Source organism: Aurantimonas sp. Leaf443 (genome assembly GCF_001425575.1).
In the GTDB taxonomy this organism is placed as follows: domain Bacteria; phylum Pseudomonadota; class Alphaproteobacteria; order Rhizobiales; family Rhizobiaceae; genus Leaf443.
Genome location: NZ_LMRD01000007.1, coordinates 509,668 through 565,523, shown reverse-complemented (window position 1 = coordinate 565,523; position 55,856 = coordinate 509,668). Strand labels below are relative to the sequence as shown.

Below are 55,856 nucleotides of genomic sequence, written 5' to 3'. Positions count from 1 at the left end.
GACGGTCCGCCCGTCAGGTTCCAGAAGAGGCCCCGGCGCGCGATCGCCGGGGCCTTTTTGCGTGGCCCCCTTGCCAGGGCCGCCCGGCCGATGTTCATTGTCTATACAATTGACGGGAGGCTGCCCGGGGCCCGCGCGGCCGAGCACCGGCACCCGTCTCGTCCGGCACAGACCCAAGGAGACGCAAGGCGATGGCCGTCCTCTATACCCATGCCCGCCTCGCCACGCTCGATCCCGCGCTCGCGGGCCTCGGTCTCGTGGAGTCCGGCGCCGTCCTCGTGGAGGACGGGCGCATCGCCTATGCGGGTCCGGCGGCGCAGGCCCCGGACGGCGAGGAGACCGTCGATCTCGGCGGCCGCCTCGTCACGCCGGGCCTCGTCGACTGCCACACCCATCTCGTCCATGGCGGCCACCGGGCCCGCGAGTTCGAGATGCGGCTCGTCGGCGAGAGCTACGAGGCGATCGCGCGGGCGGGCGGGGGGATCGTCGCCTCGCTCCAGGCGACGAACGCGCTCGACGTGGCGGGCCTCGTGGCCGCCACGCTGCCCCGCCTCGACGCGCTCCTGTGCGAGGGCGTGACGACGATCGAGGTGAAGTCGGGCTACGGCCTGACCATCGAGGGCGAGATCGCGATGCTGCGCGCCGCCCGCGCGCTGGCGGGTTCGCGGCCCGTGCGGGTGAAGACCTCCTATCTCGCCGCCCATGCCGTGCCGCCCGCATACAAGGGCCGCAGCACCGCCTATCTCGACGAGGTCGTTCTGCCGGGGCTCGAACGGGCCGCGCGCGAGGGGCTCGTCGACGCGGTGGACGGGTTCTGCGAGGGCATCGCCTTCTCGCCGGCCGAGATCGCGCGCGTCTTCGACAAGGCGGTTTCGCTGGGCCTGCCGGTGAAGCTGCATGCCGAGCAGCTGTCCCATCTCGGCGGCGCCGCGCTCGTCGCCTCCTATGGCGGGCTTTCGGCCGATCACCTCGAATATCTCGACGAGGCCGGCGCCCACGCCATGGCCGATGCCGGCACCGTGGCCGTGCTCCTGCCCGGCGCCTTCTACGCGATCCACGAAACGCGCAGGCCGCCCGTGGACCTGCTGCGCGCGGCCGGTGTCACCATCGCCCTCGCCACCGACTGCAATCCCGGCACCTCGCCCCTGACCTCGCTGCTCCTGACGATGAACATGGGCGCGACGCTCTTCGGCCTGACCGTCGAGGAGTGCCTTGCCGGCGTCACGCGCGAGGGCGCCCGCGCGCTCGGCCTCCTCGGCGAGACCGGCACGCTGGAACGGGGCAAGGCGGCCGACATGGCGGTCTGGGATGTCGAGACGCCCGCCGAACTCGTCTACCGCATGGGATTCAACCCGCTCCATGCCCGTATCCATGCCGGCCGGATGGAGCGGCGCCGGCCGAGCTTCGCGGCGATGGAAGAGGGCGCCCGATGAGCGACGTGGCCCCCTTGCGCGACGAACCGCTTCTCGATCGGCCGGTCTCGGTGGAGCAAGGCTCCTCGCCCGTCATCCTCGCCTTTCCGCACAGCGGAACGGCCTTTCCTGCCGCGATCGAAGCCCGGCTGAACGAGACCGGCCGCGTCCTTTCCGACACGGACTGGCATCTCGACCGGCTCTACGAGGGCCTTCTGCCCGGCGCGACGGCGGTGCGCGCGCAGTTCCACCGCTATGTGATCGACGCCAATCGCGACCCCTCGGGCGCGAGCCTCTATCCCGGCCGGAACACGACCGGCCTCGTTCCGCTGACCGATTTCGACGGAAGGCCGATCTGGCGCGAGGGCGAGGCGCCGGAGGCGGCCGAGGTCGAGCTGCGGCGCGCCGCCTTCCACGCGCCCTATCACGCCGCGCTCGCCGCCGAGATCGAGCGGGTGAAGGCGCTGCACGGCGTCGCCATCCTCTACGACTGCCACTCGATCCGCTCCGTCATTCCCTATCTCTTCGAGGGGCGCCTGCCGGACATGAATCTCGGCACCGATCACGGCCGGACCTGCGCGCCGCTCCTCCAGGAGGTCGCCGTCGCGGCGATGGCGGGAGCGGATTTCGTCGTCAACGGCCGCTTCGTCGGCGGCTGGACGACGCGGCACTACGGACGGCCGGGGGAGGGCGTCCACGCCCTGCAGATGGAACTCGCGCAGGCGACGCATCTGGCGGGCGAGGTGCCGCCCTATGCCTATGACGAGGCGAAGGCCGCCCCGCTGCGCGCCCGGCTCGCCGACCTCCTCGCCAGACTCCAAACCCTCGCGCCACAGCTTTCGGAGACGTCCCGATGATCGACCGCCGCCACAATGCGCGCACCGTGCGCGCCGCCCGGGGCACCGAACTCACCGCCCGGCAGTGGACGACCGAGGCGCCCCTGCGCATGCTGATGAACAATCTCGACCCGGACGTCGCCGAGAATCCGAATGAACTCGTCGTCTATGGCGGCATCGGCCGGGCGGCGCGCACCTGGGACGATTTCGACCGGATCGTCGCCGCGCTGCGCGCGCTTTCGGAAGAGGAGACGCTGCTCGTCCAGTCCGGCAGGCCGGTCGGGGTCTTCCGCACCCACAAGGACGCGCCGCGCGTCCTCATCGCCAATTCCAATCTCGTGCCGCACTGGGCGACCTGGGACCATTTCAACGAGCTGGATAGGAAGGGTCTGGCCATGTACGGCCAGATGACCGCCGGCTCCTGGATCTATATCGGCACGCAGGGGATCGTGCAGGGCACCTACGAGACCTTCGTGGAAGCCGGCCGCCAGCATTACGGCGGCGACCTCACCGGCCGCTGGGTGCTGACCGGGGGGCTCGGCGGCATGGGCGGCGCGCAGCCGCTCGCCGCCGTCATGGCCGGCGCCTCGTGCCTCGCCATCGAATGCAATCCGGATTCCATCGAGTTCCGCCTGCGCACCCGCTATGTCGACGAGAAGGCCGAGACGCTGGACGAGGCCATGGCGATGATCGAGGCCTGGACGAAGGCGGGCGTCGCCAAGTCCGTCGGCCTCCTCGGCAACGCCGCCGAGATCCTGCCGGAAATGGTGAAGCGCGGCATCCGGCCGGATATCGTCACCGACCAGACCTCGGCCCACGATCCCGTCAACGGCTACCTGCCGGCCGGCTGGACCATGGGCGAATGGAAGGCCAGGCGCGAGAGCGATCCCAAGGCGGTCGAGAAGGCCGCGCGCGCCTCGATGCGCACCCATGTCGAGGCCATGCTCGCCTTCCACGCGGCGGGGGTTCCCACGCTCGACTACGGCAACAACATAAGGCAGGTCGCCAAGGACGAGGGGCTGCAGAACGCCTTCGACTTCCCCGGCTTCGTGCCCGCCTATATCCGCCCGCTCTTCTGCCGCGGCATCGGGCCCTTCCGCTGGGCGGCGCTCTCGGGCGATCCGGAGGACATCTACAGGACCGACGCCAAGGTGAAGGAACTGACGCCCGGCAACGCCCATCTCCACCGCTGGCTCGACATGGCCCGCGAGCGCATCGCCTTCCAGGGCCTGCCGGCGCGCATCTGCTGGGTCGGGCTCGGCGACCGCCACCGGCTGGGCCTCGCCTTCAACGAGATGGTGCGCTCGGGCGAGTTGAAGGCGCCCGTCGTCATCGGCCGCGATCACCTGGATTCGGGTTCCGTCGCCTCGCCGAACCGCGAGACCGAGGCGATGAAGGACGGTTCGGACGCCGTTTCCGACTGGCCGCTCCTCAACGCGCTCCTCAACACCGCCTCGGGCGCCACCTGGGTGTCGCTCCACCATGGCGGGGGCGTCGGCATGGGCTTCTCACAGCATTCGGGCATGGTCATCTGCGCCGACGGCACCGACGACGCGGCGCGGCGGCTGGAGCGCGTGCTCTGGAACGATCCGGCCACCGGCGTCATGCGCCATGCCGATGCCGGCTACGACATCGCCCTCGACTGCGCGCGCGAGCAGGGGCTGAACCTGCCGGCGATCCTGCCGCGCTGAGATGGAGATCCTGCGCGCCGGCGCCCGCCGGGCGAGCCCCTGGAAGAACGGCGGCGGCATCACGGCGGAGATCGCCGTCCATCCGCTCGGCGCCTCCATGGACGATTTCGGCTGGCGCCTCTCGATGGCGGAGGTCGCCGCGCCCGGCCCGTTCTCGCGCTTTCCCGGCATCGACCGCATCCTCACGGTCCTTGCCGGACGCCTGGCGCTCGATTTCGAGGATGCCACGTCGATCCTCGATGCGGCCTCCGGCCCGCTGGCCTTTCCCGGCGACGTCCCCGTGCACGGCCGCCCGCTCGGCGGCCCGGTGCGCGACCTCAACGTCATGGTGCGGCGCGGGCACTTCACGGCCGGCGTCGAGGCTCTGGACGGGGCGCGCGAGATCTTGGCGGGGGAGGGGACGGTCTTCGTCGTCGCCCTCGTGCCTCTGGATGTCGGGACGCCGGGCGGCGGCGAGCGTCTCGACATGTCCGACGCCCTGCGGCTCGAGCCGGGCGAGAGCGTGACGCTCTCGGGCGGCGCCGGACTCGCGTTGCGTCTTCGGCCGGCCTGACCGCCGCCGCGGGGCGTCAGCCCAGCCGTTCGGCGAAGGCCGCCGCGATGGCGTCGCCCATCTCGGCCGTGCCGACCTTGCTTGCGCCCTCCACCATGATGTCACCGGTGCGCGTGCCGCTTTCGAGGACATGCGCGATCGAGGCCTCCAGCGCGTCGGCCTCGGCGACCATGGCGAAGGAATAGCGCAGGCACATGGCGAAGGAGGCGATCATCGCGATCGGGTTGGCGATGCCCTGTCCGGCGATGTCGGGGGCCGAGCCATGGACGGGCTCGTACATGGCGCGGCGCTTGCCGGTCGTCTCGTCCGGGCTGCCGAGCGAAGCGGAGGGCAGCATGCCGAGCGAGCCGGTGAGCATGGCCGCGATGTCGGAGAGCATGTCGCCGAAGAGGTTGTCGGTGACGATCACGTCGAACTGCTTCGGCGCCTGCACCAGTTTCATGCCGCCGGCATCGGCCAGCATGTGGTCGAGCGCGACGTCCGGATATTCGTCGCGATGCACGCGGGACACGACCTCGTTCCAGAGCACGCCCGTCTTCATGACGTTGCGCTTCTCCATGGAGGTCACGCGGTTCCGGCGGGTGCGCGCGGCCTCGAAGGCGGCGCGGGCGATGCGCTCGATCTCGTAGGTCTCGTAGACCTGCGTGTCGACGCCGCGCTTCTGTCCGCCGCCGAGATCGACGATCTCCTTCGGCTCGCCGAAATAGACCCCTCCCGTCAGTTCGCGCAGGATGAGGATGTCGAGCCCCTCGACCAGATGGCGCTTCAGCGAGGAGGCGTCGGCGAGCGCGGGATAGCAGATGGCCGGCCGAAGGTTGGCGAAGAGGGCGAGATCCTTGCGCAGGCGCAGGAGGCCGGCCTCGGGCCGCAGCTCGTAGGGCACGCCGTCCCATTTCGGGCCGCCGACGGCGCCGAAGAGCACGGCGTCGCAGCTCATGGCGAGCGCCATGGTCTCGTCGGAGACCGGCGCGCCCTCCGCGTCGATCGCCGCGCCGCCGACGAGGCGCGTCCGCGTCTCGAAGCCCGCGCCGCGCCTCTCGTTGAGGAGGGCGATCAGCTTGTCCACCTCGGCCATGGCCTCGGGGCCGATGCCGTCGCCGGGAAGGAGGAGGAGGGAGCGCGTCGCCATGGCCGATCCTTTTTCGGAGGTCGCGCCCGCGAAGGGCGCCGGCACGGGGCGCATGCCCGCATGCCCGAAGGGTTCGGCTCCGCTGTTTACGCGTTTGCGCAGAGGCCGCAACCGTTTCCCGGACGGGCCCCGGGCCCGCGCCCCGGCGGCCACGAAAGGCGCGCCGAATTGCCCCGAAATCGTCTCAATGTGTCAACGGCGGGTTAACGCTTCATCAGCCATAAGGGAGGCCTACGATTGTTCCGCCGACGAGGCGTCCGAACCCGCCGCTCCTCCTCCGGACCGGCGCGGCGAAGGCGTTGCAAACCGATCCGATCTCCATGACCTTCTTCATTCCCTCGCGCATCGCCGACCATCTCACGCTGTCGCTGACGATCGCGGCCGGCGTCATCGTCCTGCGCTTCGCGCTCGATCTCCTCCTGTCGCGCGGCACGGATGCGGTGACGGCGCGGCGGCGGCGCTTCACCTCGCGAGCGGTGCTGAACTCGATCCTTGCCTTCTCGCTTCTCGGCATCTGGATGAGCGAGATCCAGAACCTCGTCTTCTCGCTCGCCGCGGTGATGGTGGCGCTGGTCGTGGCGACGAAGGAACTCCTGATGTGCATGGCGGGCGCGGCGCTGCGCTTCGGCGGCCAGCTCTTCAAGGTTGGCGACCGCATCGAGATGAACGGCATCCATGGCGAGGTCATCGACCACGGCCTGTTCTCCACCAAGATCATGGAGCTTCCGCCGCTGCATCTCGGCCATGGCGGCACCGGGCGCATCGTCACGCTGCCGAACGCCGTGCTCCTGACCTCGCAGGTTCGCGTCGAGGCGCAGCCGCGCCAGTTCGCGCCGCACCGCTTCTGCATCACCTTCGAGCATCCCGTGAACCCGCGCCAGGCGGTGGAGGCGATCGAACGCGCCGCAGGGGAGGCCGTCCGGCCCGATCTCGATCGCGCCAGCCGCTTCCACCGCCTCGCCTCGGCCAAGGTCGGCGCCGAGATCGCGGGGCCCGGCGCGGAAGTGACCTTCGGCACCAGCGAGATCGGCAAGATGCAGGTGCATGTGATGGTCTACTGTCTCGCCAAGGACGCCCGCACGCTCGAGCAGCAGGTGACCCTTCGCGCCTTCGATCTTCTGGCCGCCCGCAAGCCCGAGGCCAGGCCCGCCGAGGCGCGCGCCTGGGGCGAGATCGCCCGCCAGCTGCGCGATCTGCCCAAAGCGCGCGAGAACGCCGCCTGAGGTAAGGCCGGCCCTGCGTCTTGGCGACCCGCCGGGCCACCGCGCCGGGCCACCGCGCCGGCCGCCCGTCCTCGCCCGCGGACGACACCCGCCCCTGCGGCAGCGCACAAGGGAAGGCGCCGCCCGGTCATGCCCTCACCTTCGCGGGACGCCCATTTAAGCGATCCTTCATGCAGCCTTCCTAATATCGCGCCACGTTCCAATTCGCGAAATGTCAGGGCGGGTCTCCGAAACCGATGACGATCAAACTCAAACTCTTCGCCAGCTTCGCCTTCCTCATCGTGCTGACCGCGCTCACCGCCGGGGCGGGACTCTATGCGCTCGACGCCAGCAGCCGCTCGATGCTGGCCTTCGAGGCGGGACCCGTGCGCGACAGCCACGACATGCGGATGGTGCGCGCCTACATTTCCGACGTCGGGCGCCTCGTGAACACGCTCGACATCATCGAGGACCAGGCCGTGTTCGACGATCTGGCCGAAACGGCCGCCGCGCGCGCCAAGAAGGCGAGCGATCTCCTGTCGGAGGTCGAGGCGCGGCTCGCTCCGGCCGAGCGCACGGCGATCGCCGGGCTGTCGAAGGAGCTGGCCGACTATTCGGCCGCCGCCGGCCGCGCCATCGCGTTCCTGCGGGAGGCCCGCAGCGGCGCCTCGCCCGACGCCGCCGCCAAGGCCGCCGCGGTGTCGCGCTCCGAAATGGCGCCCGGCATGTCCCGCATGGTCGATCTCCTTTCGGCCGGCGTCGAGGCGAGCGACGCGACCGAGACGGCCTTCGTCGATCAGACCAAGGCGCTCTCGGAAACCTATTTCTGGGTGATGGCGGGCGTGTGCCTCGTGGCCCTCGTCTTCGGCACGATCGTCTCGCGCCGCGTCGCCGTCCGTCTCGTCCAGGCGCTGGACTTCGTCCAGTTCAACATGAAGAAGATCGGCGAGGGCGACATCGCCGAGCCGATCACGGTCTATGCCAAGGACGAGATCGGAACGCTGCTGCACACGATGAACGCCATGACCGACAAGCTGCGCTCGGTCGTCGGGGCCGTGCGCGTCTCGTCCCATCAGGTGGCGAGCGGCTCCAGCCGGTCCTTCGCCACGGCCGCCCAGCTCAGCCACGGCTCGTCCGAGCAGGCGGCCGCGTCCGAGCAGGCCTCCTCCGCCATGGAGGAGATGGCCGCCAACATCCGCCAGAACGCCGACAACGCCACGCAGACCGAGAAGATCGCAAGCCAGGCGAGCCACAATGCCGAGAAGTCGTCGGCGGCCGTCATGCAGTCGCTGGAGGCGATGCGCACCATCGCCGACAAGATCCGCGTCGTGCAGGAAATCGCCCGCCAGACCGACCTTCTGGCGCTGAACGCGGCCATCGAGGCGGCGCGCGCGGGCACGCATGGCAAGGGCTTCGCGGTGGTGGCGTCCGAAGTGCGCAAGCTCGCGGAGCGCAGTCAGGCGGCGCTCGGCCCTCGTGCCGGACATCCAGCGCACGGCCGAGCTCATCTCCGAGATCTCGGCCGCCTGCCGCGAGCAGAATATCGGCGCCGACCAGATCAACCAGGCGATCCAGCGTCTCGATCAGGTGACGCAGGCCAATGCGGGGGCGGCGACGCAGATGTCCTCCACCGCCGAGCAGCTCTCCGGCGAAGCCTCGCAGATGTCCGAGCGCACGAGCTTCTTCAAGCTCGGCACGGCGGAGGAAGCCGCATCGAGCGCGGCGCTCGCAGCGCCTCGCCCCGCCGCCTCGGCCGCGGCGCCTGCCGTCGCCTCCGCCCCGTCGCGCCCCTCGCGCGCCACGCCCGCGCAGCCCGCCGCCGGCGTGAAGGGCCTGCAGGCCCGCGTCGAGAGCAGCTTCGCCTCCGGCCGCCCGTCCGCATCGTCCGGCGGCTTCGACCTCGATCTCGACGCCGGCTTCGAGAAGATGAGCGGATAGGCCGTCGCGCGGCGACCGACCCTGGAATGGCGAAAGGCCCGGATCGCAGGATCCGGGCCTTTCGCGTTTCGTGACCTCCAGAGGCCGGGCGGCGGGCCGCCGGGCCCGCCCTTCAAGCCACCCTGTTCAGATGTCGCCCTTGGCCATGCGGCCGGCGATGTGGTCGGCCTGGCGCAGCGCGAGCGCCACGATGGTCAGCGTCGGATTCTCGGCCGCGCCCGTGGTGAACTGCGAGCCGTCCGACACGAAGAGGTTCTTGACGTCGTGCGCCTGGCCGAAGCGGTTGACGACGCCGTCCTCGGGGCGCTCGCTTCAGCTCCAGCACCTCGTCGTGCAGCACGGTCAGGAACTTGGCCAGCGACAGGCCCTGGTCCAGCGCCAGTTCCTCCAGCGTGCGCCAGAACGCGGCCTCCAGCCGGATCGAGGTCGAATGGCCGGACAGGCGGACCGAACGCGTCTCCCCCTCGTAGGCCGCGCTCGGAATCCCGGAAAAGACGTGACACATCGCGGTCGCTCTCCCGTGCGAACTGGAATGATTCCAGCATAATCGAACGGGTGCCGCCCGCAAGGCGGCGGCTCCTGCGACCAAAGGCCGGACGGCGCGACATGGCGCCGCCGGGCCGTAGCCTCAGCCGCGATAGGCGGTGATCTCGATCTCGACCTTCATCTCCGGCCGCACGAGGCCCGCCACCAGCATTGTCGCGGCCGGGCGGATGTCGGCGAACCAGCGGCCGGTGACCGCGAAGACCTCGGGCATGAAGGCGGGATCGGTGATGATATAGGTGGCGCGAACGACGTCCGCGATCGTGAACCCGCCCTCGTGCAGCGCCTTCTCGATGGTGCGCAGCGCATTCTCGGTCTGCTCGCTCACGCTCTCGGGCATGGCCATCGCGGCGTAGTCGTAGCCCGTCGTGCCGGCGACGAAGCACCAGTCGCCCTGCACGACGGCGCGCGAATAGCCGGCTTCCTTCTCGAAGGGCGAGCCGGTGGACACGAGGCTGCGTGGGGTCATGGACTGTTCTCCGTCGATGGATCGCTCGCCGGAGGACATCCCCCGGCCCGCCGCGATATGGAACGCGGCGGCGCAACGGAAAGCCGGCGGGCTGCCTCGTTCCGCCGGCCCGTCGACGCTCTCAGGCCCAGGGACGGCTTTCGGCGCTGCGGGCCTCGAAGGCGTCGATGGCGGCGCCCTTCTCCAGGGTCAGGCCGATGTCGTCGAGACCGTTGATGAGGCAGTGCTTGCGGAACGGGTCGATGTCGAAGGAGATCGAGCCGCCGTCGGGGCCGGAGATGGTCTGGCTCTCCAGGTCGACGGTCAGGCGCGCGTTCGAGCCGCGGCTGGCGTCGTCCATCAGGAGCTCCAGCTGCTCGGGCGTGACGCGCACCGGCAGGATGCCGTTCTTGAAGCAGTTGTTGTAGAAGATGTCGGCGAAGCTCGTGGAGATCACACAGCGGATGCCGAAGTCGAGAAGCGCCCAGGGCGCGTGCTCGCGGCTCGAGCCGCAGCCGAAATTGTCGCCGGCGACGAGGATCTCGGCGCCCTTGTAGGAGGGGCGGTTGAGGACGAAGTCGGGGTTCGGCGTGCCGTCCTCGCGATAGCGCAGCTCGGCGAAGAGGCCCTTGCCGAGGCCGGTGCGCTCGATCGTCTTCAGGTAGTCCTTCGGGATGATCATGTCCGTGTCGATGTTGACGATGGGCATGGGGGCGGCGATGCCGGTCAGCCGGTCGAACTTTCGCATGGGAAACCTCCGTCGCTCTTCTTCGGGCGTGCGCTCCGCTGCGTGCGATAGCATTCCGCGACCCGCGCGCAAACCGCCGGCCGCCGCGCGGCGCCGATTGCGTGCCGGGCCGCGATGGGCGACAAGGCGGGCATGACGCCTCCTTCCCGGCTCCTGCGCTCCGCCCTCTTCGTTCCGGCCGCCAATGCGCGCGCGCTGGAGAAGTCCCGCACGCTGCGGCCCGACGCCCTGATCTTCGATCTCGAGGATTCGGCCGCGCCCGGCGAGAAGGCGAAGGCCCGCGAGGCGCTGCGCACGCATCTGTCGGGCCTTGGCGCCGCGCCCGGCGGGCCCTTGCGCATCGTGCGCATCAACGCCCTGTCGAGCGCCGAGGGCACCGAGGACCTCCTGGCCGCCCGCGCCTGCGGCGTCGACGCCATCCTCCTGCCGAAGGTCGAGAGCGCGGAGACGCTGCGCGAGGCGGCCGAGGCTCTGGACCAGACGGACGCGCCGAGGACGCTTGCGATCTGGGCGATGATCGAGACGCCGTTCGGCCTTCTCGAGGTCTCCTCCATCGCGCGGCAGGGCCGGTCGCTGCGGCTGGAGGCGCTCGTCGTCGGGCCGAACGACATCGCGCTCGCCACCGGCATCAGGCCGGGGCCGGAGCGGACCGAGATGCTGCCCTGGCTGATGCAGGTGAAGCTCGCCGCGAGCGCGCACGGGCTTCTCGCGATCGACGGCGTCTACGCCGATTTCCGCGACGCCGAGGGCTTCGCGCGCGAATGCGCCGCCGGGCGCCGCATGGGCTACGACGGCAAGACGCTGATCCATCCCGCCCAGGTCGAGGCCGCGAACGCCGCCTTCTCGCCGAGCGCGGCGGAGATCGCTGAGGCCCGCGCGATCGTCGCGGCCTTCGCGCAGCCGGACGCGCAGGGCCGCGGCGTCGTCTCGCTCGACGGGCGGATGGTCGAGCGGCTGCATCTCGAGGGCGCGACCCGCCTTCTCGCGGCGCTGGAGCAAGGCGGGACGCAGGCCGGCTGAGGGCCGGGGCGGCCACCGCGCATCGAAACGATCAGGGGACGATCGCCATGAAACTCTACCGCTTCCTCACCGGCGCCGACGACAGCGCCTTCTGCCACAAGGTCTCGCTCGCCCTCTCCAAGGGCTGGGACCTCCACGGCTCGCCGACCTACGCCTTCGACGCCGCGAGCGGCACGATGCGCTGCGGGCAGGCGGTGACGAAGACCGTGGAGGGCGCGACCTACGATCCGGCCCTGCGGCTCGGCGACCAGTAGGCGATGGGCCGCCTCGCCCGGCGGCTCGGCCTCGGCCTCCTCGCCGTCCTGCTCCTGGCGGCCGTCACCGTCGTCCTCGGCATGCTCGTGCCGCGCGCCGGCGCCGCCCTCGGGTCGCAGGAGCCGCGCCACCGCGTCCTCGTCCTGTCGAGCCTCATCCATACCGACCTCGCGGTGCCGGTCGACGAGGCCGTGCGGGCGCGCTTCGCCTTCCTGGCGGAGGCGGGTCTTGCGATCGACCGGCCCGAGGTCGGCGCGCTCGTCCTGGGCTGGGGCGGGCGCGGCTTCTATCTGGAGACGCCGACCTGGGCCGACCTGAAGCCCGGCCCCGTCCTGAAGGCGCTGACGCTCGACGACGCCGTCCTGCATGTCGGGCTCGGCGGAGCGATCGAGAGCGCCGGGGAGGGCGCCCGCGCGCTCGATCTCGACGAGGCGGGTTTCGAGCGCCTCCTGCGCTTCGTGGAGGCGACGCTCAAGCGCGACGGCGAAGGGCGGCCCATCGCGATCGCGGGCGCCGGCTATGGACCCTTCGACGCGTTCTTCGAGGCGAAGGGCCCGTTCAACGCGTTGCTCGGCTGCAACGACTGGACGGGGCGTGCGCTGGCGAAGGCCGGCGTCGGCGTCGGGCTCTTCACGCCCCTGCCGGCATTCCTACTCTGGTCGCTGGACCTGCACGGCTGACGGCCGGGCCGGGACGGGCCAAGGGGGACGGGCCAAGCGGGGCGGCACGGCCACCACGGCCCGGCCCCGGCGGAAGAAGGGGACACAGGCCATGACGAGACGGGACATGCGCGGCGCAGGACGGCGCCAGGGCGGCGGACACGGACCGGAGACGCGCGCTTGACGCTGCCGCAATTTCTCTCCTTCGCGGTGATCGCGGCAACGATGGCGGCCTTCGTCTGGGGGCGCTGGCGCTACGATCTCGTGGCCTGCGGCGCGCTCACCGTCTCGCTGGCGCTCGGCGTGCTGCGGCCCGAGGACGCCTTTTCCGGCTTCTCCGACGACATCGTCATCATCGTGGCGAGCGCGTTGGTGCTCTCGGCGGCGATCTCGGGCTCGGGCATCATGGAAGTGGCGCTGAAGCGCGTGGCGCCCAATGTCTCGGCCCCGCGCACCCAGCTTCTCCTCCTCGTCGGCACGGTCACCGTCCTGTCGGCCTTCGTGAAGAATATCGGCGCGCTCGCGATCATGATCCCGATCGCCTTCCAGATGGCCAAGCGCTCCGGCGTCACGCCCTCGATGTTCCTGATGCCGATGGCCTTCGGCTCGCTGCTCGGCGGGCTGATGACGCAGATCGGCACTTCGCCCAACATCATCGTCTCGCGCGTGCGCGGCGAACTCACCGGCACGCCCTTCACAATGTTCGACTTCATGCCCGTGGGCGCCGCGCTGGCGCTTGTCGGCATCGTCTTCCTGGCGCTGTTCTACCGCCTCCTGCCGGAGCGCCATCCGGAGGGGGCGGGGCTCGACCAGGCGATCGAGATCCGCAACTACACGACGGAGGCCCGCGTCACGCCCGCCTCCACCGTCGCCGGCAAGACGGTCGCGGACCTTCAGAAGCTCGGCGACGGCGGCGCGATGGTCACGAGCATCCGCTCCGAGCGCGGCCATCCCCGCACGCCCTTTCCCGACGCGCGGCTCAATCCCGGCGACATGCTGATGATCGAGGGCGACCCCGAGGCGCTCGACCGCCTCGTCGCGCAAGGGGCGCTGGCGCTCTCCAGCCGCCACGGCAAGGTTCGCGGCGCCTCCGACAGGATCGGCGCCGTGGAGGCGGTGATCGGGCGCAATTCCGTCCTCATCGGCACCAACGCCCAGCGCACCGCGCTCTACCGGCGCACGGGGCTGGAGCTTCTGGCCGTCAGCCGGCGCGACAAGCGCTTCACCGAGCGGCTGGGCGAGATCGTGTTCGAGCTCGGCGACGTGCTCGTCCTGCAGGGGGATCTCGAACGCCTGCCGGAGGTCCTGCGCGAACTCGACTGCCTGCCGCTCGCCGAGCGCGGGCTGAAGCTCGGCAGCGCGCGCCACGGGCTGGTGCCGCTCGCCATCCTGGCGGCCGCGATGGCGGCGACCGCCGGCGGGCTCGTGCCCGTCGCCACCGCCTTCTTCTGCGCCGCCGTCCTTCTCGTCGCCGTCAAGGCGGTCTCGATCCGCTCCGTCTACACCCATCTCGACGCGCCGATCCTGGTGATGCTGGCCGCGCTCATCCCCGTCTCGGATTCGCTGCGCCGCACGGGCGGGTCGGATCTCGTCGCCGGCTGGCTGTCGCAGCTCGCCGGCACGCTGCCTTCCTACGGCGCGCTGGCGCTCATCATGGTGGCGGCGATGGCCGTGACGCCCTTTCTGAACAACGCCGCGACCGTGCTCGTGATGGCCCCGATCGCCGCGACCTTCGCGGGCGCGCTCGGCTACCGGCCGGACGCCTTCCTCATGGCCGTGGCGATCGGGGCGGGCTGCGATTTCCTGACGCCCATCGGCCACCAGTGCAACACGCTGGTGATGGGGCCGGGCGGCTATCGCTTCGGCGACTACTGGCGGCTCGGCCTGCCGCTCTCGGGGCTCGTCGTCCTCGTGGCGGTGCCGCTCCTGATCCTGGTCTGGCCGCTGACCTGAGGGCGTGCCGGTCCGGGCTTCAGACCGGCCGGCCTGCGAACCGGCCCTTCGGCGCCGTCCCCGCGATGCCGGAGGACGCTCGTTTGCCGCGCGCGCCGGGCCCCGTGCGGCGAAGGCCGGGAAAGGTCGATGCGGACGCGCGGCGGGATCAGTCCCGGACCTGCGCTTCCAGCTCTTCCATATCCTCGTCGGACAGGCCGAAATGGTGGCCGATCTCGTGGACCAGAACATGGGTGACGAGGTCGTCGAGCGTCTCCTCGTTCTCGGCCCAGTAGTCGAGGATCGGCCGGCGATAGAGGAGGATGCGGTTCGGAAACTCGCCGGTGACGGGGGTGGCCATCGCCGCGACGGGCCGGCCCTCGAACAGGCCGAGAATGTCGAAGGCCGATTCCAGCTCCATCTCCGCGATCACGTCGTCCTCGGGAAAGTCCGCGACATGGAAGCGGATGTCGCCGGCCAGCGCGCGGAATGTCTCGGGGAGCGCGGCATAGGCCTCCATCGCGATGGATTCGATCGCGGCGAGATCGGGCGAGTAGCGGCCCTTCCACTCTTCGCCGTCCGAGGTCACCTCGCTCATGGTCTCTTTCCCTTCCGTTGACGGGGTTCCGATCCTGCGGCGACGGGGCGTATAGCGAAATTCCGCAGCGCGAAAGACCCCCGGGTGACGTCGGGCGCTCAAGGAGACGTGAGGGGAACGCGGGGGTGCCGGCCGGTATCGGTGGCCGGCTACGCTTCGGGGCTCGTGCCGCCGGGCGCTCAGCGCCCGAGCGGCTGCTCCGCGTACCAGGCCGAGACCGCCTCGATCTGCTCCTCGGTCATGTTGGGCATGAACTCGGTCATCAGGTGGGCGGCGCCGGTGCCCCCGCGCAGCTCTTCCTTGAAGAGCTCGAGATGGGTGCGCAGGTACCATTCGGGCTGGCCGCCGAGATAGGGCGTCATGGCGTTGCGCGCGCGCCCGCTCTCGCCGTGGCAGCTGATGCAGGCGGGGATCTTGCGGGCGGCGAGGCCGCGCGTGGCGATCAGCTCGCCGAGCGCCAGCCTCTCCTCGCCCTGCGTCCTGCCCCCGTCCTCGCCGAGCGCCTCCGGCAGGGCGTTCTCGCTGAGCGAGGCGGCGGGCATGATCTGGGCGGGGATGCCGTCGGCGGCGGGAAGCGGCGTGGTCGAAGCGAGGCCGTCGTCGAGCGTGACGGCGCCGGCCGAGGCCTCCACCGGCTGGGCGCCATACCAGTCGGCGAGGGCGGCGAGCACGGTCTCGTCGTAGCGGGCGGCGGCCGGTTCCATGTAGCCGGAATGGCGCGTGTCCTGCGCATAGGCCTTGAGGCTCGCCAGGAGATAGGCGGGGGTCTGGCCGGCGATCACCGGAAAGGCCCCGTCGCCGCCGCGCCCGCGCCCGTCGAACCCGTGGCAGCGGGCGCAGTCGGCGAGCGCGATGCGCGTGGTCGGATCGGAGGGCATGGCGGGAGCGCCGGAGGCGACGGGCGCCGCCGGCACCGCGCCGTCCGCGCCGGGCGCGACGCCGGCGGCGGGCGCTCCGGCATTGGGCACCAGCGCCTCGTTCGGGCCGCCGCCGAGCGCGAGATCGGCATAGGTCTCGGGCGTCATCTGCGGCAGGGCGCGCAGGAAGGCGACCATGGCCCAGACCTCGTCCTCGCGGTTCTGCGTCGTCCAGGAGGGCATGCCGGAATATTTGATGCCGTGCTGGCCGATCCAGAACAGCTCGCGGTCCTTCCACTCGCCGACCTTCGTCTCCAGACGCGGCGGCCAGGGCATCATGGAGAGGACCACCGGCGACTGCGCGTCGCCGGGGCCGCCGTGGCAGGGGGCGCAGCCCGTGGCGAAATGGCCCGCGCCGCGCCGCACGAGCGCGTTGTCCGCAAGGTCGATCTCCTCGGGCACGGCGATGCCGAGCGACTGGCGCGCCACCGAGTTCTGCATCGTCCAGTGCAGGAACCACTCGACCGGCGCGTAGTGGCCGGTGTTCGCCGCGATCGAGACGAGGCCGGAATAGGAGACCGCGAAGGGCGCGGCGACGGCCAGCGCCGCCGCGATCGCGAGCCGCTTGCCGGTGATCTTCAGGTCATAGCGCATCAGGAGACCTCTCCTTGTCGAGGCCGATCGGACAGGATGGAGGCCAGAAGCACGAGGCCGCCGGCGAGATAGGCGATGCCGCCGACGGTGAGCATCAGGGCGCCGCCCGCCTGCTGGTCGCCGAGCGGGGTGAGCGCCGCCGCGGGCGCGCACAGGTCCGCGCAGGCATAGAGCGGGCGCGGCGCGAAGAGGAGGAGACCGCCGAGCAGCGTCATGTGCATGGAGGTGAGGAGGAGCGCCAGGACGCCCGCCGCCCGCGCCGCCGTGCGACCGGATCCCGCCGCGCCGAAGGCGCTCGTCCACACGAGAAGGCCGGCGAGGAGGAAGCTGCCCTGCTCGAGGAGGAGGAGATCGAGGCGCGCGCGCGCTCCGTCGTGGAGGGCCGGCGCGTGCCAGCCCCAGACGACGACGAATTCGAGGAGCGAGGCGAAGATCGCGACGCCCGGCGTCAGCCGCGAGAAGAGCGCGGGCATGGCGCGCAGGAGGCCGACCGCGAGAAGCGGCGCCGCGACCGCGACGAGGCCCATATGCATGACCATGTGCGCCGCGAAACTGCCGCGCGCCCGCTCGGGCAGCGGCCCGAGCCACAGGAGCGCCAGGAGCAGTCCGCCGGCGGCGAGCGGCCAGAGCGCCGGGAGTCCGGCGCCGCCGGGTCCGGCGAGCCGCGTCCTGACGCCGGCGAGCGCCGTGCCCGCGCTCATCGGCAGTCCGTGATGAGAAGCGCGGGCAGGGCCACGAAGACGACGGAGATGAAGGACAGGCCCGACAGGAGGATGGTGGAGAATTCCAGGAAGCGTTCCCGATCGGCCGGGCTGTCCTCGTCGTGCGGCGGCTTGCCGCCCTCGGCGCGCCACTCGCGATAGGAGCGCAGGAAGACGAGGGCGATGACGGCGAGCGCGACGGCGGTGATGACCGCGATCATCACGCGCGCGCCGGCGATCGACTCGAAGACGGCGACGTTGGGCGCGCAGCGATAGGCCGCCACCACGTAGGAGAGGAGGAAATGGATCGCCCAGACGCTCGGCGAGACGATGAGCGTCCAGAGATCGTCGCGAACCTTCTTCGACAGGCCGAACATCGCCGCCTCACGCCGCCAGGGGGAAGAGGGCGATGGTGGCGACGGTGAACACCGCCGTCGCGCCCATGAAGTGCCAGTAGAGCGCGACATTCTCCATGTCGATGTCGTGCTTGGGCGTCATGCGCCCCGCCAGCGACCGGGCGAGACAGTAGGCGAGCATCAGCGCGCCGACCGCCCCGTGCACCGCCATCCAGATCACCAGCGTCCAGACGATGGCGGGATAGACGTGCGAGACCGGATCGAGCTCGGTGACATAGGGCGCGTAGACGATCGCCGCGCAGCCGGCGAGGGCCGCGATCACGCCGATCAGGATGGCGCCGCGCGCCAGCGTCACCTCGCCCGCCTTGTTCACCCGCCGCGCCAGACGCGCCGCGCCCCAGGCGATGGCGAAGAGCGCAAGGCTCGTCAGCGGCCAGAGAAGGCCCGGCCCCGTCGCTTCCGCTGGCGGGAAGTCGGCATGGATCGTGTGGAAGAAATAGTAGCCGAAGAGAAGCGACAGGAAGGCCGTGCCGTCGCCGATCATGGTGATGAGCATGGCCCACCAGCCGACCGAGGCCGGCCCCGAGCGGTAGAGCGGCAGCGTGAGGCCGAGCCCGACGTCCTTGGTGTCGACCTCGGGCTGCAGCGCGGTGCCGCGCCAGAGCCAGACCATGATGGCGCCGGTGGCGATCACCATGGTGACGAGCGTGGCGATCCACAGGTGGAACGTGGCGAGGATGAACACCGCGCCGAGCGCGAGCGCGGCCCAGAAGGTCATCCAGGTCGGGCCGGGCACGCGCAGGCACTGTTCGGGCGTGCCGTCGAGCACGGAGGTGACGAGCGTCTCGCGCTTCATCTCCTGCGCGTCCGGCAGGTAGTAGAGGCCCTTGTCGACGTCGGCCGAGAGATTCGGCTGGTCCCAGAGCGGGTAGCGCGAGGTGATGATGGGCACCGAGCGGATGCCCCAGTCCTCGTCCGGGATCGGTCCGATCCATTCGAGCGTGCCGGCGTTCCACGGATTGCGGTCGGCGTTCGGCAGGCCCTTGTTGCCGCGCAGCACGTCGTAGACGACGACGAGGATGCCGGCGGCGAAGACGAAGGCGCCGACGGTGGAGAGGAGGTTCGGCAGGTCGAGCCCGAGATCGGCCGGATAGGTCCAGATGCGGCGCGGCATGCCCGCCAGTCCCGACCAGTGCATGGGCAGGAAGGCGAGGTTGAAGCCCACGAACATCAGCCAGAAGGCGATCTTGCCGAGCTTGTCGGACAGGTGCCGGTCGCCGATCAGCGGCCAGAAATAGTAGATGCCGGCAACGACCGGAAAGAGCACGCCGCCGAGAATGACGTAATGGAGATGGGCGACGACGAAATAGGTGTCGTGCGCCTGCCAGTCGAAGGGCGCCAGCGCCACCATGACGCCGGTGAGGCCGCCCAGCACGAAGATTCCGAGCGCGCCGGAGACGAAGAGCATGGGCGTGGAATAGACCACGCGGCCGGTCAGAAGCGTCGCCAGGAAGACGAAGATCTGCACGCCCGTCGGGATCGCCACCGCCTCGGAGGCGGCGGAGAAGAAGCCGAGCGAGATCGAGGGCAGGCCCGTCGTGTACATGTGGTGCACCCACAGGCCGAAGGACAGGAAGCCCGTGCCGACCGCCGCGAGCACGATCCAGGAATAGCCGAGGATCGGACGCCGGGCGAAGGTCGGGATCATCATCGCCAGCAGCGCGATGGCCGGCAGGAAGATGATGTAGACCTCCGGATGGCCGAAGATCCAGAACAGGTGCTGCCAGAGCATCGGGTCGCCGCCGCGCTCGGGGTCGAAGAAGGGCCAGTTGAACAGGCGCTCCAGCTCGAACAGGATGTCGCCGGCGATGAGCGGCGGGAAGGCGAAGAGGATCATGCCCGCCACGACCAGCACGTACCAGGCGTAGAGCGGCATGAGGTTGAGGCGCATGCCGGGCGGGCGGCATTTCAGCGTGCCGACGATGAGCTCCACGGCCGCCGCGATCGAGGCGACCTCGATGAAGGAGAGGCCGAGCAGCCAGATGTCGGCGCCGTAGCCGGGCGTGAAGCGCTCCTGCGTGGTGTTCGGCGGGTACATGAACCAGCCGCCGTCGGGCGCCGAGGAGAAGAACAGCGAGCCGCAGACGAAGACGCCGCCGATGAGGAAGCACCAGTAGCCGAAGGCCGAGAGGCGCGGGAACGGCAGGTCGCGCGCGCCCAGCATCTGCGGCAGGAGGATGATCGCCACCGCCTCGAAGATCGGCACGGCGAACAGGAACATCATCGCCGTGCCGTGCAGCGTGTAGACCTGGTTGTAGAAGCTGGCGGTGAGGAAGTCGTTCTCGGGAACGGCGAGCTGCACGCGGATGAGCAGGCCGAGGACGCCCGCGAAGAGCATGAAGGCGAAGGAGGTGGCCGTGTACCAGATGCCGACGGTCGTGTTGTTGACGTCGGACCAGTAGCGCCAGCCCTTGGGCGTCTCCCAGACCTTGCGCAGCCGGTCTTCCTGGGCCTTGCGGACCGCCGGGTCGGCCTGGCGGCGGCGGGTCTTCTCGACTTCGGCAGCGCTCGGGCGCCATTGGGCGGCATCGGGCGCGCCGGTGACGGCGGCATCGAGATCGAGGGGGATGTCGCTCATTTCAGGCCTTCCAGCCACTGCGCCATGGCGTCGATCTCGCTTGCGGGAAGCATGGAATAGGAGGGCATCTCGACGCCCTGCTTCACGTGCTCGGTGACGGCGATGAACTGCGAGAGGTTCTGCGCCGACAGGGGCAGCGTGCCCGCCCCGATGGTCTTGCGCGAGCCGACATGGGTGAGATCGGGCCCGATCTGCCCGGCGGCCGGCGTGCCGCGCACGCTGTGGCAGGCGTTGCAGCCGTTCTTCATGAAGGCGTCGAAGCCCGGGCCCTGCGGCACGGCGGCGCCTTGCGCCTGGCGGGCGACATAGGCCTCGTACTCGGCCGGCGGCACCACGATGACGCGGAAGGCCATCTGCGCATGGGCCTCGCCGCAGAACTCGGCGCAGACGCCGTTGTAGACGCCCTCGCGCGTCGGCTCGAGCACGATGCGGTTGACGCGGCCGGGGATCGTGTCGGTCTTGCCGGCGATGGACGGGACCCAGAAGGAGTGGATCACGTCCGGGCTGCCGAGCAGGATCTCGGTGCGGCGGCCGACGGGCAGCCAGAGCTCGTTGGCGCTCTCGACGCCGCCGGCGGGCAGGCTCTTGACGACGCCGGGCTCGCCCTCGACCCCGTAGGCGACGCGCCACCAGAAGCGCTCGCCGGAGACGGCGATCTTCGGCCCCTCTCCTTCGCCGCGGAACTCGGGCATCTTCTCGAGGCCCCAGACGATGAGGACGGCGAGGACGACGGTCGGGAAGACGACGCCGCCCCAGGCGATGAGGCGAAGGCCGGTCTTCTCGGAATGGGCGGCGGGGTTGATCTTGGTGGCATAGACCGACAGGCCCATGACGAGGAGCCAGATCACCACCGCGCCGGCCAGCATGATCCAGAAGAGCCAGGCGACGGCCGCCGATTCCGTGCCGGCGTCGGTCAGGGTCGACTGGGGTCCGGCGCAGGCCGAGAGGGCGAGAAGCGAAAGGCCGGGAAGGCAAGCCGAGGCACGCCGGCCGGAAAGCCGGGCGGCGCGGCCGCGGCCTGGCGGGCGGGAACGGGGGTCGCGACGCTCTGGCTGCATCGGATCCTTTCGGAGGGAAGAGTGCGCCGGGCGCCGGACGGGCCCGCCATGCCCGCCGGGGCGGATTGGAATCGATCTAGACGCGCCGGGCCTTTCGGCCAGAGCCGCGCTCCAGCGGTTTTCGGACTGCGGCAAAAATACCGCGGTCCCGGCCGGAGCCTACTGGAAGTTGCGCCCCTTCGGCAGGACGGCGCGGGCCTCGCGCCCGGCCTGCGCGGGGGCGGGCGTGCCGTCCTCGCGGCTTGAGAGGATGGCCATGCGGCGCATATGGTCGAGCCGGCGGCGGTGGAGGCGCATCTCGTCCACGGGCCGGCGCACCTCGTCGGCGCGCGCCAGCATCGTGCCGAGCGCCTCGCCGGGGGGCAGGGCGGCGGGCACCTGCCCGCGCGGATGGCCGGGACGTAAGGGGTGGCGCACGTGGTCTGCGGGGGCGAGCGCGTTGGAGACGGCGGCGCTGCCGGAGGCGACCTGCATCAGGAGCCCGGTCAGGTCGTCCAGCCGCTCGGCGACGACGTGGATGACGCCATGGTCGCTCTGCATGCGGCCGGTGACCTTGACGAAGCGCGCGCCGAGAACGATCGGCCGGAAGGCCTCGAAGACCTTGGGCCAGACGATGACGTTGGCGATGCCCGTCTCGTCCTCCAGCGTCATGAAGATGACGCCCTTGGCCGAGCCCGGCCGCTGGCGCACCAGGACGAGGCCCGAGACGATCACCCGGCTGCCCGAGCGCAGCTCCTCCAGGCGCGCGTCCGGCAGGATGCGCTGGGCGGCGAGCGCGGCGCGCACGAAGGAGACCGGGTGCGCCTTCAGCGACAGGGAGACGAAGCGATAGTCGGCGATCACCTCCTCGCCGAGGCGCATGGGGGGCAGGGCGGCGTCCGGCTCGGGCTGCAGGTCGGCGGCGGCCTCGGCGGCGAGGAAGAGCGGCAGATGCTCGGCGGCGCCCGCCGCATCGAGCGCCCGGCAGGCCCAGAGCGCGTCGCGCCGCGACAGGCCGAGGCCGGCGAAGGCGTCGGCGTCGGCGAGGCGCTCGATGGCGGCGCGCTTCAGCCCCGAGCGCAGCCAGAGGTCGCGCACCGAATCGTAGCCCGCTCCCCGCCGCTCCACCAGCCGTCGCATCTCCGCCTCCGACAGGCCCTTCACCTGCCGTAAGCCGAGGCGCACGGCATGGCGCGTCCCGATCGCGCCCGTCATCTCGCGATGGCGCGGCGCGATGCGCGCGGGGTCGAAGGCCTCCTCCTCCAGCGTCGAATCCCAGTGCGAGCGGTTGACGCAGACGGGCCTGAGCGTGACGCCGTGGTCGGCCGCGTCGCGCACGATCTGGGCGGGGGCGTAGAAGCCCATGGGCTGGGCGTTGAGGAGGGCGGCGCAGAACACGTCGGGATAATGGCATTTCAGCCAGGCCGAGGCGTAGACGAGGAGGGCGAAGGAGGCGGCGTGGCTCTCGGGAAAGCCGTATTCGCCGAACCCCTCGATCTGCTTGAAGCAGCGCTCGGCGAAGTCGCGCTCGTAGCCGTTCTTCGCCATGCCCTCGATCATCTTGGCGCGGAAGGTGTGGATCGTGCCCATCCGGCGGAAGGTCGCCATGGAGCGGCGCAGCTTGTCGGCGTCGTCGGGCGTGAAGCCGGCGGCGACGATGGCGATCTTCATCGCCTGTTCCTGGAAGAGCGGCACGCCGAGCGTCTTCTCCAGGATCTGCCGCAGCTCGGGCTTGGGATAGGTCGGCTCCTCCAGCCCCATCTTGCGGCGCAGATAGGGGTGGACCATGTCGCCCTGGATGGGGCCGGGACGCACGATGGCGACCTCGATGACGAGGTCGTAGAACTTGTCGGGCCGAAGCTTGGGCAGCATCGTCATCTGCGCGCGCGACTCGATCTGGAAGACGCCGAGCGTGTCGGCGCGCCGGATCATCGCGTAGGTGGCCTCGTCGTCGTCCTTCATGGAGAGATCGGCGAGCGTGAGGGTCCTGCCGTAGTGATCCTCCAGAAGGGCGAAGCCGCGTTTGAGCGCCGTCAGCATGCCGAGCGCCAGGATGTCGATCTTCAGGATGCCGAGCTCGTCGAGATCGTCCTTGTTCCATTCCACGATCGTGCGCCCGTCCATGGCGCTGTTGAGGATGGGCACGACCTCGTCGATGCGCCCGCGCGTGATGACGAAGCCGCCGACATGCTGGGAGAGGTGGCGGGGAAAGCCGGAGAGCTCGCTCGAATAGGCCAGGACCTGCGCGGTCGTGGCGTCCTCCACGCTGAGGCCGGCGGCCTTCGCCTCGCGCTCGCCCAGGCCCTCCTCGGACCAGCCCCAGACCGCGCCCGTCAGCGCCGAGACGGCGTCGCCCGAGAGGCCGAAGGCCTTGCCGACCTCGCGCGCGGCCGAGCGGGTGCGGTAGGTGATGACGGTCGCCGCGATGGCGGCGTTGTCGCGGCCGTAGCGCTCGTAGATCCAGGCGATCACCTCCTCGCGCCGCTCGTGCTCGAAGTCGATGTCGATGTCCGGCGGCTCGGCGCGGCCGGCGGAGATGAAGCGCTCGAAGAGGAGGCCGGCGCGCTCGGGCGAGACCTCGGTGACGCCGATGCAGAAGCAGACGACGGAATTGGCCGCCGAGCCGCGGCCCTGGCACAGGATGCCGAGCTCCTCGCGCGCGGCCTTCACGATGGCGTGGACGGTGAGGAAGTAGGGCTCGTATTCGAGTTTCTCGATCGTCGCCAGCTCGTGCTTGATGGCCGCGACGACGCTCGCGGGAAGGCCGGCGGGATAGCGCCGGGCGGCGCCCTCGTAGGCGAGGCGCCGCAATTCCTGCGTCGGCGTGGCGGCGATGCGGCCGGCCTCGTCGGGATATTCGTAGCGCAGCGACTTCAGGTCGAAGGCGAGTTCCTCGAAGAAGGCGAGCGTCTCCCCGATCGCGCGCGGATGCTCGCGGAAGAGCCGCGTCATCTCGGCCGCGCCCTTCAGGTGGCGCTCGGCATTGGCGGCGAGGCAAAAGCCGGCCTCGGCGAGCGGCCTATGGGCGCCGATGGCGGTGAGGACGTCCTGCAGCGGGCGGCGGGCGCGGTCGTGATAGAGGACGTCGTTGGTCGCCATCATCGGCGTGCCGCAGGCCTCGGCGAGCCGGCTCGCGCGGGCCAGGCGGCGGGCGTCGAGCCCGTCGTAGCGCGGGGCGGCGGCAAGCCGCGCGGCGCCCGGATAGGCCTCGGCGAGGGCGCGCAGCGCGGCGCGGGCCCGGGCCTCGGCGGCCCTTGCCTGCGGTCCCTCGGCGCCCGCTGCCGCCGGCAGGAGGAGGGCGAGGGACAGGTCCTCGCCCCATTCCAGGAGATCGCGCAGGTGCAGCGTGCAGGTGCCCTTCGCCCCGCGCAGGTTGCCGAGGCTCAGAAGCCGGCAAAGCTTTCCCCAGCCGAGGCGCGTGCGCGGATAGGCGAGGATGTCGGGCGTCTCGTCCGCGAAGACGAGCCGGGCGCCCGGCGCGAAGGCAAGACCCGCCTCGCGCGCCGCCAGATGCAGGCGCACCGTGCCCGAGACCGTGTTGCGGTCGGCAAGGCCGAGGCCCGCAAGGCCGAGCCGCATGCCGGCCACCGCGATCTCCTCCGGGTGCGAGGCGCCCTGCAGGAAGGAGAAGTTGGAGGCGAGGCCGAGCTCGACATAGGCCGGGGCCGCCCCGCCGGCCCGGGATCCTGCCGGGCGCGAGATCGCTATCGTGCGGCGCATCAGGCGAAGATGCCGTGCAGGAACCAGGCGGGCTTCTCCTGCCCGTAGAGCCCTTCGCGGAACAGCCAGTAGCGCCGGCCCGCCTCGTCCTCGACGCGGTAGTAGTCGCGCGTCGAGCCCGCATCGGCCCGCCACCATTCCGCGCCGATCCTCTCGGGGCCCTCGACGCGGGCGACGCCGTGCGAGGCGCGGCGCCAGCGAAAGCGCATGGGCGGCCCCTCCGGCACCTCGGCGATGGCCTCGACGGGCTCGGGCGGATCGAGAAGGCGCACCGGGCGCGGGGCGGCGTAGAGCCAGAAGGTGCTCGCCAGATCGGCCGCGCGCCCGCCCCCCGGTCCGGCGGCGCGGCGCGCTTCGCGCGGTTCCGGCCGGGCCTGCAGGCCCGCGGCGACCTGAAGCGCCTGCGCGCGCTCCGGACGGTGGCTCTCGATCGGCGAGAGGCGCAGGACGCTCGTCTGCCCGAGCCGGGCGCCGAGCCGGTCGATGAGAGTGGAAAGATCGGCCTCCCCGCTCGCCTCGCCGGACAGATCGCCCTGATGCTCCTCCATCGGCTCGGCCGTCAGCACGCAGAGGCGCACGAGATCGTAGCCGAAGGCCGCGTCGAACGCCTCGCCCAGACCCTTGATGCGCTCGCGCAGGAGCGCCACGACGCGCCTCTCGTCGCGCAGCGGGCGCGCGGCGCTGACGGCGACGCGCTCCACCCCGCCATCGGCCCGGAAGAGCGACAGCTCGAAGCATCGTCCGCCTTCGCCGCGCCGCTCCAGCCCGTCCCGCAGGCGCGCCGCCAGATGCTCGGCGATCCGCTCGACGTCGTCGGTCAGCGAGATGGGCTCGGCGAAGCGCCGCTCGGCGATGAGCTGCGCGGCGGGGCGGCGCGGCCCGATGGGGCGGCGGCCAAGGCCCGTCGCCTCGTCGAGCCGCGCCAGGAGCGCGCTGCCGAACCGGCGCGCCAGCCCCGCGCGCGGCAGCGCCAGGAGCGCGCCGATGTCGAGAAGGCCGAGCCGGGCGAGGAGCGCCTCCTCGGCCTCGGAAAGCCGCAGGGCCGAGACGGGAAGGGGCGAGACGGCCGCCACCTCCTCGCCCTCGGGCACGCGCGGGCATGGGGCGCCGTCGCGCGGGTGCCGGCCCGCCCGGCCCGCATCCCGGCCCGCGGCGGAGCGGGCGCCCGTCAGCGCCAGGGCGGTGCCGGGATGGGAGGCGATGGCGGCCTCGGCGCGCAACCCTTGCGCGAAGAGGCGGGCGAGGAGGTCGTCCATCAACGCCTTCTCGCCGCCGAAGAGATGGGCGCAGCCGGAAATGTCGAGCACCAGCCCGTGCGGCGCGTCGAGGGCGACGAGCGGCGTGTAGCGGTCGCACCAGTCGGCGACGGCCTCCAGGAGCCGCGCGTCGGCGGCCGCGTCCGCCTCGCGCAGGTCGAGGCGGGGAAAGCGCGCGCGCGCCTCGGCCGCGCCGAGCCCCTTGGTCAGGCCGAGCGCCTCGGCGCCCTCGCACAGCGCCACGAGGCGCTGCGTGCCGGCGCAGCTCTCGATCAGGACGAGGGGCTCGGGCAGGACGGGGCCCGCTCCGCCCGCCCCGCGCCGGGCGTCAGCCGGCGCGGGCCAGCGGCCCCGGCTCCCGCCGGGCCAGCGCCACGAGCGTCCCAGATCGTCCCGCCGCACCCTGTCCGTCGAGAGGAAGGGCAGGCTGAGGGCGAGAAAGCGGCTGGCGCGCGCCTGGCCGTGGCTCGTCGAAACGTCGCTCATGGGGATTCCACTCCAGGGTAAAGCGCTGCGGGGGACCCGATCGCGACTTCTCGAGCGCGATCTGGAAGAGGGGGGCGCCGAGAAGACGGGGCGCCTCGGCGAGATCGGCGACAGGGGAGGCCGAGCCGGGCGCCACGCGCAGGCGCAGGGGCGCGGCGGTCGGCTCAGGCGCGGCGTTCTGGCGCAGGAGAAGCAGCGCGACGCCCGCCTCGCGGGCCCGCACATGCAGGCGGCGCGTGCCCTCCAGCGCGAGCCGCCCGGGGTTGCCGCGCACCTCCAGCACCACCACCGACAGCGCCCGGCAGGAGGCCGCCTCCTCGCCCGCCCAGACCGCCTCCTCGAGACGCCGGGTGCGCACGAGAAGAAGCGCGGCGGGGTCGAAGCCGAAGCCGGCAAGGCCCGGTCCGTAGGGCAGGCCGGCCTCGCGCAGGGCATGGGAGGGCGCGAGCCAGAGCAGAGGACGCGCGGTGCCGGCGCCAAGGCGCAGCGCCAGCGCCAGCGCGAAGCCGGCGAGCGTGCCCGCCCCGCGCGTCTCGTCCGAATGGATCTCCGTCAGCCCGCCGGCCGCGATGCCGCCGCCGAGCGCCCTGTCGGCCGCCGGCGCGCCGAGCGGGCGCAAGGGCTGGAGCGCGCGCCGGCCGTTCCCCTCCGGCCGGCCCGCGGCCTCGTGCGGCTCCGCCGGGTCCTCCAGCCTCGCGATGGGCTCCCCGGCGATTCGGGCGATCGTCTGGCGCAGCGCCGCAAGGTCGCGATTCCTATCGCCATGCCCGGCCCGATCCGGCCGGCCGGCGGCGTCTTCCCCCGCCGTGCCGGCCGCGCGGCGGTCCCGAAACGGCACGCCCGACGCCGCGGGAGCCCCGTCCGCATGGCCTTCGTCCGGATTTTGGCGCATGGCAGTCTCCTCGTCCGTCCCGCAAGGCGACGGCCGTCCCGCCCTCTCTCCCGGAGAGGCTTTGTTCCTGATATGTTCCTATGGATTCCAGCGCGGCGGACGAGAGTCAAGGCGACGGCCGAGAGATTATTTTCCTTATACAAAGGAACTTCCGGGCATGGCGCGGCGGCGACGCCGCTGCCTTCTCCCGCCTCAGGAAAAGTTGCCGGCAGACGGATGAGGGAGGTGGAAGCCGGGTGAGACTAAAGACGGCGCCGCGTTTCGCGCCCGGCGTCCCTCATTTCCCTGCCAGGACCCTGGGCGAGCCACGGGTCTCGCCCGCGCTTCGCACCCCAAGGGGAGAAGGGGAGCAGCTCTCCCCGCCGCCGACACTCTTCAGGCGAGCCAGCGCCAGACGCTGGCGCGTTTCACCTCCGCGTCCTCCAGCGCCCGGGTGACGGGGACTTCGAAGGTGGAGAGGCGTTCGAGGCGGTGGCGGGGGAGGTAGGCGCGGCCGGGGTCGCCGACGAGAATGGTGCGGCCCGCGCGGGCGAGCGTGTCGAACCAGGGGGTGATGGCGTCGGCGATGGCCTTGTCGAAGAAGATGTCGCCGGCGAGCACGACCTCTTCCGCCACGGGCGTGCCGACGAGATCGGCGCCCTCGAAGGCGATTGTCACGCCGTTCAGCGCCGCGTTGAGGGCGATGGCGGCTTCGCAGAACGGGTCGATGTCGGCGGCGCGCACGGGGCCGGCGCCGGACTTGGCGGCGGCGATGGCGACGAGGCCCGAGCCGCTGGCGAAATCGAGGACGGAGCGGCCCGCGACGAGGCCGGGCTCGTCGAGGACGTGGCGGGCGAGCGCCTGTCCGCCGGCCCAGGCGAAGGCCCAGAAGGGCGGCGCGAGGCCGAACGCGTCGAGCTCCTCCTGCGTCTTCAGCCAGAGCTCGTGCGCCTCGTCCGCCAGATGCAGCGGAATCTCGGGCACGTGCGAGGGCAGGAGGACGGCGGTGTTGGCGCGGATGAAGGTTTCGGCGCGCTCCGGGGAAAGGCGCGTCACGCGGCGCGGTCCTGCGAAGCGGCGCGGCGCGCCGACGCACGCGGTCCGGCCTTTCGCGAAAGGCCGCGAAAGGCCCTGGGGCCGGGCACCCCGGCGCCGGGCGCCGGGGCGTGTCTCAGGAGGCCTTCTTCAGCCGGTCGCTCTCGGCGCGCAGCTTGTCGATCATGATCGAGGCGTCGGCCTTGGACAGCGTGTCGTCGAACGCGGTGTCCGTCTCCTCGCAGAGCGTCTTGAGATAGGAGCCTTGCGCGCCCGTCATCGGCTCGTCGCCGGTCGTCCAGTCGGCCGGGTCCTTCTCGGTGTTGGAGGGGGTCTCGGTCTTGGGGTTGGAATGGTCCACGGCACGGCTCCTTGAAAGGTGTCGTTCGTGGAATGTTCACGCCGGCGCGTGGTTCCCCCTCCGGGCGCGTCAGGCCGCCGCAGGCGAGGGCGCGCGGCTTCACGCCAGCGCGTCCTTGGGGTCGAGCCCGCCGAGGCGGCAGATATGGTCGAACTCCGCCGCCCCCACCGGCTGCACGGACAGGCGCGAATTGGTGACGAGCACCATGTCCTTCAGCGCCTCGTCGGCCTTGATCGTCTCGAGCGTCACGGGTCTCGGCAGATCCATCACCGCGCGCAGGTCGACGCATTCCCAGGCGCCGTCCTTGGCGGTGGAGTCGGGATGGGCGAGCGCGGCCACCTCGACGATGCCGACGACGGCCTTGCCCTCGTTGGAATGGTAGAAGAAGCCGCGCTCGCCGATCTTCATCTCGCGCATGAAGTTGCGCGCCTGATAGTTGCGCACGCCGTCCCATTCCTGGCCCGCGGGCCCTGCGGCCTTCTGCTTCTCCCAGGGCCAGGTCGAGGGTTCGGACTTGAACAGCCAGTGGCGCGTCGGCTCAGCCATGGGCGGGGTTCTTGATCGTCCAGTTCCACGGGCGCACCGCCACCGAGGCGAAGAGGCCGGCCTTGGCATAGGGGTCGGCCTCGGCGATGGCGCGGGCGGCCTCGGCGCTCTCGGCCTCGACGACGAGCATCGAGCCGCAGGGCTTTCCCGCCTCGTCGAGGAAGGGGCCGGCGAATTTCAGGACGTCGCCGAGGGCGTTCAGATGGGCGACATGGTCGGGCCGCGTGTCGAGGCGGACCTGCAGGGCGCCGGGCTTGTCGTCGCAGAGAAGGGCGTAGAGCATCGGAAGATCGGTCCTTGGCGGGGTCGCGGAAAGGGTCGCGCGTCGCCCTGCGGCTTTAGAGCATCGCGGCCGGGCCGCTCAACCCCAATCCACGGCGCCTCACTCGGCCTCGCGCCGCAGCGGCCGGGCGAGGAGATCGCGGATGGCGGCTTCCACGTCGATGCGGCCCGCGAGGAGCGCGGCGACCGTCCCGACGATCGGCGCCTCGATGCCGTGCTCGGCGGCGAGCCGCGCGGCGATGCCGGCGGTGTGGACGCCTTCGGCGAGCTTCAGGCCCGCAAGGTCGTCGCCGCGCCCGAGCGCCATGCCGTAGGCGAAGTTGCGCGACTGCGGGCTGGAACAGGTGAGGACGAGGTCGCCGAGCCCGGACAGGCCCATCAGCGTCTCGGCCCGCCCGCCGAGCGCGGCGCCCAGGCGCCGCAATTCGACGAAGCCGCGCGTGACGATGGCGGCCTGCGCCGAGGCGCCGAGGCGCCGCCCGGCGACTGCGCCGGCGGCGAGCGCCAGCACGTTCTTCAAGGCGCCGCCGGCTTCCACCCCGCGCAGGTCGTCGCTCGCATAGGGGCGGAAGCTCGCGGTGGAGAGCGCCTGCGCCGCCGCGTCGGCAAGGGCAAGGCTCGATGCCGCGACGGTGACGGCCGTCGGCAGGCCGGCCGCGACGTCGGCGGCGAAGCTCGGGCCGGAGAGAACGGCGAGCGCGCGGCCCGGGCAGGCCTCGGCGAAGATCTCCGACGGGAACCGGCCGCTGGAGGCGTCGATGCCCTTGGCGCAGAGGACGCTGAGCGCCTGCCGCGGCACGAGGGGCGCCAGCGCGCCGGCAACGCTGCGCAGCGTCTGCGCGGGCACCACGAAGAGCACCGTGTCCGCGCCCGCCAGGGCCTCGGCCGGATCGTTCGTCGCGCGCAGCGTTTCGGGAAGCGCGATGCCCGGCAGGTAGCGGGGGTTCTCGCAGGCTTCGTTCACCGCCTTCACCGTCGCGCCGTCGCGGGCGTAGAGCACGGTCGGCCGGCCCGCGCGGGCATAGAGGCTGGCCAGCGCCGTGCCCCAGGCGCCGCCGCCGACGACGGCGACCGCGCTCACGCCTTGGCTCCGCGCCGGCCGAAGCCGATCTTCGGCGCCGCCGCCTCGTCGAGCGGCCAGCGCGAGCGCACGGGCGCGTCGAGCCCGTCGACGAGACCGGCCTCCAGGCGTTCCAGCCCGGCATAGGCGATCATCGCGCCGTTGTCGGTGCACAGTTTCAGGGGCGGGGCGACGAGCGCGAGGCCGGCTTTGGCCGCCTCGTCCTCCAGCGCGGCGCGGATCGCGGCATTGGCCGCCACGCCGCCGGCGACCGCGATCACCGGGGCGGCAAGGTCGGGAAAGGTCTCGCGAAACCGCCGCATCGCGCGGCCGGCGCGTTCGGCAAGGCTCTGCGCGACGGCGGCCTGGAAGCCGGCGCACAGATCGTCCACGTCGCGCTCGCCGAGCGGCGCGGCACGCTCGGCCGCCTGGCGCACGGCCGTCTTCAGGCCGGAGAAGGAGACGTCGAAGCCCGGCTCGCCGCGCATCGGCCGCGGCAGGGGAAAGCGCCGCGCGTCGCCGCCGCGCGCCCGGCGCTCGACAGCCGGCCCGCCCGGCACCGGCAGGCCGAGGAGCTTGGCGGTCTTGTCGAAGGCCTCGCCCGCCGCGTCGTCGATCGTCGTGCCCCAGCGCTCGTAACGCCCGAGCCCGCGCACGAGGACGATCTGGCTGTGCCCGCCCGAGACGAGGAGGAGGAGATAGGGATAGGCGAGACCGTCGGTGAGGCGCGGGGTCAGCGCGTGGCCCTCCAGATGGTTCACGCCGACGAAGGGCAGACCCCGCGCCGCCGCGATGGCCTTGCCGGTCATGGCGCCGACGATGAGGCCGCCGACGAGGCCGGGGCCGATGGTCGCGGCCACCGCGCTCAAGTCGCCGAAACCGAGCCCGGCATCGGCGAGCGCGGCCTTCACCACGCCGTCGATCGCCTCGACATGGGCGCGGGCGGCGATCTCGGGCACGACGCCGCCGAAGGCCGCGTGCTCCTCGACCTGGCTCAGCACCACGTTGGAGAGGATGACCGGGCGCCCCGCGCCATCGCGCGAGACGAGGCTCGCCGCCGTCTCGTCGCAGCTCGTCTCGATGCCGAGGATGATCGGCGCCCCGCCGGCGCCCGGGCTCGTTTCGGCCAAGGGGGCCTCCTTCGCGTTCCACGCCGCCGACATAGGCGAGGCGGAGGCCGCGCGCCACCGTCGCCGGCATCGGCCACGCGGTCGCGAAGGCGCGCGGGAGGCCCTGTCCTCAGGCCCGGCCGAGAAAGCGGTCGGCGCTGCGCAGGCTGAGGGCCATGATGGTGAGGGCGGGATTGGCCGCGAGCGCGCTCGGGAAGACCGAATTGTCGGCGATCCAGAGATTGTCGATATCGAAGCTGCGGCCGAAGGGATCGACCACGGCGGCGCCGGCATCGGTGCCCATGCGGCAGGTGCCGATCGTGTGGGCGGTGCGCTCCAGTTCCCAGATGTCGGTGGCGCCCGCCGCCTCCCAGACCGAGCGCATCGTCGCCACGGCATGGGCCTTGAGGCGCCGCTCGTTCTCGCCGTAGCCGAAGCGGATGAGGGGCTTCTGCAGGCCCGTCGCGTCCACCTCGTCGGAAAGGGTCATGACGTTGTCGTCGCTCGGCAGGCATTCGCCGTTGATGCCGATCCCGGCGAGGCGGTTGTAGCGGTCGAGATAGTCGACGAGCGCGCGGCCCCACAGGCCGCGCCCGCGCGCCACCTGGTCGGCGAAGGTCTGCAGCACGACGCCGAGGCTCTGGACGAGATAGCCGCCGGCGAAGTCGGCATCCTTCGGTCTCACCATGTCCTCGGTGATCATGGCCGAGGGGTAGCCCTTGTTCATGCGCATCTCGTGGTCGAACGTGCCCCAGACCTGGGTCGCCACATGCGCCGTGTAGTTGCGCCCGACCTGCCCGCTGGAATTGGCGAGCCCCGTGTGCAGGAGAAGGCGCGGCGTCTCGATGGCGCCGGCGCACAGGAAGACGGCGGCGCATTTCTGGCGGCGGGCGACGCCGTCCGAAGTATAGGTCACCGCCGTGATGCGGCCTTCGCCATCGCGCTCGAAGCCGGTGGCGAAGGCGTTCGGGCGGATCTCGGCGCCGTGCGCCACGGCGAGCGGCAGATAGGTCACGTCCATCGAGGTCTTGGCGCCGTTGCGGCAGCCCTGATGGCAGAAGCCGCAATTGACGCAGGCGTGACGCAGCGCGCCGCCCTCCTGCTCGAAGGGCCGGCTGACGACGGCGACCGGGCCGTCGGCGACGGCGACGCCCATTGCCTCGCAGCCCTTCACCATGGCCTGCGCGGGCGCGTTGCGCGGCACCGGCGGCAGGGCGTAGGCGCGGCTTTCGTCCCACGGGTAATGGCTGGGGCCGGAGACGCCGTTGAAGCGCTCGACCTCCTCGTAATAGGGGCGCAGCTCCTCGTAGGTCAGCGGCCAGTCCTCGCCCCGGCCCGTCTCGCTGCGCAGCTTCAGGTCGCGCGGATCGGCGCGCGGCACGAAGGCGCCCCAGTGGAGCGTCGAGCCGCCGACGCCGATGCCGCTGTTGTTGGCGCCGAAGGCCTCCGGCAGGGCGCCGCCGCTGATGCGCTCGTTCATCCAGTAGAGATCGCCCGAGGCCGCCTCGTCGGCGACGAACTCGGCTTGCGGATGCCGGTTGGCGCCCGCCTCCAGCGCCACGACCTTGAGACCGGCCATGGCGAGACGCGCGAGCAGCGGCGCGCCGCCCGCCCCCGTGCCGATGACCACGGCGTCGACGCTGTCCGCTTCGCCGTAGCGCTTCATCCGGTCGAGATTCACGAGGCGGACTCCTGTTCCGGCGCCGTTTCGGGGAGGGGCTCGAACGGCTCGCGCTCGTCCATGCCGACCTTGCGGAAGCCGGAGAAGGCCGCGCCGTCTGCGCCGCCATTGCCGATGCCGGAATAGCCGATCCGCGCCATCGTGGCGGGATGGGCGACGTAGAGGCGCACGGCGTCCGAGCGCAGTTCCTCGAACCAGAGCTTCATCTGGGCCGCGGTGAAGGGGCCGGGTCCGCCCGTCTCCTCGCCCGCCTGGAGCCGTTCGAGCAGGGCGTCGCCCGCCTGCGGCCCGAGCTCGCGGAAGGCGAGGGCGTCCAGCGTGTCGAGCCCGCCGCGATAGGCGTCGGGGTCCGTCGGCAGGGCCTCGTAGCGCCAGCCGTTGCCGGTCTCCTGCGCCATCATCGTGTCGAGCCGGGCGGCGAGATCGATCGGCTGCGGACCCTCCTGCGGGATCAGGCGGGACAGGACGGCGCGCAGAGTCTCGAACTGGCGGTCGGTCATCGTCTTCGGCCGGTAGGCGGCATCGTCCGGCCGCGCGCGTTCTTCGAGAATCGCGCGAAGGCGCGGCGAGACGCGGTCGGAGGCGATGAAGGCCTCGTAGTCCGGCGCCTCGGCGCGGGGCATGTCCTGGTCGGAAAGGGTGTGCACGTCGGTCTCGTCCATCGCCGTCTCGGTGTGTCGCTAGCTATCCCGCAGGGCGGCAAGGGCAATGCGTTGCAGCAACTTGCCACAGCGCGGAACCATCGCGCCTTCCGGCGCATCCGGGAGCGAGCGCATTCCCGCCGCTTCGATTCGGGGCGGGATGCTGTATGGAGACGGGGGCTCCGGGGCGGTTCGCGCCGCCCGGCGGGGCGAGACCGGGAACGAGGCAGGCTGAGACGCATGGGTGAACGTATCTCCGGCGAGGCGGACAAAGGCGGGGCCACGATCCGCATCGGCACGCGCGGCAGCCAGCTGGCGCTGGCGCAGGCCGCCGAGGTGCGGGCGCGGCTTATGGCGGCGCACGGCCTGCCGGAAGAGGCCTTCGCCATCGAGATCATCTCCACCTCCGGCGACCGCATCCTCGACCGGCCGCTCTCGGAGGTCGGCGGCAAGGGGCTCTTCACCAAGGAGATCGAGCTGGCGCTTCTGGAGAGGCGCATCGACATCGCCGTGCATTCCTCCAAGGACATGGCGACGGCCGTGCCCGAGGGCCTCTCGCTGTTCGCCTACCTGCCGCGCGAGGACGTGCGCGACGTCTTCATCGGCCGCAGCGTCGAGACGATCGCGGACCTGCCGCGGGGGGCGCGCGTCGGCACCGCCTCGCTCAGGCGCCAGGCGCTCCTGAAGCGCCTGCGGCCCGATCTCGACATCGTGACCTTCCGCGGCAACGTGCAGAGCCGGCTGCGCAAGCTGGAGGCGGGGGAGGTGGAGGCGACGCTGCTCGCGCTCGCCGGCCTGAAGCGGCTCGCCAACGAGGCGGCGGCGACGCAGATCCTCGATGCGCAGAGCTTCCCGCCGGCGCCCGGCCAGGGCGCCATCTGCATCCAGGGGCGCGACGGCGATGGCGCCGTCGAGACGCTGGTGGCGCCGATCGCCGACGCGCCGACCGGCGTAGCGCTCGGCGCCGAGCGCGCCTTCCTCGCCGTGCTCGACGGCTCCTGCCGCACGCCCATCGCCGCCCATGCCGTGCCGGACGGCGCCGGCGGCCTCGCCTTCCACGGCATGATCCTGACGCCGGACGGCGCGTCGGTGCACGAGACGCGGCTGTCCGGATCCGCCGCGGACGCCGAGGCGCTCGGCCGCGAGGCGGGGCGGCGGGTGCTGGAGGCGGCGGGTCCGGGCTTCTTCGCCGGCTGGGCCGACTGAGCGGCGGGCCGCCATGCGCCTCCTGATCCTGCGCGAGGCGGGGCCTGCGGCAGAGCGCACGGCGCAGGCGGTGCGGGCCGCCGGGCACGAACCCGTGCTCCTGCCGCTGGAAGCGGGCGTCGCGCTGGCGCGGGCCCTGCCCGAAGGCGCGTTCGACGCCTTCGCGCTGACGAGCCGCCGCGCCGCCGCGCCGCTCGCGTCCGCCTATCCCGGCGATGCCCGGCCCGTCCTGTGCGTCGGGGCGGCGACCGCAGAGGCCGCGCGGGCAGCGGGCTTCACCCATGTTCTGGAGGGCGTGGGCACGGCGGCGGCGATGCCGGCGCTCCTCGGCGCGGCAGGCCTTCCGGGCGGCGCGCGCATCCTCTACGCGGCCGGCCGGCCGCGCACGGGAACGCTGGAGGAGGCGCTGACGGCGGCCGGCTTCGGCGTCGTGACGTGGGACGTGTACGAGACGCGCGCCGTGCGGCCGGCGCCGGCGCTCGTCGAGGCCGCGACGGCCGGCGGCGCGGCTGAGGCCGCGCTCGTCCTCAGCCGCCTGCAGGCCGGCGCCCTTTCCGATCTCGTCGCGGCGCGGCCCGATCTCGCGCGGCCCGGCTTTCGCTGCCTCTGCCTCTCCTCCCGGATCGCCGGCGCGCTTTCGAGGGAACTTGCCGAGGGCGCGGCGATTTCGGACGCTCCCTCGCTCGCGCGTCTACTCGAACTCGCGCGCTAGCCTAGTTTGGACGTGATGACCAATTGGAGCCTTGCACGGACCATGCGAATGGACGACCTATGGGCGCGGCAAGCAGGCCGCCCGGGCGTTCGTGCGGGCCTGCGGGTTATGGAAAGGGGCGCGGAATGACCAATCGTCCAAGGCGCACAGGGCGAGGCCCCTCGCGCGACCGAACGATCGATCTCCCAGCGGAAAAGATTGCTCCTGTGACAGACGCAAAGAAGGATCCCGGACAGACCTGGCCGGGCGACGAGACGAGCGACGCGGCCAGGGCCCCGGAGGCCGGCCCCACCATGCCGATGCCGCAGGACCAGCCGCCGGCGGGTCTCGCCGCGACCGGACATGCCCCGGCCCCCGAACTGCCCGGCGAGGCCCCGACGGCGACCGGGACGTCCGCCAGCGCCACGCTGAAGGATTTCGCCGCGCAGGAAGGGCTCGATCCGAACGCGCCCCATCCGCCGAAGGACGCCCCGAAGGACGCGGCGACCGGCCCGGCGGGCGCGGCGGCGATCGGCATCGTCGGGCCCGCGCCCGCCAAGGCCGGCGCCAAGGCGGCCGGCACGGCCGGCGGCACGGTCGGCGCCAAGGCGGCCGGAACCGGGCCTTCGACCGGCGCGTCGGCCGGCGCGTCCGCACTGCCCTCCTCCGGCGCGTCGGCCCCGTCCGCGTCGGCCGAGCGTGAGCCCTCCCGCAACCCCGTGCCGGCACCCGCGACGATCGTCGAGCGGCGCGGCGGCGGCCTCGGCACGGCGCTCGCCGCCGGCGTCGTCGGCGCGCTGATCGCCGTCGGCGGTGCCGCGGCGCTGCAGTCGCAGGGCCTTCTTCCCACGCTCGGCCTCACCCGCGCCAACGAGAACATCGCCGTCCTGTCGGGTTCGGTGGAGACGCTGCGCGGCCAGGTCGAGGCGCTTTCGCAGCGCCCCGTCGCCACGCCCGAAAGCGTTTCGGCGCTGGAGACGCGCCTTGGCGAGACCGCCACGGCCGCGACCTCGGCGGGCGAATCCGCCGCGAGCGCGCAAAGGGCGGCCGAGGCCGCCTCGGGCGAGGCCAAGGCCGCCGCCGACGCGCTCCAGCCCGTGAAGTCCACCGCCGAGGGCGCCGCGCAGGGCGCGCAGGCCGCCGCGACGGCCGCCGCCGCCGCCCAGCAGTCGGCCAACGGCGCGCAGGAGACCGCCAACACCGCCGCCGACACCGCCAACCGCGCCGCCGAGACGGCCGGCGCCGCGCAGGAGGCCGCCGCCAAGGCCGCCGCCGATTCGACCGCGGCGCTGAAGGGCTTCGAGGACCGCATCGGCGCCATCGAGGAGGCGAGCCGCAAGGCGAGCGCCGCGCTCGCCGCCGCCAATCTGAAATCGGCCATCGACCGCGGCGGCCCGTTCATGGGCGAGCTGGAGACCTATGCGAGCGTCGCGGAGGGCGCGCCCTCGGTCGCCTCGCTGCGCCAATACGCGCCGGACGGCGTGCCGACGCTCGGCGCCCTGCAGGCCGACTGGCCGCAGGCGCAGGACGCGATCTCCGCCGCGCTGCGGCCGGAGGCCTCGCAGGCCCCGATCCAGGATCAGGTCCTGTCGGGCCTTCGCTCGCTCGTGCAGGTGCGGCCCGCCGGCCAGGCGGCCGTCGCGGCGGCGCCCGGCGATGCGGGCACGCTCGCCCGGCTCGACGCGGCGATCGAAGGGGGCGACCTCTCGGCCTGGAAGGGCGCCTGGGAGACGCTTCCCGAGGCGGCCAGGAGCGCCAGCGCCGATTTCGCCAAGCGCGTCGACGCGCGTCTCGCCGGCCAGAAGGCCGTCGAGGACGCGCTGTCCTCGGCCATCACGGCCCCCGCCGCCGGCACGCCGGCCGGCTCCGGCAACCAGGGCTGAGGACAGGCCATGCTGAAGATTCTCGCCTTCCTTCTCGTCGTCCTGGCCGCCGGCATCGGCTTCGGCTGGCTCGCCGACAATCCGGGCTCGGTCACCTTCGTCTGGCAGGGCCAGCAGGTGGAGACCAGCCTGATGGTCTTCCTCATCCTCCTGACCGCGCTGCTGGTCGCCACCGTCGTCCTCGTCTGGCTGGTGCGGGCCTTCTTCAAGACGCCGCACGCGGTCGGCAACTGGTGGTCCACGCGCCGGCGCGACCGGGGCTACGGAGCCCTGTCCACGGGCATCATCGCGGCGGGCGCCGGCGACCAGATCCTGGCGCGCCGCATGACGACGCGCGCCCAGAAGCTGCTCGGCACGCGCAAGGAACCGCTGGTGCGCTTCCTCGACGCGCAGACGGCGATGATCGAGGGCGACCATTCGCGCGCCCGCTCCGCCTTCGAGCAGATGGAGGGCGATCCCGAGACGCGTCTCCTGGCGCTGCGCGGCCTCTATCTCGAGGCCGAGCGGCTCGGCGACGACGCCGCGGCCCGCAACTACGCCGAGCGCGCGGTGCGCATCGCGCCCCACGTGCCCTGGGCGGGCGGCGCGGTGCTCGATTCCAAGTCGCTCGCCGGCGACTGGGACGGCGCGCTCGACATTCTCGAGGCGCAGAAGAACACCCGCCTCATCGACCGCGCCGAGTCCAAGCGCCTGCGCGCCGTGCTCCTCACCGCCAAGGCGACGACGCTTCTCGACCGCGATCCGGCCGGGGCGAAGGCGGCCGGCAGCGAGGCGCATGGTCTGGCGCCCGACCTCGTGCCCGCCGCGCTCGTGGCGGCGCAGGCCCTGTTCCGGCTCGGCGACCTGCGGCGCGGGTCCAAGATCCTGGAGACGAGCTGGGTCAACGGTCCCCATCCCGAGATCGCCGAGGCCTATGTCCACGCCCGGCCCGGCGATTCGGTGGAGGACCGCCTGAAGCGGGCGCAGAAGCTGCACAGCCTGAAGCCCGGCCATGTCGAGGCCGAGCTGGCGCTCGCCCATGCCGCGCTCGACGCGCGCGATCTGCTTCTGGCCCGCAAATGCGCCATGGCGGCGATCGAGGCCGAGCCGCGCGAGAGCGCGTTCCTGCTCATGGCCGACATCGAGGAGGAGGAGACCGGGGAGATCGGCCGCGTGCGGCAGTGGCTCGCCCGCGCCATCCGCGCGCCGCGCGATCCGGCCTGGACGGCGGACGGCATCGTCTCGAAGACCTGGGCGCCGCTCTCGCCCGTCACCGGCCGGCTCGACGCCTTCCAGTGGAAGGTGCCGATGGAGCGCGTCGGCGGCGAGGGGGCTCTCCTCGACGAACGCCCGGGCCTTTCGCTCGGCGAGACGCGGGGCCACGGCGCCGACGGCTCGCTGCCGCTGCACGACGTGACGCCGGGCGAGGCCGTTTCGGGCGGCGACAGGACGGTGACGACGCCGGCCCCTGCTGCCGTTACCGGCAAGGCCTCGGACGAGGTCGCGGGCGGCACGGTGGCCCCCGCCGCCTTCGGGCGCCCCGACGAGACCTCCGGCCGCGCCGCCTGAGCGGAGGGCGATCGCAGCGACGAAAGGGCGGTGGCCGAGAGGCGCCGCCCTTTTTTCGTGGCGCGGCGTTCGTTTCGCGTTGCGGCGGGGCGTCGCCGCATGACAGGCTGAAAACGCCGCATCGCACTGCGGGATTACCCTTGAATTTGCCGGCGCGAGCCTTCTCTTGGGAGGCAGGGCGAACGGATCTGGGATGGGACTGCCGCATGTTCGAGAGCGTCAAGGACTTCCTGCGCACGCTCGGCGTCGTCGAGGCCGAACGCACGCCGCTCGACGAAGCCTCGAGCGACCCGCGCGTGGCCGCGGCGGCCCTTCTCTTTCATGTCGTGGACGCCGACGGGCGGGCGAGCGAGGCCGAGATCGAACGGCTGAAGGCGGCGCTGGCGCAGGAATTCGGCCTCGGGCCGCAGGAGGCCGATCGCATCGCCTCGGTCGGGCGCATCGCCGACCAGCAGGCCGTCGACCTCTACCACTTCACCTCCGTCCTCAAGAGCCGGCTCGACGCCGACCAGCGTCGCCATTTCGTCGAGCATCTCTGGGCCGTGACCTATGCCGACGGCGAGGTGCACGAGCTGGAGGACAATCTCGTCTGGCGCGTGTCCGAACTCCTGGGCGTCTCGGCACGCGAGCGCATGGAGTCCAAGCGCGAGGCCGCCGCCGCCGCGCGGAACGAGGCGCTCGGCTGACCATGGCGGCGTTTCGTTCCTCAGCGGGCGAAGGCGTCCGGCAGGAGCGCGAAGGCGCGGGCCCCGTCGCCGGCCTCGAGCGCCATTTCACGCTGCAGACGGGGGACGCGCGCCCCGTCCTCGTCGTCCTGCATCAGGAGAGTTCGACGCCGGGGCGCGTCGGGCAGGTTCTGGAAGCGGCGGGCGTGCGGCTCGACATCCGCCGTCCCGTCGTCGGCGACCGCCTGCCCGAGACCCTGGACGACCATCGCGGCGCGGTCGTCTTCGGCGGCCCGCCGAGCGCCAACGACCGCGACCCGCATCTGAAGGCCGAGATCGACTGGCTGTCCGTGCCGCTGCGCGAGGACCGGCCCTTCCTCGGCATCTGCCTCGGGGCGCAGATGCTGGCCAAGCATCTCGGCGCGGCGGTGGGCCCGCGCGCCGACGGGCTCGCCGAGATCGGCTACTACCCGCTGAAGGCGACCGGCGAGGGCCGGCTGCTGATGCCGGGCTGGCCGGACATGGTCTATCAGTGGCACCGCGAGGGCTTCGACCTGCCGCACGGGGCCCGGCTTCTGGCCACCGGCGAGTGGTATCCGAACCAGGCCTTCCGCTACGGCGAGAACGCCTATGGCGTGCAGTTCCATGCCGAACTGACGCTCGCCATGATGTATCGCTGGACGACGCGCGGCCACGAGCGGCTGACCTTGCCGGGGGCGCAGGCGCGCCGGGCCCATTTCGAGGGCCGGGCCGTCTACGACGCGCCGGTGAAGCGCTGGCTGGACCAGTTCCTCGGCCTCGTCTTCGGGGAACGCGGCCCGGGTTGAGCGGCCTCGGCGGCAGGGAGAGGCGGGAGGTCGGACCATGGCGGCCATCACCACGATCGGCTTCGACGCCGACGACACGCTCTGGCACAACGAGCGCTTCTTCCGCCTGACGCAGGAGCGTTTCGTGGCGCTTCTCGCCGCGCATGGCGAGGCCCACGAGATCGAGGCGCGGCTGATCGCGGCCGAGCGCCGCAATCTCGGCGCCTATGGCTACGGCATCAAGGGTTTCACCCTCTCGATGATCGAGACCGCGCTGGAGGTCACCGGCGAGGCGACGCCGCCCGGCGCCATCCGCGCGATCCTCGAGGCGGGCCGCGAGATGCTCGCCCATCCCGTCGAGACGCTGCCGCATGCGCGCCAGACGCTGGAGACCCTGGCCGGGCGCCACAGGATCGTGCTCATCACCAAGGGCGACCTCTTCGACCAGGAGCGCAAGCTCGCCGCTTCCGGGCTCGGCGACCTGTTCGATGCGGTGGAGATCGTCAGCGAGAAGACGCCCGAGACCTATGCGCGCCTGTTCGCGCGCCATGGCGAGGGGCCGGAACGGGCGGCGATGGTCGGCAATTCGCTGAAATCCGACGTTCTGCCGGCGATCGCGGCAGGGTCGGTGGGCATTCACGTGCCCTACGAGATCACCTGGGCGCTGGAAGAGGCGGAGGCCCCTCTCGGAGAGCCGCGCTTCCACGCGATCGAGGATCTCTCCCGCGTGCCGGCGCTCATCGAGCGTGTCGGTCGCGGCGGATGAGGCGGTCGCGGCCGAGGCGGAGACGCCTCGCCGCCGGAGGATGGGCCGATGGCGGGCGCCGCCTCAGTGGCGGGCGGAGAGATGGCGGATGCGGCGAAGGCCCGGAAAGAGCGCGGCCCAGAGCGCGGCGACGCCGACGGTCGCCACGCCCCCCAGCGCCACCGCCGGCACGGCGCCGAGAAGCGAGGCCATGACGCCGGCACGGAACTCGCCGAGCTCGTTGGAGGCGCCGACGAAGACCATGTTGACCGCGTTGACCCGCCCGCGCACCGCGTCCGGCGTCCAGAGCTGCAGCAGGATCTCGCGCACATAGACCGAGATCATGTCGGCCGCGCCCATCACGACGAGCGCCGCGATCGACAGCCAGGGCGCGGTGGAGAGGCCGAAGACGGTGGTCGCCGCGCCGAAGACGGCGACGAAGACGAACATGATGCGGCCGGCATTGTCGCGCACGGGATGGGCGGCGAGCCAGGCGGCCATGGCGATGGCGCCGATGCCCGGCGCCGCGCGCAGGAGCCCGAGGCCCCAGGGGCCGACATGCAGGACGTCGCGCGCATAGACCGGCATCAGCGCCACCGCGCCGCCGAGGAGCACGGCGAAGAGATCGAGCGAGATCGCGCCGAGCACGATCTTCTCGTGCCAGATGAAGCGGAAGCCCGCGAGGATGGTGCGAAGGTCCCGCGTCTCGCCCTCGACGCGGGCCTGGACGGGCGCGCGGATGGAGAAGACGAGGATCGCCGCCGCGCTGAAGAGGGCAAGGCCCGTGCCGTAGGCGGCGAGCGGCGAGAGGCCGTAGAGGAGGCCGCCGGCCACCGGGCCGACGATGCTCGCGACCTGCCAGGACGAGGAGTTCCAGGCGATGGCGTTGGCGAGTTCCCGCTTCTCCACGATGTTGACGACGAGCGACTGCGAGGCGGGCCCGAAGAAGGCGCGCGCGATGCCGAAGCCGACGAGGATCGCGAAGACGGGCAGGGGCGTGGTGAGCCCGTGCCAGGTGAGAAGGAAGAGCGCCAGCGCGCCGACCGTCTCGACGAGGATGGCAAGGCCCATGATGAGCCGGCGCGAATAGCGATCCGCCGCCGCCCCGGTGACGAGCACGAGCAGGAGAGAGGGCAGGAACTGGCAGAGGCCGATCAGGCCGAGATCGAGCGGGTCGCGCGTCAGGTCGTAGACCTGCCAGCCGACGGAGACGATGACGACCTGCGTGGCGAAGGCGGCGAAGAAGCGGGCCAGCCAGTAGCGCAGGAAGCGGCTGTTGCGGAAGGCGGCGAAGCGATCGTCCTCGATCGGCTCTGCACCCGCGGGCGTGCCGGTATCGTCGGTCAAGGCAGCAACGCCTTCGTGAGACCGCAGGGGGAACGGTCGGGAACGGGGTCGCGCGGGAAAACCAGGCGGGACGGCGGAGCAAGGGGGTTGGTGGAGCTGAGGGGGATCGAACCCCTGACCTCGTCATTGCGAACGACGCGCTCTCCCAGCTGAGCTACAGCCCCGTCCACCTTGCGGAGCGGTTCTTAAGTCGGGAGGGGAGGGACTGTCAACGACAAAGCGAGAGCGCGGCCCCAAAGCTCCGGCCCTTGCTTGCCAAGGCCGGGCGCCATGTCTACATCCGATGGCACCGTCACGGCGCCGACCCTTGAAACGCATCGCGATTTCGAGGCGGTCTCGTGGTTCAAACAGCGGGAGCGCCCCTCTCGTCCGGCCGGACGACGGGTGCCCCAGGAGGGTCGATCCGCCGCCATGCTCGCCGTCATCCAGGTCGTCCTGCTCGCCCTCAACATCTACTGGTGGATCATCATCGCCTCGGCGGTCCTCTCCTGGCTCTACGCCTTCAACATCGTCAACGGCGGCAACGCCTTCGTCGATTCGGTCGGCACGTTCCTGTTCAAGATGACCGAGCCGGTCTTCCGCCGCGTGCGCCGCTTCCTGCCCGATCTCGGCGGCATCGACCTCTCGCCGCTCGTCGTGCTGCTCGGCATCTTCTTCCTGCAGCAGCTCATTCTCATCTATGTCGTCCCGGCCGTGTATCAGGCCGGCATCTGAGCGGGGACGCGCGCTTCTTCCGCGAGGCGCAGGGCGTCTATCTCGTCACCGTCCGCCTGACGCCGAAGGGCGGGCGGGACGCGATCGACGGCGTGGCGCCCGACGCCGAGGGCCGCCCCCAGCTCCTGGCGCGGGTCTCGGCGATCCCCGAGGACGGGCGGGCCAACGCCGCGCTCGTCCTGCTGGTCGCCAAGGCGGTCGGCCTGCCGAAATCGCGTGTCGCCATCGTCGCCGGTCAGACGTCGCGCGTGAAGACGTTGCGCCTCGAAGGCGGGGGCGAGGCGCTGCGGGCAAGGCTGGAAGCGCTCGAGATCGAGCCCCGCTGAACCCCCTGTCCGATATGGCGACGCCGCGCGCGAGGTGCCGGCCGATCCGGCCGTCGCCGGGTGTGGGCCGCTCGCCCCGTCCCGCTGGAGCCCGTAACAGGCGCCGCAAGGAGAAACGCCGCGCCTCCAGGGGAGACGCGGCGTTTCTCGTTGCGTTAGGGATGCGCCGGACCGGCCGGCGCGCCGCGCCTTACGGGCGGCCGAAAAGCACCGCGCGGCGGATCTCGCCACGGCCGAGGCCGATATCGGCCAGGGAGTGGTCGTCGAGTTGCTCGAGATAGCGGATGCTCTGGCGCGTGCGGCGGTAGTTCTGGAAGCGGTCGGTGAGGTTGCGAAGCATGGGTCGTGTCCGAGGTGATCAAATCTTGTGACCGGGATATAGGCGGTCCTTCTGCTCAACAGGAGTGCAGATTGCTGCACGTCTGTTGTGCGTCATGCGCATGGAATGCGCATTCGCTATTCATCGGATGTTTACGCCCTTCTGCTGGGCAGCGTCGGAGCCCCTCGTCCCGGCCTTGCCGATCTCTCGAAATAGTGCTGCATTTTGAGAGGTCTGGAGGGACGCGCCGGATCGCGCGAGGGCGACGGCGCCTCTTGCCGAAGGACCAACGGGAAAGGGCGCCGCGGTGAATCGCGACGCCCTTCGTCCGTGCAGGGATGGGTTGGGCCGCAGCCCCGAGGGTCAGGCCTTCAGCGCCTTGTGCGCGGTCTCGCGCTCCACCGCTTCCTGGATGAGCTTGTGGGCCTCGGTCGAGCCGCCCCAGCCGCCGATCTTCACCCATTTGCCGGGCTCCAGATCCTTGTAGTGCTCGAAGAAATGCTCGATCTGGCGAAGCGTGATCTCCGGCAGGTCGTTATATTCCTTCACCGTCTCGTAGCGGCGCGTCAGCTCGGGCGAGGGGACGGCGATGATCTTCTCGTCCTGGCCCTTGTTGTCCTCCATCACGAGGACGCCGATCGGCCGGCAGTTGATGACGCAGCCGGGGAAGAGCGGGCGCGTGTTGCACACGAGGACGTCGATCGGGTCGCCGTCGTCCGAGAGCGTGTGCGGCACGAAGCCGTAGTTCCCGGGATAGGTCATCGGCGTGTAGAGGAAGCGATCGACGACGAGGCAGCCGGCCTCCTTGTCCATCTCGTACTTGATCGGGTGTCCGCCGACCGGAACCTCGATAATGACGTTGACGTCGTAGGGCGGGTTGTTGCCGCGGGAAATGGCGTCGATGCGCATGGCCGTCCTGTCGTTGGGGCGATCCTGATGGCGCGTGGCTTAGCCTGCCCGGCGCCGGCACGCAACAAAGCGGCCGAGGCGACCGTCGAACGAAGTAAAAGGAACGCCGTCGTCGGAGCTAACTCAGAAGAGGCGGCAGCTCTCCTCTGGAAGCTTCCATGGGCCTTCGCCCGATCATCTGCCGGCCGGGATCGTCAGCCGACACGGCGTCTCGGCAGCCCGCCCCGGCGGGGCGCATGCCTCAACGCCAGACGTAGGCGATCTTGCGCATCACACGCCCGTCGAAGGCCTCAGAGCCTTCCGCGATATCCGTGCCGCCCATGCCCTCGTAGAAGCGCATGGCAGGCTGGTTTTCCGCGAGCGTCCAGACCGCGAGGCCTTTCAGGCCGCGCAGCGCGAGCATGTCGCGCGCGCTTTCGAAGATCCGGCGGCCGAAGCCGACACCCTGGAATTCGGGCAGGAGGTAGAGTTCGTAGATCTCGCCCTCCACCTTCAGCGCCGGCGTGCGGTTGAGGCCGAGCGTGGCGTAGCCGATGGCGCGGCCGTCGAACTCGATCACCACCACCGCCGCCCGATGGCGCACGGCCTTGTCCCACCAGCCGGCGTCGCGCCGGCCGAGCATTCTGTTGAGGGCGCCGTGCGGGATGAGACCGCTATAGGCGCTGCGCCAGGACAGTTCGTGGATGGCGGCGAGCGCCGCGGCATCCTTCGATTCTGCTGGCCGGACTTCGGCGACGATCGTGTTCATGGCATCTTAACTATAAACTCGATCCTTCGATCCCGGCCCTTGACCCGATTTCGGAGGGCCGGTTCTAGTTCGATCGCGGCGTGGTCGGTCCGGTTGCGGATGCGGCTCTGGCGGCCCGCTTCGCATCACTATGTCGCGCCGCCGCGCGAAAGGGAATCGTCGTGCCGCCCGAAAGAGCGGCTTGCCCGGCGTTTTCCCCGGCCGAGGCTCAGCGCCACCCGAGAACCCCCTGCGCCAGCGCCTTCTGGATCCCCGAGACGTTCGAGCCGCGGCCGATCGCGTGGCGGAAGGGCTGCGTCTGGCCCGAGATCCACAGCGCCATCTCGGCATCGGCGTCGAACGTGCCGGCGGTCTCGACGGAGAACATCGTGATGGAGCGGTAGGGGATCGACTGGTACTGCCGCTTGCGCCCGCTCATGCCCTGCTTGTCGACGAGGACGAGCCGCAGGTCGGTGAAGACGACGAGGTCGCGCACGATCTGGAAGGCGAGTTCGATCTCCTCGCCGGGCAGGAGGATCGGCGCGAGATCGGCCTGGAGCGCGCGCGGGTCGACGTCGCTGGCAAGGCCGAGAAGGCCGGAGAGAAGTCCCATGGCACCTGTCCTGTCCCGTTCGTGAGGAGGGAAAAGGGTAGGGCGCCGGGCGGTCGAACCCAAGGACCCGCAGGACCACTTAAAAATACTCAGCGGCCGATCAGTTTTTGAAAGTTCTCCTGGGGCTCCACGCGGCCTATCGTCCGCGGCGACCATGCGGGACAGCGTGGCGCAAAAGCCCGGCCGACATCCGCGGACCGGGCCTCAGGGAGAGCGGCATGAAGAACGGCATCACCCACCTGTTCATTCCCGGCCCCACCAACGTGCCCGAGCGCGTGCGCCGCGCCATGAACGTGCCGATGGAGGACCAGCGCTCGGCCGAGTTTCCGGACCTCACCCTGCCGCTCTTCCGCGATCTCAAGGCGGTCTTCCGCAACACGACGGGCCGCGTCTTCATGTTCCCCTCCTCGGGCACCGGTGCCTGGGAGGCGGCGATCCAGAACACGCTGTCGCGCGGCGACAAGGTGCTGATGTCGCGCTTCGGCCAGTTCTCCCACCTCTGGGCCTCGATGGCCGAGCGCCTCGGTCTCGACGTCACCTGCATCGACGTCGAATGGGGCGCCGGCGTGCCGCTCGCCGACTACGAGCGGGCGATCGCGCAGGATCGCTCCCATGCGATCAAGGCCGTCTTCGTCACCCATAACGAGACCGCGACGGGCGTGACCTCGGACGTCGCCGGCGTGCGCCGCCTGCTCGATGCCCATGCCCATCCCGCCATGCTCTATGTCGACGGCGTCTCCTCGATCGGCTCGATCGATTTCCGCCAGGACGAATGGGGCGTCGACTGCGCCATCGCCGGCTCGCAGAAGGGCTTCATGCTGCCGGCCGGCGTCGCCTTCCTCTCGATCTCGCAGAAGGCGCTCGAGGCGCACAAGGCGGCCGCGCCGAAGATGGAGCGCTGCTACTTCTCCTTCGCCGACATGATCGCGGCGAACGACACGGGCTATTTCCCCTACACGCCGCCCACGACCTTCTTCCACGGCCTGCGCGCCGCGCTCGACCTCCTCGCCGAGGAGGGGCTGGAGAACGTCTTCGCCCGGCATTACCGGCTCGCCGAAGGCGTGCGCCGGGGCGTTGCCGCGCTCGGGCTCGATCTCCAGGCCGTCGCGCCGCAATGGCAGTCCGATACGGTCTCGGCGATCCGCGTGCCGGAGGGCGTCGATGCGAACGCCGTCCTGAAGATCGCCTACGAGCGCTACCGCACCTCCTTCGGCGCCGGTCTCGCGCGGCTGAACGGCCGCGTCTTCCGCATCGGCCATCTCGGCGATCTCAACGAGGGCATGTGCCTGACGGCGCTCTCCATCGCGGAGATGGCGCTGGTGGACGCCGGCGCGCGCATCGAGCTCGGCGCGGGCGTCGCGGCCGCGCAGGGCTGGTATCGCCTCGCCAACGATGCCGCCTCGCGCAGCGCGCCGCTCGCCGTCGCCGCCGAATAGGCCTGCCTCCCCGCTCCGCGCGGCACCTCCCGGGAAGCGCGACCTGGCCGGATGCTCCCTCCCGAGGGACATCCGGCCTTTCTTCGTCGGCGCAGGGCCGTGTCAGCTTCGGCCGGGCGCGGCGCCCGTGCCGACGACGTCCTGCGAGGGTTCGGCGCTCAGCCAGCTGTAGAGCGCCCCGCCCGCGGCCCCGCCGAGGATCGGCGCCAGCCAGAACAGCCAGAGCTGGCCGATCGCCCAGGTCCCCGCGAAGAGCGCGACGCCCGTCGACCGGGCGGGGTTCACCGACGTGTTGGTGATCGGGATCGAGACGAGGTGGATCAGCGCCAGCGCCAGCCCGATGGCGAGCGGCGCGAAGCCCGCCGGCGCCTTGCCGTGCGTGGCGCCCATGATGACGAAGAGGAAGATCATCGTCAGCACGAACTCGGCGACGAAGGCCGAGAGGAGCGAATATTGCCCGGGCGAATGAGCGCCGTAGCCGTTGGCGGCAAAGCCCTTGGCGAGGTCGAAGCCCGGCGCGCCGCTGGCGATGACGTAGAGGACCACCGCCGCGACGATGCCGCCGGTCACCTGCGCCAGGATGTAGGGCAGGATCTGCGCGCGCGGGAAGCGGTCGCCCGCCGCAAGGCCGATCGTGACGGCGGGGTTGAGATGGCAGCCCGAGATATGGCCGAGCGAATAGGCCATGGTGACCACGGTGAAGCCGAAGGCGAGCGACACGCCGAGGAACCCGATGCCGAGATCGGGCACGCCGGCGGCGATGACGGCCGAGCCGCAGCCCGCGAAGGTCAGCCAGAAGGTGCCGATCGCCTCGGCCGCGTATTTCTTCAGATCGCTCATGCCCCACCCCGCCAAAGCGACAGGGCTAGGCGGGTATGGCGGTCCGGACCAGCCGAGGAAACGGGGTAACCCGTCGCGGCGGCACGGGGGCCTGGATGCGAGAAGGCCCGCCCGGCTTGCGCCGGACGGGCCTTCGACTCGTCGGAGCCCGGAACGGCTCAGGCGGCCTTGCGGCTCTTCTCGAAGCGCTTGCGCTCGTTCGGGTCGAGATAGAGCTTGCGCAGGCGGATATTCTTCGGCGTCACCTCGACGAGCTCGTCGTCCTGGATCCAGGAGAGGGCGCGGTCGAGCGTCATGCGGATCGGCGGGGTCAGCTTGACCGCCTCGTCCTTGCCGGAGGCGCGCATGTTGGTCAGCTTCTTGCCCTTCAGCACGTTGACCTCGAGGTCGTTGTCGCGCTGGTGGATGCCGATGATCATGCCCTCGTAGACCTTGACGCCCGGATCGATGACCATCGGCCCGCGATCCTCGAGGTTGAACATGGCGTAGGCGACGGACTCGCCGGCCTCGTTGGAGATGAGCACGCCGTTGGTGCGGCCCGCCAGCTGTCCCTTGAACGGCTGGTAGGAGTGGAACAGGCGGTTCATGATCGCCGTGCCGCGCGTGTCGGTGAGAAGCTCGGACTGGTAGCCGATGAGGCCGCGGGTCGGGGCGTGGAAGACCAGGCGCTGGCGACCGCCGCCCGAGGGGCGCAGCTCCTTCATCTCGGCCTTTCGCTCGCTCATCTTCTGCACGACGATGCCCGAATGCTCCTCGTCGACGTCGATCACGACCTCTTCGATGGGCTCCAGCGTCTCGCCGGTGGCCTCGTCCTTCTGCATGACGACGCGCGGGCGCGACACGCCGAGCTCGAAGCCCTCGCGGCGCATGGTCTCGATGAGGACGGCGAGCTGCAATTCGCCGCGGCCCGAGACGAAGTAGCTGTCCTTGTCGTCGGATTCCTCGATCTTGAGCGCGACGTTGCCCTCGGCCTCCTTCATCAGGCGGTCGCGGATGACGCGGCTCGTGACCTTGTCGCCCTCGGTGCCGGCGAGCGGCGAGTCGTTGACGATGAAGGACATGGTGACGGTCGGCGGATCGATCGGCTGGGCCGTGAGCGGCTCGCTGACGGAGGGATCGCAGAACGTGTCGGCGACCGTGCCCTTGGAGAGGCCGGCGATGGCGACGATGTCGCCCGCTTCCGCGTAGTCGATCGGCGTGCGCTCGAGGCCGCGGAAGGCGAGGATCTTCGAGATGCGGCCCGATTCCAGCTGCGTGCCGTCGCCCGACAGGACCTTGACGGCCTGGTTCGGCTTGATCGAGCCCGACTGGATGCGGCCGGTGATGAGGCGGCCGAGGAAGGGATTGGCCTCCAGGATCGTGCCGATCATCTTGAAGGGCTCGTCCTTGCCGGCCGTGTCCGGCTCGGGAACGTGCTTCAGGATGAGGTCGAACAGGGGCTCCAGGCCCTTGTCCTGCGGGCCCTCGGGCGCCTCGGCCATCCAGCCGCCGCGGCCCGAGCCGTAGAGGACGGGGAAGTCGAGCTGCTCCTCGGTCGCGTCGAGATTGACGAAGAGGTCGAAGATCTCGTTCAGGACTTCCTGGTGGCGCTCGTCGGGACGGTCGATCTTGTTGATCGCCACGATCGGCTTGAGGCCGACCTTGAGCGCCTTGGAAAGCACGAATTTCGTCTGGGGCATCGGCCCCTCGGAGGCGTCGACGAGGATGACCGCGCCGTCCACCATGTTCAGGATGCGCTCCACCTCGCCGCCGAAGTCGGCGTGGCCGGGCGTGTCGACGATGTTGATGCGCGTGTCCTTCCACTCCACCGAGGTGGCCTTGGCCAGGATCGTGATGCCACGCTCCTTTTCGAGGTCGTTCGAATCCATCGCACGCTCTTCGGTGCGCTGGTTCTCGCGGAACGAGCCGGACTGGGCGAGGAGCTTGTCGACAAGCGTCGTCTTGCCATGGTCAACGTGCGCGATGATCGCGATGTTGCGGAGCTTCATATTTCACCGGTGTTGGAGCACGAAAACGCCGGTCAGGACATCACTGTCGTCTGCCGGCGAAATTTAAAGACCTCATAACAGATTTTTTGCATCTGCGAAAGACCTGCCATTCGCCGGCCGCGCCAGGCCGCCGGCGAAAGCATGGCCCGCCCGCCGTCTCAGGCGGCGAAGCCGCGCTTGCGCAGGAGCGCGTCGGGCGTCGGCATGCGGCCGCGGAAGGCGCGGTAGAGATCGGCCGGGTCGCGGCTGTCGCCGGCGGCGTAGACATGGGTGAGGAGCCGGTCGGCGGTGGCGCGGTCGAACGGGTCGCCTGCCTCGCCGAAGGCCTCGAAGGCGTCCGCGTCGAGCACCTCCGACCACAGGTAGGAATAGTAGCCCGCCGAATAGCCGTCGCCGGCGAAGATATGGGCGAAATGCGGCGCGCGGTGGCGCATCACGATCTCCCGGGGCATGCCGAGGGCCGAGAGGATCTGCGCCTCGCGCGCCAGCGGGTCCTTCGGCGCCTCGCCCGTCTCGTGCAGGGCGAGGTCGACGAGGGCGGAGGCGGTGAACTCCACCGTGTCGAAGCCCGAATCGAAGCTGCGCGCGGCCTTCAGCTTGTCGGCCAGCGCCTGCGGCAGCGCCTCGCCGGTCTCCACGTGGCGCGCGTGCGCCGACAGGATCTGCGGCACCATCAGCCAGTGCTCGTAGAGCTGCGAGGGCAGTTCCACGAAGTCGCGCGAGACCGCCGTGCCGGCGAGCGAGGGCCATTTGACCTTCGAGAGGAGCCCGTGCAGCGCGTGTCCGAACTCGTGGAACAGCGTGCGCGCGTCGTCGATGGAAAGGAGCGCGGGCGCCTCGCCCGCCGGCTTGGCGAAGTTGCAGACATTGTAGACGATCGGGTTCGTGCCCCCGTCGAGCCCGTCCTGCACGCGCAGCGCGCTCATCCAGGCGCCGGAGCGCTTGGAGGGCCGGGCGAAATAGTCGCCGACGAAGATGCCCGTCTCCTGCCCCCGCGCGTCGCGCACGCGCCAGACGCGGGCGTCGGGATGCCAGGCGCGCGCCTCCGGGATCGCCTCGAAGGACAGGCCGAAGAGGCGGCCGGCCACGTCGAACGCGGCCTCGATCATGCGCTCCAGCGGGAAGTAGGATTTCAGCGCCGTCTCGTCGACGGAGAATTCCCCGTGCCGCCGCTTCTCCGCGTAGTAGCGCCAGTCGGAGGGCTTGAAGGGCGCCGCGTCCCCGGCCGCCTGCGCGAGGGCGGAGAGCTTCTCGGCGTCGGCGAGCACCCGCTCGCGGGCGCGCGTCCACACGTCGGTCAGGAGCGCGCGCACGGTCTCGGGGCGCTTGGCCATCGTGTCGTCGAGCTTGTAGTGGGCGAAGGACGGGTAGCCGAGGAGCTTCGCCTTCTCGGCCCGCAGCGCGAGGATCTCGGTCAGGACGGGGCGATTGTCGTGCGCGCCCTCGTTCTCGCCGCGCGCGATCCAGGCGGCGAAGGCCTTCTCGCGCAGGTCCCGGCGCGGCGACAGCGTCAGGAAGGGCACGACGAGCGAGCGCGACAGGGTGAGCGCGTGGCCCGGGCGCCCGCGCTCGGCGGCCGCCTCCGCGAGGCTGGAGCGCAGGAACTCGGGAAGCCCCTCGAGGTCGGCCTCGGCGAGCGGCAGCACGAAGTCGCGCTCGTCGGCCTGGATGTTCTGGGCGAACTCGGTCCCGAGGGTCGAGAGGCGGGCGTTGATCTCGGCCAGACGCTCGCGGTCGGCTCCCACGAGGCGCGCGCCGCCGCGCACGAAGCCGGTCTGCGTGCGTTCCAGAAGGCGCCGGTCCTCCGCCGTCAGATGGGGGAGGTCGCCGGCCGCGGCGGCCTTCGCCACGGCGTCGACGCGGGCGAAGAGGCCCGCATTCATCGAGATCTTCGAGCCGTGCCGCGACAGGAGCGGCGAGAGATCGCGCTCCACGGCCTGGATCGCCTCGCTCGTCTCGGCGCCGGCGATGGCGAAGAACAGACGCGCGATGCGCCCGAGCCGGCTGCCCGCCCGTTCCAGCGCCTCGATCGTGTTCTCGAACGTCGCCGCCTGCGGATTGTCGGCGATGGCGTCGATCTCGGCGAGATGCTCGTCCATGGCCGCCGCGAAGGCGGGCGGGAAATCCTGCGCGCCGAAGGCGGCGAAGTCGGGAAGACCGGCGGGGCCGACAGCGGCGAATCGGTCGTCGCGTGCCTCTATCGCGGCGGGAACTGTCGTCATTGGGTCACTCTCGTGGTTGCACTTGTTGTCCGTCTTGTACGAACAAGCCGTCTGACGGCGTGGGGGGGATTGACGTTCGCGCATTAAGGCCCAAACAACAATCCTTGTCTCCGGTGTCGATGCCGGAGGCGATGGGTGGGGTCGGAGAGGGGCCTTTCGCAAGCGCGTTGCCCGTCTCGTCGTCACCAAAGGTCGCCCCATGCCACAACTCGTGCCCGGCAATGCACTCGGTTTCCTTCTCACCGATACATCCCGCCTCTACAGACAGATCTTCGACCGGATGGTCGAGGAAGACGGGCTGGAGGTCACCTCCGGCGAACTCCGCGCTCTCGCCTATGTCGCCCGGTTCAGCGGCTCGCGCCAGGCCGTTCTCGCCGAGCGCATGGGCGTCGAGCCGATGACGCTCTCGGCCTATCTCGACCGGCTGGAGGCCCGCGGCCTCATCCGGCGCAGCGTCGACGCGCGCGATCGCCGCGCCAAGGTCATCGAGCCGACGCAGGCCGCCGAGGCGGTGTTCATGCGCGTGCGCCCGATGATCACGAAATGCTATGCGCGGATCACGAACGGTTTCACCGACGACGAGCGCCAGCTGGTCGAGACGCTGCTCCAGCGCATGCGCGCCAACCTGTCGCAGGATCCGTCCGATATCGGCGAGACGCCCGGGCTGGAGATGCCGATGTCCGTCGCGACACCCGAACCGGCCCGGTAGAACCGGCGCCGGCACGGCGCCGGTTTCGGAAGGCGCGGGCCCTGCGCGCCCGTTCCCTCGCCGGACCGGGTTTGGCGCGGCCTTGCCGGATCCTGCGGCGAGGTCGTAAGGCCTGCGCATGACGAGATCCGGGACCGCCGCACCGCCCACCGCCCGCACGGGGCCGATCATGACGGAGCGCCGCACCGGCCTCGTCGGCGGCCTGCTCGTGGCCATCGGGCCGGTGTCCATGGCGCTCTACACCCCGGCCATGCCCGCGCTGGTCGTCGCCATCGACACGACGCCCGGCATCGTGAAGCTGACGCTCGCGATCTATTTCGCGGGCTTTGCGATCACGCAGCTCGTCTGCGGGCCGGTCTCCGACGCCTTCGGGCGACGGCCGGCGACGATCGCCTTCATGCTCCTCTACATGGTCGGCGCGCTCGCCGCGATGGTGGCGCCCACGGTCGAGATCCTGCTCGCCGCCCGCCTCCTGCAGGGCTGCGGCGCCTCGATCGGGCTCGCCACGGCGCGCGCCATCGTGCGCGACCAGTTCACCGGCGAGCAGTCCTCGCGCATCCTGAACACGATCGGCATCGTCCTGGCGCTCGGGCCCGCCGTCTCGCCCACGATCGGGGGGATCGTCCTGGATCTCGCCGGCTGGGGCGCGATCTTCGTGGCCATGGTCGTGTTCGGCATCGGCGTGATCCTCGTCACGCTCCTCGTCATGCGCGAGACCGTGGTGCCCGACCGCTCGCGCATCGCCCCGCGCCAGATCGGGCGGGCCTATGCGACGCTCCTCACCCATCCCCATTTCGTCACCTCCAGCCTGACGGTGGCCGGCGCCGTCGGCACGCTCTACGCGCTCGCCACGATGCTGCCCTTCGTCCTCATCGACCGGGCGGGCCTGACGCCGACGCAGTTCGGCATCGGCATGCTGGCGCAGTCGGGCTCCTTCTTCTTCGGCTCGATCGCCGGCAAGCTGGCCATGCGCCGGGTCGGCGCGCGCGCGCTCGTGGCGCCGGGCCTTGCCCTCATCGCGCTCGGCAGCCTCGGGCTCGTCGTCTCGATCGCGCTCCTGCCGGTCTCCTACGCCTCCATCATGGTCCCGGTCGGCTTCTACGCCTTCGGCATCGCGCTCGTCATGCCGGCGATGACGACGGCCGCGCTCGCGCCCTTCCCGACGATGGCGGGAGCGGCGGCGGCGATGACGGGCTTCATCCAGATGGGCGCCGGGCTTCTCGGCGGGCTTGCGGCGGCGGCGATCGGCGAGCCTGTTCTGGCGACGCAGACCGTCATTCCCTGCCTCGGGGCGATCTCGATCGGTGCCTATCTCGTGCATCGGCGCCTGCCGCCGCCTTCGCCCGCCGAACGGCGGGCCGGGAGCGAGACGGCACCGGCCGCGGCCGGCTGAGGCGGCGGCTTCGGATCGTCAGAACAGGCCGGGAAGGATGCGGGCGGTGCGGGCCTTGTAGGCGCGGTAGTCCTCGCCGAAGCGCTCCTCCATCATCCGCTCCTCCGGGCCGATCCGGAAGGCGAAGAGCAGGCCGAAGCCGACGAGCCCGGCCGGCCCGGCGATCGCGCTCGGCACGAGCAGCGCCTGCGCCAGCGCCATGGCGAAGAAGGCGGTGTACATGGGATGGCGCAGCCGCTCGTAGATGCCGGTCGTCACCAGCTTGTGCTTCTCGCGGATGTCGAGCGAGACCGACCACATGCGGCCGAGCGCCTTGTGGGTGCGCCGGAACAGGTAGAGCGCGAGGGCCGCGACGAGGGCGCCAGCGCCTGTCTGGAGCGCGGAGGGCTCGTAGGTTCCAAGCCGCGGCAGGCCGCTCGCCACGAACAGGCCCGGCAGGATGCCGAGCCCGGTGAAGGACACGGCCATGCGGATCCGCTCGGACAGGTCGCGCCCGCTATGGGCGATCCGCGTC

At 71.3% G+C, this 55,856-nt stretch carries 52 protein-coding genes, 1 tRNA gene and 2 pseudogenes (2 of these 55 only partly in view); 23 read left to right on the top strand and 32 right to left on the bottom strand.

What is annotated here, in order from left to right:
- From ASG48_RS10835 to ASG48_RS10815, 5 genes are all read left to right on the top strand, one after another.
- On the top strand, positions 1–2 hold a 2-nt sliver of the coding sequence (locus ASG48_RS10835; protein ID WP_055849273.1) for an MFS transporter. It extends 1,651 nt beyond the left edge of the window; just 2 of its 1,653 coding nucleotides fall inside the window; its start codon lies off the left edge, out of view; the stop codon is cut by the window's left edge — 2 of its three bases fall inside, at positions 1–2.
- Between the two features lie 189 nt (positions 3–191).
- A complete protein-coding gene (gene hutI, locus ASG48_RS10830; RefSeq protein ID WP_055849270.1) occupies positions 192–1,433 on the top strand; it encodes an imidazolonepropionase in 1,242 nt (413 codons plus the stop codon).
- Positions 1,430–2,269, top strand: a complete 840-nt coding sequence (hutG, locus tag ASG48_RS10825) for an N-formylglutamate deformylase (protein ID WP_055849268.1) — start codon at positions 1,430–1,432, stop codon at positions 2,267–2,269. Before hutI ends, hutG begins: the two co-directional genes overlap by 4 nt.
- Positions 2,266–3,939, top strand: a complete 1,674-nt coding sequence (gene hutU / locus ASG48_RS10820) for a urocanate hydratase (protein WP_055849266.1) — start codon at positions 2,266–2,268, stop codon at positions 3,937–3,939. Before hutG ends, hutU begins: the two co-directional genes overlap by 4 nt.
- A 1-nt stretch (position 3,940) precedes the next feature.
- Entirely contained in the window at positions 3,941–4,492 is a 552-nt protein-coding gene (locus ASG48_RS10815; RefSeq protein ID WP_055849263.1) for a HutD family protein, read from the top strand.
- A 16-nt stretch (positions 4,493–4,508) separates the two neighbouring features.
- Here the strand turns inward: ASG48_RS10815 and leuB are convergent, their stop codons facing one another.
- Complete coding sequence (gene leuB / locus ASG48_RS10810) at positions 4,509–5,621, bottom strand: 3-isopropylmalate dehydrogenase (RefSeq protein ID WP_055849259.1); 1,113 nt, start codon at positions 5,619–5,621, stop codon at positions 4,509–4,511.
- Positions 5,622–5,941: 320 nt separating this feature from the next.
- Here leuB and ASG48_RS10805 point away from each other — a divergent pair, with 320 nt between their 5' ends.
- Both ASG48_RS10805 and ASG48_RS10800 read left to right on the top strand, forming a co-directional pair.
- Positions 5,942–6,844, top strand: a complete 903-nt coding sequence (locus ASG48_RS10805) for a mechanosensitive ion channel family protein (protein ID WP_055849257.1) — start codon at positions 5,942–5,944, stop codon at positions 6,842–6,844.
- A gap of 236 nt (positions 6,845–7,080) precedes the next feature.
- Complete coding sequence (locus ASG48_RS10800; RefSeq protein WP_055849255.1) at positions 7,081–8,835, top strand: methyl-accepting chemotaxis protein; 1,755 nt, start codon at positions 7,081–7,083, stop codon at positions 8,833–8,835.
- Between the two features lie 52 nt (positions 8,836–8,887).
- Here the strand turns inward: ASG48_RS10800 and ASG48_RS17940 are convergent.
- The 4 genes and pseudogenes from ASG48_RS17940 to leuD form a co-directional block, all read right to left on the bottom strand.
- Positions 8,888–9,073: pseudogene (locus tag ASG48_RS17940) on the bottom strand (GMC oxidoreductase); the annotation flags it as partial.
- Positions 9,074–9,131: 58 nt separating this feature from the next.
- Positions 9,132–9,266: pseudogene (locus tag ASG48_RS18835) on the bottom strand (ribbon-helix-helix domain-containing protein); the annotation flags it as partial.
- Between the two features lie 123 nt (positions 9,267–9,389).
- Positions 9,390–9,773, bottom strand: coding sequence for a RidA family protein (locus ASG48_RS10795; protein ID WP_055849254.1), 384 nt, complete (start codon positions 9,771–9,773; stop codon positions 9,390–9,392).
- 121 nt (positions 9,774–9,894) lie between these two features.
- Positions 9,895–10,500 (bottom strand): 3-isopropylmalate dehydratase small subunit, encoded by a 606-nt coding sequence (gene leuD, locus ASG48_RS10790; RefSeq protein WP_055849251.1) that lies wholly within the window; start codon positions 10,498–10,500, stop codon positions 9,895–9,897.
- Between the two features lie 132 nt (positions 10,501–10,632).
- Here leuD and ASG48_RS10785 point away from each other — a divergent pair, with 132 nt between their 5' ends.
- The 4 genes from ASG48_RS10785 (at position 10,633) to ASG48_RS10770 (ending at position 14,387) form a co-directional block, all read left to right on the top strand.
- Positions 10,633–11,520, top strand: a complete 888-nt coding sequence (locus ASG48_RS10785; protein WP_055849757.1) for a CoA ester lyase — start codon at positions 10,633–10,635, stop codon at positions 11,518–11,520.
- 47 nt (positions 11,521–11,567) lie between these two features.
- Positions 11,568–11,774: a DUF1737 domain-containing protein gene (locus ASG48_RS10780; protein WP_055849248.1), complete on the top strand. Its 207-nt coding sequence runs from the start codon at positions 11,568–11,570 to the stop codon at positions 11,772–11,774.
- 3 nt (positions 11,775–11,777) lie between these two features.
- Positions 11,778–12,455, top strand: coding sequence for a TIGR02117 family protein (locus ASG48_RS10775; protein WP_055849245.1), 678 nt, complete (start codon positions 11,778–11,780; stop codon positions 12,453–12,455).
- A 159-nt stretch (positions 12,456–12,614) separates the two neighbouring features.
- A complete protein-coding gene (locus ASG48_RS10770) occupies positions 12,615–14,387 on the top strand; it encodes an SLC13 family permease (RefSeq protein ID WP_055849242.1) in 1,773 nt (590 codons plus the stop codon).
- A 148-nt stretch (positions 14,388–14,535) separates the two neighbouring features.
- Here the strand turns inward: ASG48_RS10770 and ASG48_RS10765 are convergent, their stop codons facing one another.
- From ASG48_RS10765 to ASG48_RS10685, 17 genes are all read right to left on the bottom strand, one after another.
- Positions 14,536–14,964 carry a metallopeptidase family protein gene (locus ASG48_RS10765; RefSeq protein WP_055849239.1) on the bottom strand — a complete coding sequence of 143 codons (429 nt, stop codon included), beginning with the start codon at positions 14,962–14,964 and terminating at the stop codon, positions 14,536–14,538.
- Between the two features lie 179 nt (positions 14,965–15,143).
- Positions 15,144–16,475 (bottom strand): c-type cytochrome, encoded by a 1,332-nt coding sequence (locus ASG48_RS10760; protein WP_055849236.1) that lies wholly within the window; start codon positions 16,473–16,475, stop codon positions 15,144–15,146.
- A complete protein-coding gene (locus tag ASG48_RS10755; RefSeq protein ID WP_082529407.1) occupies positions 16,475–17,176 on the bottom strand; it encodes a cytochrome c oxidase assembly protein in 702 nt (233 codons plus the stop codon). Before ASG48_RS10755 ends, ASG48_RS10760 begins: the two co-directional genes overlap by 1 nt.
- The gene (locus ASG48_RS10750; RefSeq protein WP_055849233.1) at positions 17,173–17,553 is read right to left on the bottom strand and encodes a hypothetical protein; all 381 of its coding nucleotides are present in this window, start codon (positions 17,551–17,553) and stop codon (positions 17,173–17,175) included. The genes ASG48_RS10755 and ASG48_RS10750 overlap by 4 nt, the downstream gene beginning before the upstream one ends.
- A gap of 7 nt (positions 17,554–17,560) precedes the next feature.
- Complete coding sequence (gene ctaD, locus ASG48_RS10745) at positions 17,561–20,170, bottom strand: cytochrome c oxidase subunit I (RefSeq protein ID WP_082529406.1); 2,610 nt, start codon at positions 20,168–20,170, stop codon at positions 17,561–17,563.
- On the bottom strand, positions 20,167–21,228 hold the full coding sequence (coxB, locus tag ASG48_RS10740) for a cytochrome c oxidase subunit II (RefSeq protein ID WP_055849231.1): 1,062 nt from the start codon (positions 21,226–21,228) through the stop codon (positions 20,167–20,169). Before coxB ends, ctaD begins: the two co-directional genes overlap by 4 nt.
- Positions 21,229–21,387: 159 nt before the next feature.
- A complete protein-coding gene (locus tag ASG48_RS10735) occupies positions 21,388–24,927 on the bottom strand; it encodes an error-prone DNA polymerase (RefSeq protein ID WP_055849228.1) in 3,540 nt (1,179 codons plus the stop codon).
- The gene (locus ASG48_RS10730) at positions 24,927–26,585 is read right to left on the bottom strand and encodes a DNA polymerase Y family protein (RefSeq protein ID WP_348271131.1); all 1,659 of its coding nucleotides are present in this window, start codon (positions 26,583–26,585) and stop codon (positions 24,927–24,929) included. Before ASG48_RS10730 ends, ASG48_RS10735 begins: the two co-directional genes overlap by 1 nt.
- Positions 26,512–27,561, bottom strand: a complete 1,050-nt coding sequence (locus ASG48_RS18830) for a hypothetical protein (protein WP_244486872.1) — start codon at positions 27,559–27,561, stop codon at positions 26,512–26,514. The genes ASG48_RS10730 and ASG48_RS18830 overlap by 74 nt, the downstream gene beginning before the upstream one ends.
- 375 nt (positions 27,562–27,936) lie before the next feature.
- Positions 27,937–28,596 (bottom strand): methyltransferase, encoded by a 660-nt coding sequence (locus ASG48_RS10720; RefSeq protein ID WP_055849225.1) that lies wholly within the window; start codon positions 28,594–28,596, stop codon positions 27,937–27,939.
- 115 nt (positions 28,597–28,711) lie between these two features.
- Positions 28,712–28,936, bottom strand: coding sequence for a DUF3072 domain-containing protein (locus tag ASG48_RS10715; RefSeq protein WP_055849222.1), 225 nt, complete (start codon positions 28,934–28,936; stop codon positions 28,712–28,714).
- Positions 28,937–29,035: 99 nt separating this feature from the next.
- Positions 29,036–29,482, bottom strand: coding sequence for an EVE domain-containing protein (locus ASG48_RS10710; protein WP_055849219.1), 447 nt, complete (start codon positions 29,480–29,482; stop codon positions 29,036–29,038).
- Positions 29,475–29,765: a YciI-like protein gene (locus ASG48_RS10705; protein ID WP_055849216.1), complete on the bottom strand. Its 291-nt coding sequence runs from the start codon at positions 29,763–29,765 to the stop codon at positions 29,475–29,477. Before ASG48_RS10705 ends, ASG48_RS10710 begins: the two co-directional genes overlap by 8 nt.
- 99 nt (positions 29,766–29,864) lie before the next feature.
- On the bottom strand, positions 29,865–30,845 hold the full coding sequence (locus ASG48_RS18825; protein ID WP_055849212.1) for an NAD(P)H-dependent glycerol-3-phosphate dehydrogenase: 981 nt from the start codon (positions 30,843–30,845) through the stop codon (positions 29,865–29,867).
- Positions 30,842–31,918, bottom strand: a complete 1,077-nt coding sequence (gene tsaD, locus ASG48_RS18820; RefSeq protein WP_055849748.1) for a tRNA (adenosine(37)-N6)-threonylcarbamoyltransferase complex transferase subunit TsaD — start codon at positions 31,916–31,918, stop codon at positions 30,842–30,844. Before tsaD ends, ASG48_RS18825 begins: the two co-directional genes overlap by 4 nt.
- A gap of 145 nt (positions 31,919–32,063) precedes the next feature.
- The gene (locus ASG48_RS10690) at positions 32,064–33,614 is read right to left on the bottom strand and encodes a GMC family oxidoreductase (RefSeq protein ID WP_200939589.1); all 1,551 of its coding nucleotides are present in this window, start codon (positions 33,612–33,614) and stop codon (positions 32,064–32,066) included.
- Positions 33,611–34,276 carry a gluconate 2-dehydrogenase subunit 3 family protein gene (locus ASG48_RS10685; protein ID WP_055849209.1) on the bottom strand — a complete coding sequence of 222 codons (666 nt, stop codon included), beginning with the start codon at positions 34,274–34,276 and terminating at the stop codon, positions 33,611–33,613. The genes ASG48_RS10690 and ASG48_RS10685 overlap by 4 nt, the downstream gene beginning before the upstream one ends.
- Before the next feature lie 219 nt (positions 34,277–34,495).
- Between ASG48_RS10685 and hemC the strand changes: the two genes are divergently transcribed.
- From hemC to ASG48_RS10650, 7 genes are all read left to right on the top strand, one after another.
- Complete coding sequence (gene hemC / locus ASG48_RS10680) at positions 34,496–35,461, top strand: hydroxymethylbilane synthase (RefSeq protein ID WP_055849206.1); 966 nt, start codon at positions 34,496–34,498, stop codon at positions 35,459–35,461.
- A gap of 13 nt (positions 35,462–35,474) precedes the next feature.
- Positions 35,475–36,173: a uroporphyrinogen-III synthase gene (locus tag ASG48_RS10675; RefSeq protein ID WP_055849204.1), complete on the top strand. Its 699-nt coding sequence runs from the start codon at positions 35,475–35,477 to the stop codon at positions 36,171–36,173.
- A gap of 206 nt (positions 36,174–36,379) precedes the next feature.
- Positions 36,380–38,035 (top strand): hypothetical protein, encoded by a 1,656-nt coding sequence (locus ASG48_RS10670; RefSeq protein WP_055849200.1) that lies wholly within the window; start codon positions 36,380–36,382, stop codon positions 38,033–38,035.
- A 9-nt stretch (positions 38,036–38,044) separates the two neighbouring features.
- Entirely contained in the window at positions 38,045–39,583 is a 1,539-nt protein-coding gene (locus ASG48_RS10665; protein WP_082529403.1) for a heme biosynthesis HemY N-terminal domain-containing protein, read from the top strand.
- Between the two features lie 206 nt (positions 39,584–39,789).
- On the top strand, positions 39,790–40,269 hold the full coding sequence (locus ASG48_RS10660; RefSeq protein ID WP_055849197.1) for a TerB family tellurite resistance protein: 480 nt from the start codon (positions 39,790–39,792) through the stop codon (positions 40,267–40,269).
- A gap of 2 nt (positions 40,270–40,271) precedes the next feature.
- Positions 40,272–41,075, top strand: coding sequence for a glutamine amidotransferase (locus tag ASG48_RS10655; RefSeq protein WP_082529402.1), 804 nt, complete (start codon positions 40,272–40,274; stop codon positions 41,073–41,075).
- 37 nt (positions 41,076–41,112) lie between these two features.
- Positions 41,113–41,820: an HAD family hydrolase gene (locus ASG48_RS10650; RefSeq protein WP_055849194.1), complete on the top strand. Its 708-nt coding sequence runs from the start codon at positions 41,113–41,115 to the stop codon at positions 41,818–41,820.
- A gap of 63 nt (positions 41,821–41,883) precedes the next feature.
- Here the strand turns inward: ASG48_RS10650 and ASG48_RS10645 are convergent, their stop codons facing one another.
- Complete coding sequence (locus ASG48_RS10645; RefSeq protein ID WP_082529401.1) at positions 41,884–43,146, bottom strand: MFS transporter; 1,263 nt, start codon at positions 43,144–43,146, stop codon at positions 41,884–41,886.
- An 88-nt stretch (positions 43,147–43,234) separates the two neighbouring features.
- A tRNA-Ala gene (locus tag ASG48_RS10640) sits at positions 43,235–43,310 on the bottom strand.
- A 247-nt stretch (positions 43,311–43,557) separates the two neighbouring features.
- Between ASG48_RS10640 and ASG48_RS10635 the strand changes: the two genes are divergently transcribed.
- Positions 43,558–43,860 (top strand): YggT family protein, encoded by a 303-nt coding sequence (locus tag ASG48_RS10635; protein ID WP_055849191.1) that lies wholly within the window; start codon positions 43,558–43,560, stop codon positions 43,858–43,860.
- On the top strand, positions 43,857–44,186 hold the full coding sequence (locus ASG48_RS10630; RefSeq protein WP_055849741.1) for a DUF167 family protein: 330 nt from the start codon (positions 43,857–43,859) through the stop codon (positions 44,184–44,186). Before ASG48_RS10635 ends, ASG48_RS10630 begins: the two co-directional genes overlap by 4 nt.
- A gap of 190 nt (positions 44,187–44,376) precedes the next feature.
- On the opposite strand, the gene ASG48_RS17930 is transcribed toward ASG48_RS10630, so the two are convergent.
- From ASG48_RS17930 to ASG48_RS10615, 4 genes are all read right to left on the bottom strand, one after another.
- On the bottom strand, positions 44,377–44,526 hold the full coding sequence (locus ASG48_RS17930) for a DUF1127 domain-containing protein (RefSeq protein WP_082529400.1): 150 nt from the start codon (positions 44,524–44,526) through the stop codon (positions 44,377–44,379).
- A gap of 342 nt (positions 44,527–44,868) precedes the next feature.
- Positions 44,869–45,414, bottom strand: a complete 546-nt coding sequence (gene ppa, locus ASG48_RS10625; protein ID WP_055849188.1) for an inorganic diphosphatase — start codon at positions 45,412–45,414, stop codon at positions 44,869–44,871.
- Between the two features lie 241 nt (positions 45,415–45,655).
- Entirely contained in the window at positions 45,656–46,162 is a 507-nt protein-coding gene (locus tag ASG48_RS10620; protein WP_055849185.1) for a GNAT family N-acetyltransferase, read from the bottom strand.
- A gap of 208 nt (positions 46,163–46,370) precedes the next feature.
- Positions 46,371–46,754 carry a PH domain-containing protein gene (locus ASG48_RS10615; protein WP_055849183.1) on the bottom strand — a complete coding sequence of 128 codons (384 nt, stop codon included), beginning with the start codon at positions 46,752–46,754 and terminating at the stop codon, positions 46,371–46,373.
- Positions 46,755–46,972: 218 nt separating this feature from the next.
- Between ASG48_RS10615 and ASG48_RS10610 the strand changes: the two genes are divergently transcribed.
- Positions 46,973–48,190: an aminotransferase class V-fold PLP-dependent enzyme gene (locus ASG48_RS10610; protein WP_055849181.1), complete on the top strand. Its 1,218-nt coding sequence runs from the start codon at positions 46,973–46,975 to the stop codon at positions 48,188–48,190.
- A gap of 102 nt (positions 48,191–48,292) precedes the next feature.
- Here the strand turns inward: ASG48_RS10610 and aqpZ are convergent, their stop codons facing one another.
- The 3 genes from aqpZ to ASG48_RS10595 form a co-directional block, all read right to left on the bottom strand.
- On the bottom strand, positions 48,293–49,030 hold the full coding sequence (gene aqpZ / locus ASG48_RS10605) for an aquaporin Z (RefSeq protein WP_055849178.1): 738 nt from the start codon (positions 49,028–49,030) through the stop codon (positions 48,293–48,295).
- A gap of 158 nt (positions 49,031–49,188) precedes the next feature.
- Positions 49,189–51,018, bottom strand: coding sequence for a translational GTPase TypA (gene typA / locus ASG48_RS10600; RefSeq protein ID WP_055849175.1), 1,830 nt, complete (start codon positions 51,016–51,018; stop codon positions 49,189–49,191).
- 158 nt (positions 51,019–51,176) lie between these two features.
- Entirely contained in the window at positions 51,177–53,240 is a 2,064-nt protein-coding gene (locus ASG48_RS10595) for a M3 family metallopeptidase (RefSeq protein WP_055849172.1), read from the bottom strand.
- A gap of 199 nt (positions 53,241–53,439) precedes the next feature.
- Here ASG48_RS10595 and ASG48_RS10590 point away from each other — a divergent pair, with 199 nt between their 5' ends.
- Together ASG48_RS10590 and ASG48_RS10585 are read left to right on the top strand one after the other, a co-directional pair.
- A complete protein-coding gene (locus ASG48_RS10590) occupies positions 53,440–53,949 on the top strand; it encodes a MarR family winged helix-turn-helix transcriptional regulator (protein ID WP_055849170.1) in 510 nt (169 codons plus the stop codon).
- Positions 53,950–54,067: 118 nt separating this feature from the next.
- Positions 54,068–55,342, top strand: coding sequence for a multidrug effflux MFS transporter (locus ASG48_RS10585; RefSeq protein ID WP_244486871.1), 1,275 nt, complete (start codon positions 54,068–54,070; stop codon positions 55,340–55,342).
- 18 nt (positions 55,343–55,360) lie between these two features.
- Here the strand turns inward: ASG48_RS10585 and ASG48_RS10580 are convergent, their stop codons facing one another.
- Positions 55,361–55,856, bottom strand: the 3' portion of a protein-coding gene (locus ASG48_RS10580) for a protein-S-isoprenylcysteine O-methyltransferase (protein ID WP_055849165.1). Its footprint extends 92 nt past the window's final position; only the last 496 of its 588 coding nucleotides appear in the window; its start codon lies off the right edge, out of view — the gene reads right to left on this strand; the stop codon is at positions 55,361–55,363.

Excerpts from the sequence above, each read along its gene's own strand:
- hutI (WP_055849270.1), top strand. The coding sequence starts at position 192 with ATGGCCGTCCTCTATACCCATGCCCGCCTCGCCACGCTCGATCCCGCG.
- hutG (WP_055849268.1), top strand. The coding sequence starts at position 1,430 with ATGAGCGACGTGGCCCCCTTGCGCGACGAACCGCTTCTCGATCGGCCG.
- hutU (WP_055849266.1), top strand. The coding sequence starts at position 2,266 with ATGATCGACCGCCGCCACAATGCGCGCACCGTGCGCGCCGCCCGGGGC.
- ASG48_RS10815 (WP_055849263.1), top strand. The coding sequence starts at position 3,941 with ATGGAGATCCTGCGCGCCGGCGCCCGCCGGGCGAGCCCCTGGAAGAAC.
- leuB (WP_055849259.1), bottom strand. The coding sequence starts at position 5,621 with ATGGCGACGCGCTCCCTCCTCCTCCTTCCCGGCGACGGCATCGGCCCC.
- ASG48_RS10805 (WP_055849257.1), top strand. The coding sequence starts at position 5,942 with ATGACCTTCTTCATTCCCTCGCGCATCGCCGACCATCTCACGCTGTCG.
- ASG48_RS10800 (WP_055849255.1), top strand. The coding sequence starts at position 7,081 with ATGACGATCAAACTCAAACTCTTCGCCAGCTTCGCCTTCCTCATCGTG.
- ASG48_RS10795 (WP_055849254.1), bottom strand. The coding sequence starts at position 9,773 with ATGACCCCACGCAGCCTCGTGTCCACCGGCTCGCCCTTCGAGAAGGAA.
- leuD (WP_055849251.1), bottom strand. The coding sequence starts at position 10,500 with ATGCGAAAGTTCGACCGGCTGACCGGCATCGCCGCCCCCATGCCCATC.
- ASG48_RS10785 (WP_055849757.1), top strand. The coding sequence starts at position 10,633 with ATGACGCCTCCTTCCCGGCTCCTGCGCTCCGCCCTCTTCGTTCCGGCC.
- ASG48_RS10780 (WP_055849248.1), top strand. The coding sequence starts at position 11,568 with ATGAAACTCTACCGCTTCCTCACCGGCGCCGACGACAGCGCCTTCTGC.
- ASG48_RS10775 (WP_055849245.1), top strand. The coding sequence starts at position 11,778 with ATGGGCCGCCTCGCCCGGCGGCTCGGCCTCGGCCTCCTCGCCGTCCTG.
- ASG48_RS10765 (WP_055849239.1), bottom strand. The coding sequence starts at position 14,964 with ATGAGCGAGGTGACCTCGGACGGCGAAGAGTGGAAGGGCCGCTACTCG.
- ASG48_RS10760 (WP_055849236.1), bottom strand. The coding sequence starts at position 16,475 with ATGCGCTATGACCTGAAGATCACCGGCAAGCGGCTCGCGATCGCGGCG.
- ASG48_RS10755 (WP_082529407.1), bottom strand. The coding sequence starts at position 17,176 with ATGAGCGCGGGCACGGCGCTCGCCGGCGTCAGGACGCGGCTCGCCGGA.
- ASG48_RS10750 (WP_055849233.1), bottom strand. The coding sequence starts at position 17,553 with ATGTTCGGCCTGTCGAAGAAGGTTCGCGACGATCTCTGGACGCTCATC.
- ctaD (WP_082529406.1), bottom strand. The coding sequence starts at position 20,170 with ATGAGCGACATCCCCCTCGATCTCGATGCCGCCGTCACCGGCGCGCCC.
- coxB (WP_055849231.1), bottom strand. The coding sequence starts at position 21,228 with ATGCAGCCAGAGCGTCGCGACCCCCGTTCCCGCCCGCCAGGCCGCGGC.
- ASG48_RS10735 (WP_055849228.1), bottom strand. The coding sequence starts at position 24,927 with ATGCGCCGCACGATAGCGATCTCGCGCCCGGCAGGATCCCGGGCCGGC.
- ASG48_RS18830 (WP_244486872.1), bottom strand. The coding sequence starts at position 27,561 with ATGCGCCAAAATCCGGACGAAGGCCATGCGGACGGGGCTCCCGCGGCG.
- ASG48_RS10710 (WP_055849219.1), bottom strand. The coding sequence starts at position 29,482 with ATGGCTGAGCCGACGCGCCACTGGCTGTTCAAGTCCGAACCCTCGACC.
- ASG48_RS10705 (WP_055849216.1), bottom strand. The coding sequence starts at position 29,765 with ATGCTCTACGCCCTTCTCTGCGACGACAAGCCCGGCGCCCTGCAGGTC.
- ASG48_RS10685 (WP_055849209.1), bottom strand. The coding sequence starts at position 34,276 with ATGGACGAGACCGACGTGCACACCCTTTCCGACCAGGACATGCCCCGC.
- hemC (WP_055849206.1), top strand. The coding sequence starts at position 34,496 with ATGGGTGAACGTATCTCCGGCGAGGCGGACAAAGGCGGGGCCACGATC.
- ASG48_RS10675 (WP_055849204.1), top strand. The coding sequence starts at position 35,475 with ATGCGCCTCCTGATCCTGCGCGAGGCGGGGCCTGCGGCAGAGCGCACG.
- ASG48_RS10665 (WP_082529403.1), top strand. The coding sequence starts at position 38,045 with ATGCTGAAGATTCTCGCCTTCCTTCTCGTCGTCCTGGCCGCCGGCATC.
- ASG48_RS10660 (WP_055849197.1), top strand. The coding sequence starts at position 39,790 with ATGTTCGAGAGCGTCAAGGACTTCCTGCGCACGCTCGGCGTCGTCGAG.
- ASG48_RS10655 (WP_082529402.1), top strand. The coding sequence starts at position 40,272 with ATGGCGGCGTTTCGTTCCTCAGCGGGCGAAGGCGTCCGGCAGGAGCGC.
- ASG48_RS10650 (WP_055849194.1), top strand. The coding sequence starts at position 41,113 with ATGGCGGCCATCACCACGATCGGCTTCGACGCCGACGACACGCTCTGG.
- ASG48_RS10635 (WP_055849191.1), top strand. The coding sequence starts at position 43,558 with ATGCTCGCCGTCATCCAGGTCGTCCTGCTCGCCCTCAACATCTACTGG.
- ASG48_RS17930 (WP_082529400.1), bottom strand. The coding sequence starts at position 44,526 with ATGCTTCGCAACCTCACCGACCGCTTCCAGAACTACCGCCGCACGCGC.
- ppa (WP_055849188.1), bottom strand. The coding sequence starts at position 45,414 with ATGCGCATCGACGCCATTTCCCGCGGCAACAACCCGCCCTACGACGTC.
- ASG48_RS10620 (WP_055849185.1), bottom strand. The coding sequence starts at position 46,162 with ATGAACACGATCGTCGCCGAAGTCCGGCCAGCAGAATCGAAGGATGCC.
- ASG48_RS10615 (WP_055849183.1), bottom strand. The coding sequence starts at position 46,754 with ATGGGACTTCTCTCCGGCCTTCTCGGCCTTGCCAGCGACGTCGACCCG.
- ASG48_RS10610 (WP_055849181.1), top strand. The coding sequence starts at position 46,973 with ATGAAGAACGGCATCACCCACCTGTTCATTCCCGGCCCCACCAACGTG.
- aqpZ (WP_055849178.1), bottom strand. The coding sequence starts at position 49,030 with ATGAGCGATCTGAAGAAATACGCGGCCGAGGCGATCGGCACCTTCTGG.
- typA (WP_055849175.1), bottom strand. The coding sequence starts at position 51,018 with ATGAAGCTCCGCAACATCGCGATCATCGCGCACGTTGACCATGGCAAG.
- ASG48_RS10595 (WP_055849172.1), bottom strand. The coding sequence starts at position 53,240 with ATGACGACAGTTCCCGCCGCGATAGAGGCACGCGACGACCGATTCGCC.
- ASG48_RS10590 (WP_055849170.1), top strand. The coding sequence starts at position 53,440 with ATGCCACAACTCGTGCCCGGCAATGCACTCGGTTTCCTTCTCACCGAT.
- ASG48_RS10585 (WP_244486871.1), top strand. The coding sequence starts at position 54,068 with ATGACGAGATCCGGGACCGCCGCACCGCCCACCGCCCGCACGGGGCCG.